We start from the raw sequence: 45963 nt of genomic DNA, 5'->3' as shown, positions 1-45963 counted from the left end.
CGACTGTCCCTGCGCAACTATCTGCAGACCGGCAGGGACCGCCACGCAGCCCACGTCACGCCCTCCCGGGCAGCGGCCGATCTGGTCGTGGACGGGACCGCGAGCGAGGCAGAGATGCTGGCGGCCGTCATGCCGCTGATCGGCCCGGCCCTCACGCCGCCGCCCGCGGCACCCTCGCGGGCACGGGCGGCGTGCGGTGTGACCCGTACCCCCGGGATCCCGGCGTTCGCGCTGTGACATGCCCCGGGGCACCGGCCCCGGCGAGGGACGCCGCGTGATCACGCTTCAGGCAACACAGCCCAGCCCCCGACGGGCTCTCAGGCGCATCACGACCGATCCAGTTCACCTGCAGCCAGGCGAACCGCAGGGGCGACATAGCCCCCGGCAGAGGGCGAGCCGGTACCGGACGCGCCCCAATCACAGAACTCCCGATGGCCGTAATGGGTTCGGGCGGATCAGGAGACGCGCAGGAGGGTGGTGGCGGGCCGGATCGCGGCAGGCCCGAATTTGGCGCGGATGCGGTCACTGACCTCTTCGGCGACGAGGCGGGCTTCGCGTGCCTGGTCGAGGCTGATCTGTTCGGCGACCCGGTCGGCGGAGACAAGGTCTTCGCCTTTCAGGGTGATGGCGGTGATCCTGCCGCGCTGGAGTCCTGCCGCGTCGATCAGCCGGTACGCCATCGTGCGCAGGTCGTCGTCGTGTGCGGAGGCCTCCGCCAGCCGCCGGGTCTTCTCCCAGCTGGCGCCTCCGGCGAAACGCAGCGTCAGGGTCAGACCTTGGGCCGCCTGACCGCGGCGGCGCAGCTGGTGGGCGAGGGTGACGACCGTGTCGAGGAGGGCGGCGCGGACGGCGGCGCCGTCCAGGCTGTGGCGGGGAAAGGTGCGGCTGACGCTCGCGGTGGCGGGCAGGGTGCGGGGGACGACGGGGCGGGGGTCGATGCCGCGGGCCCGGTCGGCGGCCTGTCGTCCGGCGCGGCCGCCCAGGAGGCGCTGGACGGTGGCGGGCGGGATCGCGGCGAGCAGGCCGATGCGGTGGACACCGTAGTCATGGAGGGCCTGAGCCTGGTGGGGTCCGATGCCGTGCAGGGCCTCGACCGGAAGGGACCCAAGCCAGTCGGCGACCTGGTCGGGTGCGATGGTGAGGACGCCGCCGGGGCCGGTGATCTGGCCGGAGGCAGTGGCTGCGACGGTGATGGACGGGCCGATCCCGACGCGGACGTCGACGCCCAGCCGAGAGACGGTCCGTACCCGCAGCACTTCCCCCAGCCGGGCGGCGTCCACGCCGTGGTAGCGCAGCGCGCCCCTGAGCTCCGCCTGGGCGGCGGTCGGGGGCAGCGCCTGGACGACCGGCGACAGCTCCGCCATCTGCTCGAGGACCTGCCGGTAGAGGTCCTCCGGCAGCCGGTCCGGGCAGCGCACGTGCATCACACTCGCCCCCTGTCGCGCTTCGGTCTCTGTCTCCACAGCCCCACCACCTCCACCCCATGTTATCGAACTAGAATTCGAACACGCGAGGTGGCGAGCCTGGTGACCTCTGGATCTAGAATCGGATACATGTTCGATGACCTGCCGCCTGACCTGGCGCGACTGCTCACCCTGCGGGTGTGGCACGCCATGTGGCTGCAGCGCATCGACACCAAGATCGCCGCCCTCCAGGAGCGAGAGGCCGAACAAGAACAGGGCCGCCGAAACCGGCCCGCGGAACCGGACTGGGTCGTCGAACTCGGCATCGGCAACGGCCGCCCGCCCATCGAAGTGCACGTCGGCGGCTGCTACGCGGCGGGCAAACGACGGCGTCCCGTCCCGCGCGACGAAGCACGCCGGCTCCTCACCTCGGGCGTACGCGCCTGCGGTCACTGCCAGCCCGACACCGCGCTGGAGATCCTCGACTTATCCGCCGGCCCGGCCCCCTCCACCGCGATGCGCTGACCGGCAGCCTGCGCCTTCCGCGTTCGCGGTGATCTGCCAACGAATCATGCGAACCAGGACACTCTGATGATCACCGCTCCCCCGCCACCGGTCAGCGAACCGGACCCCTCCACCTTCACCTGCCCCGGCAGCCTGGTCGGCCCGTGTTCCGGCTGTCAGCGACGCACCCACAAGTACGGCAGCGGCGGCATGCCCCTGTGCCAGTGGTGCCTGGCCCCCGCCCAGGAGAACTGGGGCTCCACCGTCCGCTTCACCAGCACCCGCCCGTAAGCACCTGCCGCGGCACGGCCCGGCAGCCCTGCGCATCCTCGACTGACCACTCACGACCGATGCCGCCTCTCCCCCGTTCAGCCAGCGTTGCCTCGCCGCGCTTGGGCCTGCGACTGCTTCTAGGCTGAAGACCTCGGGGCTTGTCGCGGAGGTCCCCCATGCCCCGAACCATCTGGTCCGGCGCCATCAGCTTTGGCCTGGTCACCGTGCCGATCCACATGGTGTCGGCCCGGGAGGACCACTCCGTCCACTTCCACCAGGTCCACCTGGAGGACATGGGCAGAGTGCGGAACCGCAAGATCTGCGAGATCGAGGACCGCGAGGTAGCCCAGTCCGAGATCGGCAAGGGCTACCAGTGGGGCAAGGACACGATCATCCCCGTGCTCGACGAGGAGCTGCGGGAGATACCGCTGCCCACAGCGAAAGCCATCGAGATCGAAGCCTTCGTGCCCCTGGACTCCATCGACCCGATCCAGATCGGCGAGGGCTACTACCTGGAGCCCGACGGCCAGGTGGCAGCCAAGCCCTACACACTCCTGAGGCAGGCCCTGCAGCGGTCGTCAAAGGTGGCCGTCGCAAAGTACGCCTGGTCGGGGCGTGAACGCCTCGGCCTGCTCCGGGTGCGCGACAACGTCATCGTCCTGCACGCGATGCGCTGGGCCGACGAGATCCGCGACCCGTCCCAGCTGAAACCCGAAGAAGTGGAACTCACCGAGGGCGAGATCGCCCAGGCTCAGCAGCTCATCGACCGGCTGACCCGCGACGACCTGGAAGGCGAGGAATTCACCGACCGGTACACGGAAGCGGTGGAGCAGCTCATCGACGCCAAACGGGAGAACCGCGAACCGCCCACGGCCGAGGAACCCGAGGAAGCGCCCGGGCAGATCGTCGACCTGATGGCCGCGCTCAAAGAGTCCGTGGCCAAGGCCAAGGCCTCCCGCGGCGAGGACGCCACCGTCCACGACATGCCCAGAAAGAAGACCGCAGCCAAAAAAGCGACGGCCACGAAGACGGCAAAGAAGCAGCCCGCCAAGAAGGCAGCCAAGAAGACGACACCTCGCAAGCCGCAGCGCAGCGCCTGAACCTGCTCAGCATCCAGCAGCGTCTGGGCTGGCCCGGGCGGGCGTATGGACGAGGCCACCGATGTCTGACGCACCAGACCAGTTGCTCGTCAAGCTCACGGCAGGAACGGGATCACGAGGCAGGCTGATCGGAGAGTCACGATCGTCGTCGCCCCGGGGCTAGGGCCCGTCCGGCGGATCTCGTCTGGGACGCGCGTCAGAGTTGAGCGTGCACCCCGACGGCCCGCAGCAGCCGGATCGCCGCGACCCGCTGGTGGCGCGGACGATCCTCGGTCAGCAGCTCGCGCAGCAACTCCTGCGGTACGCAGTCGGCCCACGGCAACAGGGCCGCAGTCGCCTGCCGGACCACTGCCGCCGATGGGTCGTCCAGGAGCGGTCGTACGTCATCGACGCGCACCGCGTCCAGTGCCCGCAGCCCGGCCACCGAGCAGACACGAACGCCAGGGACCGGGTGCGCGAGGAGCGCCCGAATTCGGTCCGCGTCCTCGCGCATCCCACACTCGCCGAGGCCCACCGCGGCGGCAGGCCGGCTTCCCGCGGGGTCGGCACACAGCGCGCGGTACAGAGGCACCGGGTCCGTGCCGCCCTGCCGCAGCACCCACCGGGCGCACGCCCTTACCACGGCGGACCGGTCGGTGAGATACGGCTCGGCATCGGCGTGCCGCCCGGCCCGGCGCAGGGCTGTCACCCCCGCCGACCTGACCCGGGGCTGCCGGGATGCGAGCAGCGGCACCACGCCCTCGGCGAACTCCTCGAAGGTGCCCTCGCCGAGGGCGGCCACGGCCGCTGCGGCGCACAGGTCCTGCACCACAACGTCGCGGTGGCGGGCGGCAATCTGAGCGAGCCGCGCGATGGGGAGCAACCGCCGCTCGACGGCGACGCGGTACGCGAGGCGGGCCGTGGCCCGGTCGCCGCTGTCGAGCAGCGCCTCGGCTTGCGCGGCCGGGCCCGCGCGCAGCGCCCCGGTCAGCAGCTCCTGGGTGAAGCCGCCCCGTGAGCGGCCGCCGACCCGCAGGATCAGCGCGGCGTGCGCGGCCAGCCGGTGCGGTGGCGCCTCGGCCAAGAGCGCGCGGGCCCGATCGCGTACCGGCCCCGCCCAGTCCGCGCAACGGATGACGACCAGCGCAAGCAGCGCGGGCCGCTCCTCGGCGTGGCCCAGCGCGGCCTCGCGGACCCGGCCGTCGGGGTGGCAGAGGGCGAGGGCGAGTTCGGCGTCACCGGGCTTCCGGGGCCAAGTGACGGTGGGAGGCGACGCATCCCGGCTCCAGTTCAGCCGTCGCCCGGACGGCGACGCGTTCGAGTGGAAGAGCTCCGGCCACTGCCAGGCCAGTTCGCGCACACCGATGTCCAGGCCGATCCAGGACTCCGGGTCCATCACATCGAGCGCCTCGTCCAGAGCAAATCCGGCGGCTAGGCGCCTGACAGCCTCGTCTTCGCTGGTCAGCATGAGGGGGAGCCTAATCACTGTCCGGCCGATCTTGTTGTGTGAGGTGCACAGCGGCGCCGCCCCGAATCAATGCTGGGTGACAAGGCGTACGACTCCAGGGCCGTGCGGCGGGAGCTGCAATGTCGGCGCATCATGCCGGTGATCTCCTGTACGGGCGCCCCGAATATCAAGGGCCTGGGCAGGCTCCGCTGCGTCGTGGAGCAGACCTTCGCCCTGCTCCACCAGGTCACACGTCTCGCCGTCCGTTGGGAGCGACGTCTTGAACTGCACGACGCATTCGTCTCGCTGGCATGCGGCCTCATCTGCTGGAGGCGGCTCAAGAGACAGGTAGCGTGATCACCCGAAGGCTTCGAGTGAAGTTCCAGACCGGCTGCGACGGCCAATGGCATCCCCAATCCGGTGGGACATGGCGTCCGTGCAGGCCAGGCACCGGGCCCGATCGCATTGGCGGATGACGGGGCGTGGGTGAACCTGTGTCGCAGGGCTTGGTGAGAGCCAGCGAGCTGTTGGCCGAGCACGAGGTCGAACTGCTGACTCGTGCGCTCTTGGAGTGGGGCGGTCCCGCACGCTGCGGCGATCAACTCGCCGTCGGCATGGGGTTCGCCTGCGCGCAGGATCTGCTCGATCAGTGTCAAAGGCTCCGGTACGCACTTGGCGAAGACGCCCCACTCGGCGCAGCGGACTGGGCTCGGACACTTCTGGCTACAGAGATCGTCTTCGTCAGCGACCTCGCCGGCTCGGGCGTCGAATGGCCAACGACCACCGGGCGCGACGACGCGGCGACGATCAGAATGCTGCGGGTGATCCAACGGAAGCTGGCCCGGACCGTCAGCCGCTACTACGGCCGATCTCACGCCAGAACAACCACTCCGCATCGCGTCGCAGTGACGGCTTGCCCGGCGACTTCATCGGTGACCTGCCGGTCAACTCCGCCATCCACCCCGCTGGCCCGCCCATCAACGCCTCCATGATCGAGGTATTGCGCCAACCACTTGAATCCGCCCTGTGACCCCGCGTCAAAGTGAGGTATCAACTCGCCTCCCTGTTACGAGCGTTGATTTCGGTCGCGTTGCCACAGAGCCATCTCGAGGGCGACCAGGACGAGCGGTGTCTCCTTCGATGTGGCTGCCGACCAGCCGACGATGCGGTGGGAGAAAGGGTCCACGACGAAGGCCACGTAGGCCACGCCGGCGAAGTGGTGACGTGGGTGAAGTCGGCCACCCAGCCCCGCTCGGGGCCGGGGCCTTGCCACGTCCCCGGCGTGCCCCGCGCTGTGGCGGCTGGGGCGTCAGCTTCCTCGTCGTGCCACCCCGGCAAGGATCCATGCCTCGACCGCCTCGTACTGCCGGCGCTGTTCCTCCGCTTTCCGCCGCCCGGAAAGCACGGTCCCTGCCCAGCCGAGCGCGAAGCCCAGGGGTATGGAGACCAGGCCGGTGGTGGTGAACGGGAACCAGTTGAAGTCGGACTGGGGGAAGGCGGAGAAGGGGGAACCGGAGACCAGATTGGTGCCGGTCATGAGGACGATGGTGACGAGCGTGCCGCCGATCAGGGTCCACAGCAGGCCCGTGCGGGTGTAGCGGCGCCAGAAGAGGCTGTAGACCAGTGCCGGTGCCAGCGCGGATGCGCCGAGGGAGGCCGACAGCAGGGCCAGCGGCTGCAGATTGTGGTGTTGCACGAGGGTGGCCAGCAGGATGGTGGGGGCGCCCACCGCCAGGGCGGACACCCGTGCGAGGGTCATCTCGCGGCGGGGGGTCGTCACCTTGCGCCGACTGCCGAACACGTCGTGCGCGAGGGTGTTGGCGCAGGCCAGGATCATGCTGGCGACGGATGCCAGGAGAGTGAGGAAGAGCGCCGTCGTGACCATGGTGAACAGGAAGGTTTCGGTCGACGACACGTCTGTCCCGAACGCGGCCCGCGACCCCAGCAGATAGGCGGTCCTGCCCGTCGGATCGGCACCTGCGATCGTCGCGCGCCCGATCAGCGCCGTCGCGCCGAAGCTGACGATCATGGTGATCAGCATGAAGAGGGCCACGCACGGCACCGCCCAGGACATCGACCGGCGCACCTGGCGGGCACTATTCGCGGTGTACATGCGCATGGTGACATGCGGCAGGCAGGCGCCGCCGAGGACGACGGTCATCTCTGAGCTGATCATGTCGAGGCGAGGGTTGGGCCCGTCGGCGAACTGAAGACCGGAGTGCAGGAAAGCCGGCCCCACCCCGCTGTGTGCTGCTGCGGCGGAGAACAGCTTGCCCATGTCCCAGTCGAACTGCCGCAGGATCAGTGCGGCGACTACCGCACCGGAGCCGAACAGCATCACGATCTTCAGGATCTGGATGAGGGCGGTGCCCTTCATACCGCCGATCGCTGCATAGCTGATCATCAGCGCGCCGACGCCCACGATGCACCCGGTCTTCAGCGAGTCGCTGGAGAAGCCGAGGATGAACGCCAGCAGATCACCGGTGCCGGCGAGCTGGATGAGCATCATCGGTACCAGCGCCGCGATGGTGGCTGTGCACGCGGCGATGCGCACCGCGCGTCCGGGCATCCGCCGTGCGAGCACGTCACCCATGGTGAACCGGCCCGCGTTGCGCAGTGGTTCGGCCAGCAGGAACATCAGCAGCATGAGGGAGAGGGCTATGCTCAGCGCCAGGACCACGCCGTCGTACCCGTCGAGCGCGATGACCCCGCCCGTGGACAGGACCGTCGCGGCGGAGATGTAGTCACCGGCGATGGCGAGGCCATTGCGCATCGGCGACAGCGATCCGTACCCCGTGTAGAACTCGTCGAGGTTGTCTCCGTCGGGGCCTGTCATCACGCACAGCAGCAGGATGATCGTGGCGACCGTCGTGAAGGCCATCAAAGACATCGCCTGCGCGGAACTGCTGAAACCGGTCACCGTCCAGCTCCCCGCTTGGCGTCCAGCTCGGCCTGCTTGCGGATCCGGTCCGCGATCGGATCGACCCTGCGGCGCGCCGTGTACTCATACAGCCCGATCGCCAAGCAGGTGATCGGAACCTGGATCAGTCCGAGCAGCAGCCCCGTGGACAGACCGCCCGAGACGGTGCCCGTCATCAGCGAAGGCGCGAACGCGGACAGGACGAGAAAGAGGCTGAAGTACCCGAGCGCCGTGCACGTTGCAACGCGCCGCAGGGAGCGGTAGGCACTGCGCAGGAAGCGCAGGTCGCTGTGGTGGCCGAGTGCCGGATGGCGCGGCGTCGTCCCCCTGTCGGACTCCGGTTGCGGCTGCCAGGGGTAAGTGACATACGAGGGGGACAAGTAGGGCGCGGGGCCGTGCGGCGCTGCCCGGCGGTGCGGCGGGTACTCGGGGGACCCGAAGTCGTCTGGCATCCCGTTTCTCCTTGTGTGGCTCAGGGCCCGTGTGGGACCGAAGGGAAGCGGGGGGTGAGCGCACGCTACCCGTGCGCATCAGTCTTGGCGAGAGTTAGTACAGACCAATTGACCATGGGGTGCCCATGGGTTCGGTCAGCTTCAGGGCCGCGGTTCGGAAGCCTCTGGCGCGGGCTGCCGCCGAACGCGGAAGGCTGAGCTCGGGAACCCGGTGCAGCGGCCGGGAGCTCCCTGCGGCTGCGCAACTGTCGACGGCGAGGACGAGTGCGGTGGCGGATGCCCTGCTGGTTTCGGCCGGCCCGTTCTGAGGCCGGCCGCTGATCATCAAGGTGAGACCTCCTCCAGCGGCTTGCGCTCCGACTCGATGCCTGGTGGACCGGGCAACTACTCGCACATCACACCTCGCCACCCTCGACCTCGCCGCATAAGCAATTGGGCAACGGGGTCCCTCGATCCACTCGAATCGCGGTGTGGGCGGCAGCCCGGCTGGGCCAGGGGTGAGTCTCCCGAGCCGGTCGCGGACCAGGTGCTCGAACTCGGCCCGGTGATCCATCAGCCACGAGAAGTAGAACGATCCCTGGCAGATGACGCCGGCATCGACGCCCCGCTCATCCTCAATGATGAACGGCGAGCCGTCAGGCACCCGCCGACGACTGTGTCTGGGCCGCCGCACGGTACAGCCGGCGCAGCCGCACCACGCCCAGGTCGTGCTGGTACAGGTTCTCCCGCTGGTCGGCGTCCGCCGGCATGGCCTCCAGCATGACGCGGTCCTGTTCCAGGACCTCCCAGTGGCGCTTCTCGATCAGCGTCCGGTAGAGGAAGCGCCAGGAGGCGCGCTGCCAGTCCTCGACCCGGCGGTAGCGCCAGAAGAAGACGCCGCTGCGCTGCTCGTCCACAGGGCAGACCATGCCCACGATCCCGAACGGTCCTCCGGGGCCGGCCGACGGCGGGTACGGGATGGACAGGTCGACCCAGTCCACGCCGGTGCGGCACAGCTCCACCCAGTCGAAGTTGACGCCGCGCTGGTCGGTCTTCTCGAAGAAGTAGCCGCGGTCGGTCTCCCGGATACGGAACTTGGCCGTGGTGTCACCATCGAACATGGTGTGCGAATCGTGGTGGAGGAAGGCGCCGTGCATCGGATCGAGCAGGTTCTCCACGGCGTAGCGCCACGGTGAGTTCCACTCGGCGTAGCACAGGAACGCGTCCACCTCGGGGTCTGTCAGAGGCTCCGGGAGCGTCAGTTCGACAGGCTCCGGGTGCTCCTCGTCGCCGAAGTAGGCGAGGATCACGCCCGCGACCTCACGAATCGGCAGCGAGGTGACCAGCTTCTTGCCCTCCAGGCTGCAGCCGGGCAGCCCGGGAACGGAGGAGACCGTCCCGTCGGACTCGACCTCGACGCCGTGGTACCAGCAGGCGACCCGGTCACCGAGGTGCTTGCCGAGTGAGAGCGGTGCACCGCGGTGCGGGCAGCGGTCGGCGAGCATGGACAGGGCGCCGTCGGAGCGGCGGAACAGCAGCCACTGCTCGCCGAGCGCGGTCACCTTGCGCATCGCGCCGGAGGCGACGAAGTGCGAGGGGACGACGGGGTGCCACTGGTTGCGCAGGCCGGTGGCGTAGATGTGGTCCGCCGTGGCGGAGGACGACAGCGTCATGGTCAGGCTCCCAGTCGGTTCATCTCGGCGCGGAAGGATTCCTCGGTCCACGGTGTGCCGTCGCCGGCGTGGACCTGGCGGGCGTTGAGTCCGCGCACCACGTCGGCCAGCTCGTGGCCCTCCTTGGTGAAGACCTCCTCGAGGGTCGCGGCGAGCTTGTACTCGTACGGGGTCGGCTCGTGGGTACGGGACTGGTGGACGTCCAGGTATGGCCAGGTGTCGGTCACGGTGTCTCCTTGAAGTGCGGGGGGAAAGGTGTTACAGGTCGAGGACGAGCCGGCTCCGTGAGGCGCACCGCGAGACGCAGATCATCATCGTGGCGCAGGTGGCACGTTCGGCCTCGCTGAGCAGGAAGTCCCGGTGGTCGGGGGCGCCCTCGATCACCCGGGTCTCGCAGGATCCGCAGATCCCGTCACGGCAGGAGCTCGGTGCGTCGATGCCGGCGCCCTCGACGGCGTCGAGGATGGAGGTGCCTGCGCCGACGGTGAGGGTCACCCCGGAGGTGCGGCACTCGACCTCGAACTCCTCGTCGTCACCGGTGCGTTCCACGGACGGTGCGGCGAACCGTTCCAGGCGCAGCCGGTCCTCGGGGCAGCGCGCCTCGACGGCCGTGAGCAGGGGCTCGGGACCGCAGGAGTACACCAGCGTGCCGTCGGGCAGCTCCGCGAGCGCGGCATCCAGGTCGATGTGGCCCAGTTCGTCCTGCGGGACGAGGGTGACATCGCCGCCGAGCGCGGCGAGTTCGGAGGTGAACGCCATCGACGCCCGCTCTCTGCCTCCGTAGACCATCCGCCAGGCGGCACCCCGGCGGGCCGCCTCCCCGGCCATCGCCAGCAGCGGGGTGATCCCGATGCCTCCGGCGACGAACAGGTAGGCGTCGGCGTCCTCCAGCGCGAAGTGGTTGCGCGGTTCGGAGGCCCTGACCGGCTGCCCGGGGCGCAGCTGTGTGTGCACGAACCGCGAACCGCCTCGCGAGGCGGGTTCGTTGAGCACACCGATGCGGTAGACGTCCGGCACGTTCGGGTCGCCGCACAGACTGTACTGGCGTACCTGGCCACCGACATGGACGTCGAGGTGTGCGCCGGGCGTCCACGCCGGCAGGGGTTTGCCGTCGGGGTGCGTCAGTTCGACGGAGAGCACGCCCTGTGCCTCCCAGGTCATTCGATGGACGACCAGCTGCAGCGAGTGCTCGCTCATGGCCTGTTGCCTCCTTGCCGGCAGTGACGTGACCGGGCTACTGGCCCGGGATCCTCACGGGTGGGGTGAACGGGACCTTCATCGGTCCGAGTGCCGTCAGATCGACCTCGACGAGCGTCGGACCGTTGGAGGCGACGGCCTCGGCGAGCACCGGGCCGGCGTGGTCCTCGGCAGCGATCCGCAGGTACGACAACCCGCAGGCGCGGGCCAGCAGTTCGAAGTCGGGGGTGGCCAGGTCGACCCCTGAGCGGCGCTCGCTGTAGCGGTCCTGCATGTTGCGCAGGACTCCGTAGCCGCCGTCGTTGAAGACGATCAGGGTCAGCCGGGGCCGTTCCTGGGCAAGGGTGAGGAGCTCGCCGAGGTGGACGGCGAGTCCGCCGTCGCCGGCGATGACGACCGTGGGCGCGTCGGGCCGCGCGAGCGCCGCACCGATGCCCATGCCGAGCCCCTGTCCGATGCCGCCGCCGCGCGGGAAGACGTTGTCCCGCGGGTCGTACATCTCCAGCAGCCGGTTGCCCCAGCTGCTGGAGGGGATCGTGACGTCGCGCGCCACGACCGCCTCGCGGGGCAGCGCCGCGCGGATCGCGTCGCAGATCGCGGCCTGCGGTCCGATGTTGTCGTGCAGGAGTGCCCGCACCTCGGAGCGTACGGCGCCCACGCGATCCGTCCAGCCACTCTCGGAGGGCCGGGCGTGCGGCAGCAGAGCAGCCAGAGTGGCGGCGGCGTCGCCGTGCAGGGCGTGGGCGACGGGGTACACCCGGCCCAGCGCGTCCTTGTCGATGTCGATCTGGATGTGCGCCCCGGGGAGTTCCAGGGTGTAGTCGGCGGTCTCGTTGGAGCGGAAGTGCGTGCCGATGGTGAGCAGCACGTCCGCGTCGGCGAGCAGGGCGCGCACCGCGGGGGTGGTGGCGAAGTTGCCGATGACCTGCTCGTGGTCCTCGGGGACCGCGCCGCGCCCGGAGTTCGAGGTCAGCAGTCCCGCTCCGGTAGCCTCCAGCAGCCCGGCCAGCTCGCCCCTGGCGGTGACCACGCCCCCACCTGCCCAGATCAGTGGGCGGCGGGCGGAGGTCAGAAGGGCGCCGGCTGCGGCGAGTTCACTCCCCGTGGGAGCCGGGACGGCGGCTGTGGGGAGCTCGGCCGGCTCGTCGGTCTGGGCCGCGAACTGGAGGTCGATCGGCCACTCCACGCTCGCCGGGCCTCCCGGTGCGGTGAGCGCGGCGCGTGCCGCCTCGCGCAGGATCCGGCCCGCCTGCTCGGCGTCCGGCACACTCGCGGCGTGGGCGGAGACCGCGCTCAGCATGCCGAGCTGGTCCTTCGTCTCATGGATGAAGCCCCGGCCGCTGCCGAGGAATTCGCTCTCCACCTGGCCGGTGACGTGCAGTACGGAGCTGCCCGCGCTGAGGGCTTCGATCAGCGATCCGGCCGCGTTGCCGGCTCCCGTACCGGTGGAGGTCAGTGCGCAGCCGAGCGTGCCCCGGGCACGTCCGTAGGCGTCCGCGGCGTTCACGGCGGATGCCTCGTGTCGCACGGGCACGAAACGCAGTTCGCGGTCGACGGCCTCGACGAGCGGTAGGTTGTGCACGCTGACGATGCCGAAGACGGTGTCGATGCCGAGTTCCCGCAGGACGGCGACGAGGAGATCGCCTCCGTTGTCGTAACGCATGGTGTCTCCTCAGAGGATGGAGCGGCCGACGCCGCCGCAGACGTCGATGCTGGTGCCGGTGATGTACGAGGCGAGGGGCGAGAGCAGGGTGACGACCGCGAACGCGACCTCTTCGGCCCGGCCGAGGCGGCCGAGGGCTATGCCCCGGTCGGCGGCCAGTTCCGCCTGCCAGTCCTCGTAGGTCCGGCCGGAGTCCGCGGCTGCGTAGCGCCTCGTCCACTGGCCGGTGTCGATGAGGCCGAGACAGACGGAGTTGACCCGGATGCCGTCGCCGGCGAGTTCGGCCGACAGGGACTTGGAGAGGTTGAGGATGCCCGCCCGGGCGGCGCTCGTCGTGATCAGCCGGGGCTCGGGCTGCTTGGCGAGCACCGCGTTGATGTTGACGACGCTCGCCGCGCCGGAGGCGGCGAGATGCGGGCGCGCGGCCTGCAGCGGGTTGAGCACTCCGGCGAACTTCAGCTCCAGCTCGTCGCGCCAGTCCTCGACGGTGGAGTCATCGAGACCCTTCATCCGGGACTGTCCGGCGTTGTTGACGAGTCCGTCGATGCCGCCGAACTCCTCGGCGGTCCGGCGGACGAAGTCGTCCACGGCGCCCGCGTCCCGGACGTCGCACACTGCGGTCAGCAGGCGGTCGTGTCCGGCGCCGAGGTCGGCTGCCATCTTGGCGAGCCGGTCGGCGTCACGGCCACAGGTGGCGACGCGGGCCCCCTCGTCGAGTAGGGCGCGGACCGTGGCCAGGCCGACGCCCGAGCTGCCGCCGGTGACCACGATGGTGCGGTCGGCGAGTCCCAGATCCATAACTCGTGTCCCTTGCAGTTCAGTTCATGGTGAAGCCGCCGTTGACGGCGATCACCTGTCCGGTCAGGTAGCGGGATTCCTCGCCGAGCAGGAAGGAGACGATCCCGGTGAGGTCGTCCGGCTGCTGCGGCCGGGAGATGGCCCGGTTCATTCGGTAGAGGTCGTGCCGTTCGGTGGGCACGGTCTCGGTCGCCTCGCACTCGGTGAGTCCGGGGGCGACCGCGTTCACGGTGATCCCCTTGTCGCCGAGTTCGCGTGCCATGGCACGGGTGAGTGCGATGACCGCGCCCTTGGAGGCGATGTAGTGGGCGAGGCGGGGGGATCCGTAGAGCGCGGCGTCCGAGGCGATGTTGACGATCCGCGCCGGCGTCGCGAAGAGCGGGTACAGCGCCTTCGACACCAGCCAGGGGCTGCGGGCGTTGACCGCCATCAGCCGGTCCCACACCTCGATGTCGATGTCCTGGAACTCCTTGCCGCCCACACCGTTGGCGAGGGCCGCGTTGTTGACCAGGCCGTACACGGGGCCGATCTCGCGTACGGCGGCGGCCAGCGCGGCCACCGAGTCGGGGTCGGCGACATCGCAGCGTACGAAGTGGGCGTCGATGCCCTCTGCGCACAGTTCCGCGACGGCGTGCTCGCCCCGTTCCTGTTCCAGTTCGGCGACGACGACCCGGAAGCCGTCGGCACCTGCCCGGCGGGCCATGGCCAGCCCCAGGCCACGGCCCGCACCGGTGACGACGACAGTGTGTGCGTCGGCCGGGGGCTGGTCAGCCACGGGTGACGCCGTGCATCGGCGAGTACTCGGGGTAGGTCGGCACCTGCGGCTTCTGGGTGCCGATGACGACGCAGAACAGGGCGTCGGTGTCGCCCTCGTTCTTGAGCGAGCGGGTCACTCCGGCCGGGACCACGATCATGTCGCGGTAGCCGAGAGTGCGGTACTCGGCCTCGTCCGGGCCGCGGTGGATGCCGACCTTGACCTCGCCCTCCAGGACGAAGAAGGCTTCCTCGACGTCGTGGTGGGTGTGGGCCGGGCCTTCGGCGCCGGGCGGCAGCACCATGTTGGAGAAGGTGAACCCGCCGGACGGGAGGATCCGGCTGTCGTTCTCGTGGTTGCCGGTGGCACCCGAGCCGACGTACCGGATCTGGCCGCGGCGGAACTGGGCGCCGGCCTTCTCCTGGAAGGAGAGGGTGTCGAAGTCCGCCACGCGGGAGGCCTTCGTGGCGATGAGGGAGTCGGTGTACGCGGTGAGGTCGCCGCCGTTGTCGTACTCGGTGGTCGTCAGAGGCATGGGGGTAGCTCCTACTCGGGGATGGATGCGGTGATGCGGAGGTGGGAGAGCACCCAGGCGTTGAAGTGCCCGGGCTGCTCCTGGTTGGCCAGGTGACCGGCGTCCTTGACGATCACGTAGGCGGTCTTGTGGAGGGCTCCGGCGATGGCCTGGCTCGCCTCGATGCCGGTGACCCGGTCCTGCTCGCCGCACAGCACGAGGGTGGGCGCGGCGATCGAGGGGAGTTCGGCGCGCAGATCGGCGGCGGCCATGGACTCGGCGGCGTACGCGTAGCCGGGCAGCCGTACCGAGGCGGCCATGGTGTCCACGACCCGGCGGACCAGCTCGTCGGGGGTGCCGGGCGACACCAGCCGCGGTCCGCGTCCCTCGGCGAAGGCGCGTGGGCCGAGCTCGGCAAGCTCGGTGGCCCGGGCCCGCATGCCCTTCGCCTTCGCCTCGTCGGTGCCGGAGCCCGGGCTGGAGTCGGCGACGATGAGCGAGGCGACGAGCTCCGGGTGGCGGGCGGCGAGCCGCAGGGCGATCACGCCGCCCCAGGACACTCCGAGGACGTGCGCGGTCGAGGCGCGTTCACGGATGAGAGCGGCTGCCGCGTCCGCGTAGTCGTCCAGGCCGAGCGGTTCCTCGGGGTCGGGCGACTTGGCGTAACCGGGGGCGTCCCAGGCCACGACCCGCACGTACGAGGAGAGTTCGGCGAGCTGCGGGGCGAACGCTGCCGACGACGAGCCGATCCCGTGCAGGCACAGCAGCAGGGGGCCCCGGTCACCGGCCTCTTCGACGTGGACGTCGGCGCGGGCGCTCACAGGATCTGGCCCGTCCGCCCGGCGAGCGCGGCGAGGCTGCGCAGGACCGCGTACGGAACCACCTGGCTGGTGGCCGGATTGCCGGGGTCGGGCAGGTGGGCGACCTCGAAGCGGTACGCACCGTGTGCGCCCGACGCCTCGATCACATGGCGTGTGCGGTGCGCCGCCGGGTCGGCGACGACCTGGACCCGCACAGCGTCCAGGTCGCCGACGGCCAGCGCGACGGACGCAGCCACATTCGTCGATTTGGGGAACTTGACCGGGACCTCGCGGGCGGTGCCGGACATGACCACGACCGGGCCGGTCGCCGACCGCATCCGGGCCAGCAACTCCTCGTCCATCCAGGGCTGTTCGAGGGTCGCGGGCAGCTTCGTGGTGGTGAGGCGCACCTCGTCGAGCGGGCCCAGGGAGCGTGCCGCCTGGAGCAGGTCGAGGCCGCCCACGGCACCACTGGTGAAGTACACCCGGCCGGGTCCCGCCGCGAGCATCCGCTTCGCGAGCTCCTCGTCGGTCAGCGCTCCGGTGGAGGCGATCAGCAGATCGGTGCCGGATTCCAGCACCCGCTCGCCCCATTCCCGTACGACACCCTGGCCCGCGGCCTCGACGATCAGGTCACAGACCTCCAGGGCCTCCTCGAAGGTGGCCTGCCGCGCCGGTGCGGCTTCGCCGAGCGGACGGTTGTCGACGACGCACACCAGCTCTGCGCCACCCACCCGGCCCTCGGCGAGGGCGGTGCCGACGACCCGGCCGATCGCGCCCCAGCCGACGATGCCGACCTTGCGTACGGTGCTCATGCGGTGGCCTCCTGGGCGTCGAGGGGAGCGAGCGGGCCGGGGTCCGGCGCGCCCGCCATGTGGCAGCGGATCTCCTTGGACGGCGGTCCCGCCGTCCCCCACAGGTCGGACAGGTCGGGCACCCGCCGCCACACCCGGGCGATCCAGGCGTCCTCGACGATCTGGGCGACCTCGGAGGTGTACTCGCAGACCAGTCCGGACGGGTCGGTGAAGTAGGAGAAGGTGTTGTTCCCGGGGCCGTGCCGGCCGGGGCCCCACTGGGGGGTGATGCCGTGGTGACGGAGTCGGCCGAGGCCCCGCATGAAGTGGTCGACCGAGGTCATCTCGTACGCCACGTGGTTGAGCGAGGTCCACTCGGCCTGGTTGAACGCGATGCAGTGGTGGTCCGCGTTGCAGCGCAGGAACGCCATCTGGTGCTCGGACCAGTCGGAGACGCGCAATCCCAGTACCTCGCAGTAGAAGGTGACTGCGGCGTCGATGTCGGTGGTGTTGAGCACGGCGTGCGTCACCCCGACGGGCACGGCGCCGTCCCGGCTGCGCGGGACGACCGCCTCGACCTGGGCGCTGATCTCGATGAGGCGCCCTTCGAGGTCGGTGAACCGCAGCCCGTAGCCGCCGCCCGCCTGGTCCAGCGGGCCGGGCCCGAGGACGGGGACGATGCCGCGTGCCTCGAGGCGCCGCGCGGCCTCGTCGACCTCGGCTGGGGTCGCGACGGCGAACGAGAGGCGGCCGAGTCCGACCCGCTCCCGCTCGGACAGTTGGAGAACGTGGTGCTCGTCGCCCGTGCCGCGCAGCCAGCGGGCACCGGTGTCCGACTCGACGGTCTCCAGACCCCAGACCTCTTCGTAGAAGTCGGCGGTCTCTGTGAAGGCCGGGGTGTGCAGCTCGACGTAGCGCAGTGAGCGGAGCCGGGCGATCGGACCGGGGGGTGGTTGGTGCATCGGTCTCTCCAGACGGGCGGACGGACGGACGTGCGTGCGTGCGGCCGGGTCAGTTGGCCCAGGGAAGCGGGTGGCCTGAGGTGCCCCAGTACAGGGACTTCTGGCGCTGGTAGGCGCGGATCGCGTCGCGGCCCTTCTCGGTGCCGAGGCCGCTGTCCTTCCATCCGCTGAACGGGGTGGAGGCGCTGAACTGCTTGTACGTGTTGATCCAGACCGTGCCGGCCTCGATCCGGCGGGCGAGCTGCCAGGCGGCCCGCAGGTCACCGGTCCAGATGCCGCAGGCCAGCCCGTAGACGGAGTCGTTGGCCTGGCGGACCAGGTCGTCCTCGTCGTCGTAGGGCAGGGCGACCAGGACGGGGCCGAAGATCTCCTCCTGGCAGGTGCGCGAGGTGTTGGGCAGTCCTTCCAGGACCGTCGGCAGGTAGTACGCGCCGTCCTCGTACCGCTGCCCCTCGGGCGCCGAGCCGCCGCACAGGACCCGTGCGCCCTCGGAGCGGGCGAGGTCGACGTAGGCCGCGACGGAGTCGCGGTGGCTGTGGTGCACCAGGGGGCCGACCTGGGTGCTCGGTTCGGTGCCGGGGCCGACGCGCAGCTTGCGGACGCGCTCGACGAGTTCACCGACGAAGGTGTCGTAGATCTCGCGGGCCACGAAGAGCCGTGAGCCGGCGATGCAGGACTGGCCGCTGGAGGAGAAGATCCCGAACATCACGCCGGCCAGGGCCTGCTCGATGTCGGCGTCGGCGCGCACGATCGTCGGCGACTTGCCGCCGAGCTCCAGCGAGGCGGGGATGAGCTTCTGGGCGGCGATCGTGGCGATGGACCTGCCGGTTCCGGTACCGCCGGTGAATCCGATGCGGGCGACGAGGGGGTGGCGTACGACTGCGTCACCGACCACCCGGCCGCTGCCCGGGAGTACCGAGAGCAGGGCGGTGGGCAGGCGGAACTCGTCGAGGGCCTGGGTGATCAGCCGGCCGAGGGCGAGGGAGACCAGAGGGGTCCAGGCCGCCGGCTTGAGCAGGACCGCGTTCCCGGCGGCGAGCGCGGGTGCGATCTTCTGCGCGTCGCTGGCGACGGGAGAGTTCCAGGGGTTGATCGCCCCGACGACACCGAGCGGCTCGTACACGCTCATGGTGACGTACGGGCCGCGGGACGGCGTGAGCGAGTCCTCGGCGCACTCCAGGGCTGCCGCCATGTAGCGGAAGGTGCCTGCAGCACTGAGCGCGAGGGCGCGGGTCTCGGTGAGGGTCTTGCCGGTGTCGGCCGTCTGCACCGCGGCGAGCTCGTCGGCCGACTGCTCGGTCAGCTCGGCGATGCGGTGCAGCAGCCGGGCGCGCTCATGGGCGAGCAGGTCCCGCCAGGCCGGGTCCGCCGCCGCTTTCGCCGCTGCTTCGGCCGCTTCGTCGACCTCGTCGGCTGTGGCGGTGTGGACGGTGGCGAGGATGCGGCCGTTCGCCGGGTCGATGGTGTCGAGGGGTTCGCCCGCACCCTGTCGCCACTGGCCCGCGATGAGGATGTCGGTGAGGAAGTGCGGCACGGGTGTACCTCCGGGCGGGGTGGGGGGGCAGGTGGGCTGCGGGTACGGACGCAGGGGGCACGTGCCGTCACTCGGAACCTTCGAAGTGCTAGAAATCTAAGCACTTAACCATTCCTGCGCAAGAACCCGGGGCGAAATCGTTGCCTTCCTTGCCTTGAGCACGTACTCCGCGACACCGATGATGGACACCGAGCCGCCGGAGACTAGATCCCTAAGCTCTTAACCATTGACCGCTTAGCCATTGGAACCTACTGTCTCGGCAACTGCTCAGCCCGCGGAAGGAACCCCTCCATGACGACAGTGGCCGGCAAGCCAGCAATCGGCTCCATAGCCGCGAGACTTGAACGACTGCCGCAATCACGCTGGCACGTCAAAGTCCGGTTTCTGATCGGCGCCGTCACCTTCTTCGAGGCGTTCGACCAACTGCTGGCCGCCTCCGCACTTCCCGTCCTGATGAAGGAATGGCACCTGACCACCGGCCAGGCCACCTTCGCCGTGACCTCCGCCTCCATCGGCATGCTGCTCGGCGCCGTGGCGGCGGGCTGGATGGGCGACCGGATCGGCCGTGTGCGCACCGTCGCACTGGGCGTCGCCGTCACTGCCCTGGCCAGCCTCGCCGTCGCCCTCTCGGGCAGCATCGAGACCTTCTCGCTCTTCCGGTTCGTCCAGGGCCTCGGCATCGGCGGAGTCGTGCCCGTCGCGGCCACGTACATCAACGAGATCGCCCGCTCCGACAAGCGGGGCCGTTTCGTCCTGCTGTACGAGATGATCTTCCCGGCGGGACTGGCGGCCGCGACCCTGGTCGCCGTGTGGGTGGTCCCCAACTTCGGCTGGCGCGCCATGTTCGTCCTCGGCGCTCTCCCGGTACTGCTCGCCGCCGTTCTCCCGCGCCACGTCGCGGAGTCCCCGCGCTGGCTGCTGGCCCGAGGACGAACGCAGGAGGCGGAGGAGGCCATCGCCCGCATCGAGGCCGAGGTCGTCCGCGCCACGGCCGAGCCACTGCCCGCCCCTGCCGCCGGTGCGCCCGACGAGGTGTCCCAGGGCCGCCTGCGCGACCTGTTCCAGGGCCGCTACCTACGGCGTACAGCGGTCCTGTCGGGGCTGTGGTTCGTCGCCTATTACGTGAACCACGGCATCTCCGTCTGGCTGCCGTCGCTCTACACGAAGCAGTTCGACCTGGATCTGACCACCGCGCTCGTCTTCACCCTGGTCAGCAACATCACCGGTCTGCTCGGCACCCTCATCATGGCCCTCCTGGTCGACCGTATCGGCCGGAGGCCCGCCCTGATCGGCGCGCTCGTCGGCACCGTGCTCTCGCTGGGCGTGCTCGCCCTGCTCGGTGCGACCTCGGGCGGTCAGGTCGCCGTCTTCGCCTCGTGCACGACGTTCTTCCTGTACGCGATCAACGCGGGGCTCTACCTGTACTCACCCGAGATGTACCCGACGGCCAACCGGGCCAAGGGGGCGGCGTTCGGCGGCCTGTGGAACCGGCTCGGCGTCATTCTCGGTCCGATAACCGTAGGCACGATCATCGGAGCGGGCGGCAGCCTGGGGCTCGTCTTCGCGCAGCTCGCCGTGGTGGCAGCGGTGGGCGCCGCGATCGCCTGGTTCGCGATCGAGACCAAGGGCAAAACGCTGGAGGAGCTCAACTCCTGACGCACCCGGCAGGCCGGGAGAGGGGCCGGTGTCCCGGAGCAGCGATCACTGCTCCGGGACACCGGCCCCGAGCGTTTGCCCCAGAGCGCCGAGGAGCCCCGACAGCCGGCGCCGGTCCGCGGGCCCGAGCCCGGCAAGCAGCTCACGCTCCTGGGCGGACCGAGCGGCGAAGACCCGGTCGGACAGCGCGATGCCCTCCGGGGTGAGGCACAGCCGGACGATCCGGCGGTCATTCGCGTCGCGCTCCCGCCGGATCAGGCCCACCGCCTCCAGACGGTCCGCGTGCTGGGTGAGGCCGCCCGCGCGGACCGTGCCGGCGGCCGCCACCTCGCCCATCGTCCGGCGGTAGGGCTCTCCTGCGTCGCGCAGGGTGGCGAGCACCTCGTAGGCGGGCAGGCTGATGCCGTACTCGCGGACAGTCCTGCCGACGAGCGCCTGATGTCGCTGGGCGCACTCGCCAAGCCTGTCGAACAGAGATGTGGCGGATTCGTCGGTGGCGGGGGGCGCCGGCACGGGCCACCGGGTGTCTTGGCGCTCGGCTTCCGGGTGCTCGGTCTGCGGGCGCTCCGCCTCCGGACTCCCGGCGCGTACGGACGCCGCCTCGCCCGTGACCTCGGTGCCGCGCACCTGCTCGCGGGCGGGACGGAGCGCGTCGCCGAAGGCGGTGGTGAGCACGTCCGTCAGCGCGGGAGCCAGCTCCCCGGTCGGGACGGAGGCCGCCGGCTCGTGCGCGAAGACATAGCGTTCCATGATCACGCCGAAGAGGACGCTGCGGACCATGGCGACGCGCACGTCCGACTCGGCCGAGTCGCCGAGCAGCCTCGCGAGGGGGGCGCCGACCTGCTTCTCCAGGATCGTGCGCAGCAGTTCGGCGCTCGGCGGGTGGCTGGCCGCCGAGCGGATCAGCGCGGGCCACGGATCATCGGCCGGCAGCCGGTCCCAGCGGTCCAGGTAGGCGTGGGCAAGGGCTGCCGGTACATCGCCATCGCCGTCTGCGCCGAGCACGTCACCCGTGACGCCCGCTCCGCCTCCGACCGCCTCGCGGAACAGACCGTCCTTGGTCCCGAAGTACGCCATCACCAGACCCGGCGTCACCCCGGCCTCGGCCGCGATGGCGCGGACCCCGACGCCCTTGTAGCCGTGCGCCCCGAACAGCCGGCGGGCGGCATCGAGAACCGCACGGCGATTGCCTTCCGGGTCGTGCGAGCCGGGACGGCGCGGCGCGGCCGGGGGCTGCCCCGCCTCGGGTACGGGGCTTGTGGCCGTCTCTCGACGGCCCTTGCTCTTTGGATCCACAGCCCTCACATTAAACGAGTGTTCATAAAAACAGACGTTCAAAAACGGTCACACTATATGTACGGGACCGAGCCGGTCGGTGAGCGGCAGACCGCTGCCGCCGCGCCGCACCGCGATGATCTCGGCCATGATCGACACGGCCGTCTCCTCGGGTCCCCGACCGCCGAGATCCAGGCCGACCGGCGAACGCAGCCGTGCGATTTCCGCCTCGGTGGTGCCTGCCGCACGCAGTCGTGCGAGCCGGTCCTCATGCGTGCGGCGGCTGCCCATGGCTCCCACGTATCCGGCCCTGCTGCGCAGCGCGAGCGCGAGGACCGGCACGTCGAAGCGATGGTCATGGGTCAGCACGCACACCGCGGTCGTCGCGTCGAACTGATCCTCCCGGGCGCGGAACCACCGGTCGGGCCGGTCGGTGACGACCTCGTCGGCACCCGGGAAGCGCTCGGGCGCCGCGAAGGCGGGCCTGGCGTCACAGACCGTCACATGGTGCCCGAGCGCGGCACCGATGCCTGCCAGGGGGCGGGCGAACTCGGCCGCACCGAAGATCAGCAGCTGCGGCCGGGAGGCGAAGGACTGCACCAGCAGCTCCCGCTGCGGTGCGCAGGCGATGTCGCCGTACGCAGCGTTTCCGCTGGTCACAAGGCCGCTCGCGGCGCGTCCCAGCATGCCGTCGGCGGCCAGGGCAGCCGCCCGGTCCGTCTGCGGATCACCCAGCGAGCCGGTCACCGTCCCACCGCCGACGGCCAGTCCCCCGCCGCCACCGACGCGAGTGACCAGAGCCACCGGCACGCCGGCCGCGAGATCGGCGGCGATCCGGCCGAGCGGCACCTCGGGGCCCACCTCACGGATCAGCACCTCGATCGTGCCCCCGCAGGTCAGGCCGACCTCGAAGGCGTCCTCGTCGCCGACCCCCCAGCGCTCGACCGTCGGGGCGGCGCCCGCGAGCACCTCCTCCGCGATCGCGCAGACTGCGGACTCGACACAACCGCCGGAGACGCTGCCGACGACACGGCCCTCCTCCGACACCAGCATCGACGCGCCCGGCGCGTGCGGAGCCGAGCCCCACGTCCGCAGGACGGTCGCCATGGCGAAGCGGGTTCCGGAGCGCTGCCAGGCGACTGCCTGGTCGATGACGTGTCGCATATCGCTCACCTCGGACTGGGAAATTTCGGACAGCCTCTTGCCAGGAAGAAACTTTAGTGTAAATCATTTCAGGTACTAGATAGATTTGTACGTGCCGAATGCAACGGCGCGACGACGACCAGAGAGGACCGGTGGAGCAGGTTGAAACCCTCATCCTTCGACTACACCGCCCCCAGCACCGTCGGCGAGGCGGTCGCCCTCCTCGCCGACGAGGAACGGGAGGCAAAGGTCGTAGCGGGCGGCCAGTCACTGATCCCCATGCTGAACATGCGTCTGGCCAGGCCCGAGCTGCTCGTCGACATCACCCGGATCCCCGAGCTCGGCCGTCTTCACGTGGACGCGGCGGGCAACCTCCGCATCGGCGCCGCCGTGCGGCAGGGCCGGGCCGCTGCCGACAGCGCCGTACGGGAAGGGTGGCCGCTGCTGGCCGCCGCGATCGAGCACATCGGTCACCCGCAGATCCGCAGCCGCGGCACCGTCTGCGGCAGTCTCGCCCACCATGACCCGGCCGCCGAGCTGCCCACCGCGGCCCTCGCCCTGAACGCCCAATTCGTGATCACCGGGCCGCGCGGCACCCGCACCGTCACCGCCGAGGACTTCTTCGTCGCGACCTTCTCCACCGCCGTCGAGGCGGACGAGCTGCTCACCGAGGTCGTGTTCCCCCCGCTCCCGGCGCATCACGGCTGGGCCTTCGAGGAACTGACCCGCAGACATGGTGACTTCGCCACCGTCGGCGTGGCGGTCGTGCTGGAGCGGAGCTCCGGGGAGGGCACCGTCCGGGCGGCCCGCGTGGTCTTCAGCGGCGTAGCCCCCGTACCCGTACGTCTGGCCGCCGCCGAGGACGCACTCGTGGGCAGCGAAGCCGACGAGCAGGCCCTCGCCGCCGCGGCCGGCGCCGCGCTGTCCCGTCTCACGCCCTCCGACGACGTCCACGCCACCGCCGAGTACCGGCGCGAAGGCGCCGCCCATCTCCTCGTCCGTGCCTGCACCACCGCCTGGGAGCGCTGCTGATGACCCCGTCCGTCCCCACCCCGCTCGCGGCGCGCAAGCCGCCGCTCGCCGAGCCCTCCGCCTGGCACGAGATCACGCTCACCGTCAACGGCCGGCCGGTCACCGCCGAGGTCGAGTCCCGGCTGCTCCTCAGCGACTTCCTGCGCGACCGGCTCGGCCTCACGGGCACGCATGTCGGCTGCGAGCACGGAGTCTGCGGGGCCTGCACCGTCCTTGTCGACGACGAGCCGGTGCGTACCTGTCTGACCCTGGCCGTGCAGTGCCAGGACGCCGAGATCCGCACGGTCGAGGGCCTCGCACCCGGCGACGCCCCCCTCACCTCCGTACAGCGTGCTTTCCACGAGTGCCACGGCATGCAGTGCGGCTTCTGCACGTCCGGGTTCGTGATGACGGCGACCGCGCTCACCGAGCAGTCCGACCGCCCGGACGAGGAACAGGTCGCCGACGCCCTCAGCGGGCATCTGTGCCGGTGCACCGGCTACCGCAACATCCGCCGTGCCGTGTGCCAGGCACTCGACGAGCGCTTCGGGGAGTGACCCGCATGTCCCACGACTCCGACCTGCACCGGCACGGCGACGGCGGGTGGATCGGCCGATCCGTCCCGCGCGTCGAGGACGACCGGCTGCTGCGCGGCAACGGCCGATACGTCGACGACATCGCCCTGCCCGGAGCCGTAGAGGCCGCGTTCGTGCGCAGCCCGCACGCCCACGCCCGCATCGACTCCGTCGACGTGAGCGCGGCCCTGGCCGCGCCCGGCGTCGTCGCGGTGTGGACCGGCGACGACGTGGCGGACCTTCCGGCGATGCTGAACAAGGAGGAACTGCGCACCCCGCCGGGGCTCGCCGAGCTCCTGGACCCGGTGGTCCGCATGACTCCCATGCCCCTCCTCGCCCGCGACAAGGTCCTCTACGCCGGCCAGCCCGTCGCCGTCGTCTTCGCCGAGAACCGCTACCTCGCCGAGGACGCCCTGGAACTCGTCGACGTGCGCTACTCCCCGCTGGCCGTTCTCGTCGACCCCGGGCTCTCCCTGAGCCCGGACGCACCTGTGCTGCACGAGGAGCTTCCCGACAACACCGCGGTCGCGGTCGCCGCCCGGGTCGGCGACCCGGACGCGGCGTGCTCCCGCGCTCACGCCGTGGTGAGCGAGCGGTTCGAGGCCCACCGGTACGTCGCCTCTCCGATCGAGACCCGCGCGATCTCCGCCCAGGTGGATCCGTACAGCGGCAGGCTGACCGTCTGGTCGGGCACCCAGACCCCGCACCGGCTCCGGGACGCCATCGCGCACACCCTCGGTCTGGAGTCCGCCGCGGTCCATGTCGTCGCGGCCGATGTCGGCGGCGGTTTCGGCCAGAAGGGCATCCTCTACGTCGAGGAGCTCCTCGTCCCCCATGCCGCCCGCCGCATCGGCCGCCCCGTGCTGTGGCGCGAGGACCGCAACGAGAACCTCACCGCCGCCTCCCACGCCCGTGAGCAGATCCACCGCATCGAACTCGCCGCGGACGCCGAGGGCCGGCTCCTCGCCGTACGCGACCGGATCACCGTCAACTTCGGCGCCTACAACATGACCGGCCTTGTGGTGCCGTACAACTCCCTCTGTCATCTGCTCGGCCCCTACCGCATCCCCAACGTGGACATCGACGTCGTCGGTGTGCTCACCAACACCACCTTCGCCACGCCCTACCGGGGAGCCGGACGCCCGGAGACGGTGTTCGCCATGGAACGCGCAATGGACCGGTTGGCAGCGGAGCTGGGCATCGAGCCCGAGGAGCTGAGGGCGCGCAATCTTGTCGGACCCGACGCGATGCCGTACGCGACCGGGCTCGTGGACCGTTCGGGCAGACCGCAGATCTACGACTCCGGGGACTATCCCGAGCTCCTGCGCCGCGCCGTGGCCAAGGCGGATGTCGAGCGGGTACGCGCACGGCAGCGCGAAGGCGCCCGGGACGGCAAGTACATCGGCATCGGATTCGCCATGTACATCGAGGCCACCGGACTCGGACCGTTCGAAACCGCCCGGATCGACATCGCCCCCAGCGGCAGGGTGCGCCTCGCCATCGGCGCCCCCTCCCAGGGGCAGGGGCACCGCACCTCCATGGCGCAGATCGCCGCGGACGCCATCGGGGTGCCGTTCGATGTCATCGATGTGGTCGGCGGAGACACGGAGGCCACCCCGTTCGGTGTGGGCACCATCGCCAGCCGTGCCCTGGTCACCGCGGGAAACGCCACCCACCGGGCCGGCCGGATGATCCGCGAGAAGATCGTCGAAGCGGCGGCGCGCCGGCTCGGCGTCGACGCGGACGGCCTCCACCTGAACGACGGCGTCGTGGCGTCCAAGGATCCGGGCGGCCCGTCCATGGGGCTGGCGGAGCTGGCCGGACGGGCCCCGCTGCCCGGCACCCCCGAACCCGCCGACGGGCGATACGGCACCGAGATCAGTGAGACCGTGCACTTCCGCCCACCGGGTTTCGCGGTCTCGGGCGGAGCACATGCGGCGGTCGTCGAGGTCGACGAACACACCGGCGGCATCGAGATCCTGCACTATGTCGTCGTCCACGACGCCGGCAACATCGTCAACCCGATGATCGCGGAGGGACAGGTCACCGGTGGCATCGCGCAGGGAATCGGCGGTGCGCTCTACGAGGAGATGGTCTACGGCCCCGACGGCCAGCCCCGCACCGGCACATACATGGACTACCTGGTGCCCACGTCCTCGGAGATACCCGACCTCGACATGGACGAGATCTTCACCCCCAGTCCCATGAACGACCTCGGCGTCAAGGGACTCGGCGAAGGCGGCGCAATCGCACCACAGGCAGTGCTGGCCGGTGCCGTCGAAGACGCACTGCGCCCCTTCGGTGTGGTCGTGCGCCGAGGACCGCTCTCACCCAGCCGGGTCCGCGCATTGATCCGGACGGCCGACGGAACCTGAATCCGGCCCACACATGAATCCGCAGACCCCCGCGGCCTGCCCTCCCTCGTTCCGGCCACGGCCGGCCCGTCTCTGATTGGACACCCATGCAGCTCGACCACAGCTTCACCGTCCCGGCGGATCCGGACGACGCCTGGAAACTGTTCCTCGACCTCGGCCGGGTCGCACCCTGTATGCCCGGCGCCGTACTGGACACCCTCGACGGTGACGCGTTCACCGGACGAGTCAAGGTCAAGGTCGGTGCGGTGCAGATGAGTTACCGCGGCGAGGGCACCGTCAGCCGCGACGGGTCCGCCCGCTCGATGCACCTCGACGTCAGCGGGAGCGAGACCCGAGGCACGGGTACGGCCTCGGCCACGGTCACCGCGACGCTGACCGCCGACCCGGTCGGCACCCGGGTGCGCGTGCGCACGGACCTCGACATCACCGGCCGTCCCGCGCAGTTCGGCCGGGGCATCATGACCGAAGTCGGTGACCGCATCGTTCAGCAGTTCGCCACCCGCCTCGAAGAGTTGCTGCGGGACTCCGGGGGCTCCGCGTCCGTCGCGGCCACAACGGGCCTGGTGGGGTCGTCCGGCCGGCTCTCGCCCGAGCCGGAGGCGGTGGACCTCGGAGCGGCCGCGCTGCCCGTGCTGCTCAGGAAGGCTGCCGTGCCGACGGCAGCAGTGCTGGTCGCCGTCGTGGTGATTCAGCGCCTGAGGCGACGTTCCCGCAGGTAATTCGGGCTGCGCAGCCCGTCCCCCGGTCCGGCCTATCACCTCAGCGGTAAGATTCTCAGTGCCATGAGAAGGTGGCGGGCGCTGTACGAGGGGATGGGCATGGCTGCATCGAGGCCGGCGGACCGGGACGCCGTCGCGAACGTGATCGAGGACTGGGCTCGCGAACGCCCCGAGCTGGACACCAGCCCCCTCGAGGTCCTCGCGCGCCTCCACCGCTCCTTCCTGCGCTACAGCACGAGGCTGACCACATCGATCGAGCGTCATGGGCTGTCCGTGGCCGGCTTCGACGTGCTGACCGCCTTGCGCCGGTCCGGCGATCCCTACCGGCTGACGGCCGGACAGCTCGCGGACACCGGACTGGTCTCATCGGCAGGAGTGACGTTGCGGATCGACCGTTTGGAGAACGACGGTCTCATCGTCCGCGAACGGGACGCCGGTGACCGCAGAGTCGTTTACTCACGTCTCACCGACAAGGGCCTGGCAACGGTGGACACCGTCTTCTCGGAGCACCTCGACAACGAACGCCGGATGCTCAGCGGACTCTCGCCCTCCGAACGCCGCCAACTGGCGCGACTGCTGCGCAAGCTGGAGGTCTCGATCCTCCATTCCGACGAGGAACCGAGCGACGCCACGACGTAATCAGCGAGCCTCCTGTCATCCGACGAAGGCCGCAGTGGCCGCCACGAACGCGTCGGCATCGTCCAGCCACGGGAAGTGCCGCGCCCCGGACTGGCCGACCACCTCGTCGTGCGGAACTTTCACCGCCACCGGGCTGAACCTGGCCTACGACGGCGGCACGCCGACCTTCGACCTGGCCGTCGATGCCGGAAGCGCCGTGGGCAACGCCCCGCAGGTCCAGCTGTCCTACGACTGCTCCGGCGACGGCAGCTGGAACCGGGTCGAGACCTACCGCTACTTCGCCACCGATCCCGTAGCCGGCTGGGAGCACTACACGAAAGGGCCGCACTGATCTCTGCCACAGGAGCTGCCTGCGATCACAAGAACGGAACCGTCCAGGCAAAGGTGTGGAACGCCATCGGCAACGCACCCAGCACCCTCGGCACCGGAGATCTCTCAGAGATCCACCTCTCCTACGGTGACCGTCACGGCTGCGCGGCCTGACCTGGCGGGTCAGACCGAGCAGGCCGGCGCTGCTCACTGGCCGACTGCTTTCCTCCCTGGTGGAGAAAGACCACCGACAGGATATGGACGAGCGGGACACCCTCAAGGCCCAGGAACCTTCTAGAGACCCTGGGGGACCACCATCCCAGCGACAGCCACGACGACATGGCCATCCTCGCCCTGCGCAGCGGACACCCCGGGCACTTGACGCGGCAAATGCCTGCGCCTGGCCGTCAGCTCCAGGCCAGCCCGTCAGCAAGGAGTCAAATCAGAATCATCACGCGGGGCCCCGGTGGCACAGGTGCCACTCGGTCATCAAGTTCCAGGACCAGGCAATACTTGCAGCTGATGCGCACTCAGTTACTGGACGCAAATCCTTGCCGGGGGTCAACCGTCTCTGCGATCCAGGACACGACGGGCCGCCTCTGCCTCGGCCGCAGGCGGCGACAACTCGTCGAGCGTGTCGAGTTCGGCGTCTGCCTCCAGCTCGCGTTCCCAGGCCGCAGCGAGGCGCTCCTGCTCATCGCTTGGTTCGGCGCCGACAGTCTGCCGATCCTCCGGGTTCAGAGCCGCCAGAAATCTAGCCACCGAGTCCATCGGCATGCCGTACTCCTCGTCGCTGGAACAGCGTGTTGATTCCCGCCCAGCATGATCAATCGGCTTTCCGCCAGTCGCCTGACACGGCTTCAGCACACTCGAATGGCCGCAGCCCGGACGAGCCGGCCCGACGAACGCCCGTCAGACCACCACGGGCCAAACCACAGACGGCCTGTCCGACAGACCACCAGGATCCGGTGCTGTCAGCGAAGGCACTGTTGCGCCCGCGCCAGTGGCGGGAACGGAATTCCAGTATCCGCACAGGCTGAGGAACGACAGCGCCGCCGCGCGCACAGCTTCCACCACCGCCTGGTGCAGTCGCCTGCTGACCTGCTCGGACTGGCAGGGCGCCGGACTACCGGTGAGGGTGAACCACTGCGCGGTGCCGGTATACCGCGCCGCGACATCAGCCTGTCTGCCGTCCCAGGTGGTGCGTACGGTCAGATCGCCGGTCACGATCCCGGCCCCGTCCGCACGGGCGCCTCCTCACCCGGTGAAAACGCCTTTCGTCGTCCATGTCGCTTTGGCCACGATGACTTTCTGCCTCCTGATCGTGAGGGGGCATCATGAGCACGCTGTTCGCCCCCCTGCCCCGGTCCTGTGGCCCGGGCCAGCTGGTCCTGGCCCCGACCGCGAGTTCCTTGGTGTCCCGCTGTGGCGAGCCTTCGCCGCCACCGGGGCTGACCTGCTGTGGCGGGTGCCGGCCAACCGCGTCCTGCCCGTCCGCAAGCTGCTTCGTGACGGATCACGGCTCTCCGACATCCACGCCGGCACCGACCCGGCGAAACGAGACCCGGTGCAGGTCCGCGTCCTGGCCTACCAACTCAGGTCTGCCCGGGCCGCGAGCACTACACCACCTGCGCTCGCCGGCACGGCCTGTTCGACGCGCTCTACCGTCTCGCGGCGGAGCTGGACATGCCTACCTTGGTCGACCTCCGGTTACGAAAACGCCGGAGACGGCTTCCGCCATCCGCTCAAGAGGCCCGCGGGCGGCGAGCTGACCGAGGCCCAGCGGACCTACAACAAGGCCATCCGAGGCGTCCACAGCGTGTGCGAACGAGCCAACTCCCTGCTCAAGAGCACCTTCAAGGCCCTGCTACGAGTCAGCCTCGATCCCGGCCAGATCACCCAGATCGCCGCCGCGGCCCTCGTCCTGCTCCAGCTCCAGCTCCAGCTCCAGCTCCAGCTCCAGCTCCAGCTCCAGCTCCAGCTCCAGCTCGAATATGCCCGAACCATCTGAATTGTCCTGTCTCGCTGAAGTTTGGTCACGGCTCATCGAAGTTTGAGCGAGTACCCCCACCCACATGAGTATGCGTACTCACGTGCAGGGGGAGGCTTGATCGGAAACTGTGCACATGACACGAATCCCTGCCTTGAGCAGCACATTCGCCCGCGCCTCGCGCCGCCTGCTGCTCAACTTCGCGATAACCACGCTTGCTGCGCTGACACTTGGCGCGTGCGGCGCCGAGAAGACGAACGCCGACAGTGAGCAAAACAAGCCCGCAGACGCCGTCGGAGGCCGGCCCGACGCGGCCTTCACGGCGATGCTGGACAAGATCGCGCAGTCGTGTCCGCCGAGCGCTCCGCCAGAGCCGCCGCCGACCGGTCCGGCGGAGACACTGCCGTCCGGTTCGGTGGAGACACCGCCGAGCGACGCGATCGAGCCCATCGCCCCCACGGCCGGTCCGGAAGTGGAGTTGAACGCTCGCGACTTGTGCGCGAGCAACCTCCATGAAGAGCGCATCGCCCAGGCGCTGTGGGATGTAGTGGAACCCACCCCCACCAAGGTCAGGGCGATCCTGAACGACCTCGGCTATATCGACGAGCGCATCCACGACCTCAGGCAGTCCGGTGCGACCACTCGGTTCTTCCTCGACCTGCGTGACAAGGGTGGACGGCTCTGCTTGGAGGGCTCGGCAGCCGGCGAGAAGACCGTCGTCGACAAGTGCGTAGCCCCCGCGACCGGCCCGTTCACGGCTGGAGAGAGGAAGCAGTGACCACCAGTTTGGTGTTGTCGGCGTACATCGCTGCGGCCCTGAACTGAGTACTCAGTCTTCAGCGAGACAAAGGGCAATCCGCCACCAGCGGTCCGTCGATGCCTCGGGGCCCGGTGACACCCCCCCGGATCATCACCAACAGGAGGGGGAAGTCATGCCGGACCCGAAGGCCGGAGGCCCCAATTGCGGAGCCACGAAAACCGTAACGGGTGGGGGACGGAGGCCGGTTGACCGGCCTGGAGCAGCAGGCCGACGTCCTGCTGAATTTCACAAGGAACCTGATCAGCGAGCGCAGCGACCTCGGTAGTCCCGGCCCGCAGACGAACGTCGAAGGGTAACCCTCATCGCAGAACACCGGGTCAAGATCCAAGGGCGTCAGCTCGCGGAAGACGATCGCCAACCAGATCGCGTCTTCCCCCAGATATCCATGGACAGGCACGTGCCGTCCTCATGGAGATACGCCTCACCCTGGCCGTTCTCCGGCTCGAACTCCCATATGAGGCTGCATACTTCGCTGTGGCCACCGTCTCCGAAACCGTCCACGCCCACGGACTACGGCACTGCCGCTACAGAGGCATGGCCAACACCCACGTCCAGCACATTCTCACCGCCGCCGGAACGGACATCATCCGACTGAACGGACGCTTCCCGCCAGGCACTTCACCACCACGCCAGCCCCGTCCCGTGAGTCGATTCAAGCGACTCCGCCGAACCCTGACCGAGTGAAGATCACCAACAGCATGACCTCTGTGGAACGTAAACGCTTTGTAGCAATCTATAGGTGCGCGGCCCTTCGTGACACCAAGCGGGAGCCGGGAGGCTGAGTAAGGGCTGCCGGGAATTGACTTGGGTGCGGTTCTTCTGGAGTGAAGGGTTGATCTGGGAGAACGCTGCTTGGGGCTGTGGGCGGGGTTGCTTGGTGGATTATCTGACCGGCCACCTCGACCAGCTTCGCTACGGCACGGCACTGGCCAACGGCTGGCCCATCGCCACCGGCGCGGTCGAGGGCGCCTGCCGCCACCTGATCGCCGACCGCCTCGACATCACCGGCGCCCGCTGGGGACTCGACGGAGCCGAAGCCGTCCTCCGACTCCGCGCGCTGATCACGAACGGCGACTTCGAGGACTACTGGCGCTACCACGCGGTCCGTGAACATCAACGCGTCTACCCCAGCCCTGACCAGCAGACCTACAGCCTCACTGCTTGATCCCGACCGCCACTTCAGAAGACCTGTTCCCATCCTGATTGACAGGCTCGCCCGGCCGGGCGCGCCGACTGCGTTCCTTCCCGCGGCTGGGGTCGACTGGGGGCGGGGCTGTGATGGTCGGCAGCCCCGTTCAGGGAGTTTCTCCGTCGGCTCTGGCCTGCCAGTCGGGGCTGCCGTACTGCCACCAGCCCTGGGCGATGCCGTCCTCGTCGAGAACGAGTGCGGCGTGGGCCTGGTCCATGCGGACGCGCCGCTCTTTGAAGGCGCGGTGGCCGATTCCCGGCTGGCCGCAATCGGGGCGGTAGCCGATGCACCAACAGCCGCCGAAGATGCCGTTGTTGCGTTCGACGAGTTCGACGAAGGTGTCCCAGGTCAAGGTGTTCAGCTGGCGGACGGTGTGAGGCATGGTCAAAGTCCCTGCTCGGTCAGTCCCGAGAGGCTGTCAGGTCGAGGAGACGGGCGAGTTCGGCCGGTTTGGTGAACATCGGCCAGTGGCCGGAGTCGATGTCGACGTACTCGACGTGCTTGGCCCGGGCGAGTTCCGGCGCCTCGCCGGCAGTGATCCATTCGCGGGCCTGCTCGGGGGTGAATTCCGGGCAGACCACCACCAGCGGAACGTCGTAGCGGCGCTGGTCCGTCAGCCGCACTACGCCCCTGGCCACCTGTTCGGGGACGGGGATCGCATCGGCTGCGATGCGCTGCCGAAGGTCCTTGTCGAGGTCGGCGCTGTCTGCTCCCGTGAACGGACCCCAGCCGGGGAAGGGCATCGCGCCGTTGTGCATGTCGAAGAAGTCGGCGTACGGCTGACCGTCCTCGTTGGGGAAGCCGCCGATCAGCGCCAGCTTGGCCACCCGTTCCGGGCGCGCGTCAGCGGCCAGCCAGCCGAGGGTGCAGGCGGCTGAGTGGGCCACGAGCAGGGGATTGTCCACCGTGGCATCAACGGCAGCGAGGACTGCCGCCAGCTGATCGTCGAGCGTGGCAGACGAGCGTCCGTCGCCCTGGCCCGGAAGGATCACAGGCCGCGGGCGGTGCCCGACCGCCTCAAGAGCTGGTATCACCGCGTCCCAGGCGGTGCCGTCCAGCCACAGGCCGCTGATGAGCAGGATTTCCATAGTGAGATCCACTTTCGTGTCGGGGTTGAAAGGGATTGCCGAAAGCGTCGCGCAGTGGACGCGGCCTGCCCGACTGGGCTCTCCCATGCTAGGAGCAGTTCAGGACGATCAGCTTCCTGATTCCCCGGCAGCTGCCTACCCTGTCCGACATGCAGACCGGAACGAGCCCCACTGCCCGCGCCCTGCACACCCTTGAGATCCTGCGGACGCGCCCGGGCACGACAGCCGAGCAACTCGCGGAGAAGCTCGGCGTGACCGATCGCGCCGCACGTCGCTACGTCGCGATCCTGCGGGAGGCCGGCATCCCGGTGGACTCCGTGCGCGGCCCGCACGGCGGCTACCGGTTGCGGCGCGGGACCCGGCTGCCGCCGGTGAGCTTCACCCAGAGCGAGGCGCTCGGCCTGGTCATGGCAGTTCTCGACGGCAGGCCGGCCGCCACCGATCCCGGGGACCTCGTCGGTTCCGCCCTCGGCAAGGTCATCCACGCGCTGCCCGAGGGGATCGGGCGTCAGGCGGCCGCGCTGCGCGAGCATGCCGCTGCCGCGCCCGATCCGCGTGCGGCCTACGCAGATCCCGCCGTTACCAGCGCCCTGGTGGACGCGATCGCGTCCCGGCAGCGATTGCTGATCACCTACCGGAGCCAGGCCGGCAACCAGTGGCAGGCGGAGGTAGACCCGTGGGCCGTCGTCGTACGCCGGGCGCGCTGGTACCTGCTCTGCCACTCCCACCGCGGGGAAGCAGTGCGCACCTACCGGGTCGATCGCATACTGACGGCCGAGGTGACTGCGATCGGATTCCGGATGCCGCAGGACCTCGACCCGGTCGCGGTCCTGGAGGAGAACCTGGGCACCGGATGGGCCTACCCCACGCGCGTGCTCTTCGACGCACCGGTGGAGCAGGTCACCCCGTGGATCGGGCCCTCGATGGGACAGCTCGAACCGGTGGGGGTGGCGGGAGAACGCTGCGTGCTCGTCGGCAGCACCCGCAACCCGGCGATGTACGCGCAGGAGTGGCTGGCCACGGTCCCTCTCGCCTTCCATGTCGTGGGCGGGACGGAGCTTCGGGACGCGGTTGCCGTCCTGGCATCCCGCCTTGGTGCGGCCGTGAGTGACAGCCGTTGGCCCGCTCGACCAGGCCCTCGGCCTTCGGACCCCGCGCCTTGTGAACAGGAACTTGATGCCCAGCAGCCCGGCGAACGCGCGAAGCCATCAGTCAGTTGAGGACCACCAGGCCGCCAGGAACCGACCATGGAGTTCGTTGGGATCCTTGAGGGTCTTGTGGCTGTGCTCGATGACGGCCAGAGTCCAGAGGGCCCGTGATCGTCTCACTCAGTCGCTGGGCTTCGAGCTGATTAGGGCTGTGCTCGGGGCTGCTCGTCCCTACCGTGGTGGTGGAGGTGGGTCGCCATGGCGTCTTTGCCGGAAGAGCTGCAGGTTCGGGAAGCCGCTGCTCGGCAGCGAGTAGAGGAACTCCAGGCTGAGGCCGCCGAGTTAGCCCTGCAATTGGAGACGGCGCGGGAGGATCTGTCGCGGTTGGAGATCACGCGGGAGACCGTCACGCAGGTACTGGCTGGGCTGCGGACAAAACTCACCGCGATCCTCGCCGGACATGCGGACCGCGCCGCCACCGAGATGACCGCCCAAGCCGCAGCCGAACAACTCCCCGCCGCCCGCCGCGAAGCAGTCACCACCTGCCACCGCTACCTCACCGGCCACCTCGACCAACTCCACTACGACACCGCCCTCGCGGCCGGCTGGCCGATCGCCACCGGAGCCGTCGAAGGCGCCTGCCGCCACCTGATCGCCGACCGCCTCGACATCACCGGCGCCCGCTGGGGACTCGACGGCGCGGAAGCCGTCCTCCAACTCCGCGCACTGATCACGAACGGAGACTTCGAGGACTACTGGACCTTCCACGCAGTCCGCGAATGCCAACGCCTCTACCCCAGCCCTGACCAGCAGGACTACAGCCTCACTGCTTGACCCGACCGTCACTTCAGAGGATCCGCACCCAAGGGAGAATGCCGTGAGTGAGCGTCATCGCGGCCTGACCGAGCAGGCCGCCGACGCGGCCGTTGACACCGCTTGCCGGGTGCTGCGGCTGCCCACCATTCGAGGTCAGTACAGCGCGACGGCCGACGCCGCCGAGCGCGAACAGATGACTTATCGCGGCTTCCTGGCCGAGCTCTTGATGGCTGAGTGCGAAGACCGGGACCGGCGCCGGTCCGAGCGGCGCATCAAGTCCGCCGGATTCCCCCGCCAGAAGTTCCTGCGGGACTTCGACTTCGACGCCAACCCAATGTCACATCCGCCGCCGTCCACACCCTCGCCACTTGCGAATGGGTCCGCAAAGGCCAGCCTCTGTGCTTGATCGGCGACTCAGGCACCGGAAAGTCCCACCTGCTGATCGCGCTGGGCACCGAGGCTGCGATGGCCGGCTTCCGGGTCCGCTACGTGCTCGCCGCGAAACTCGTCAACGAACTGGTCGAGGCAGCCGACGAAGAGCAACTGACCAAGACCATCGCGCGCTACGGCCGCGTCGATCTGCTCTGCATTGATGAACTCGGATGTGCGCCACGAGGCGCTGATGGATCTCGCGGGATGAGAGGCCCGCCGCCGTTCCTCGCAGGGACCGGTTGAAGCTGGAGGCAGGCTGAACCCCGGGTTGGGGGTGAGGCCGGAAGCAGCCTCGACAACGTAGGGGCGGACCGGCACCACCAGACGGTTCGTGCCCGCAAGCGAAGACGGAATGGGTGCAAGGAAACTGAACCAGTGGTTGACGTCCCGTGAGTCGTCAGCGGCCTGCCGAATCTGGTGGATGGGCCGCTTTGCAGTGCTGGAGATTGCTCTATCCGGTGGCCTCTCCTCTTCCGGCGTCTTTAGCCTATGGGCGCCGGGAGGCCCGGACCAAGACTGCGATGTGCGGTCCGTGGCGATGCTGCCGGGGTATAGCTGGGCACCGACGCCGTCACAGAGATCCTCAGTGAACGTGGGAAGCGATCTGGCATCGCCCTTCCCGTCCGGCAGCCGGCCGGGCGGCGGGCAGGCGCAATGCCCGCTGATGAAGCCAGACCGTGGCGGAGTCGCCGTAGTACTCGGAGGCCGGGAAAGCCGGTCACATGGGGAAGGGTGACAGCGTGATGGCAGCAGGACTGCTGTCGGGGAGGAACGTTGTTGAACAACGACGCTCCGTCGGAAACAACTTGGCCGGGCAGTATGACGGCTGGGCGACGGGTACTCGATCATCAGATCAAGCTGCACCGATGGGCAAGGAACGAGCCGGATCGCCGGTTCGATGATGTATTCAACTTGATCTGCGACCGGGCCACTTTGGTGGTGGCCTGGGAGCGGGTGTCCGGCAACCGGGGTGCCAGGACAGCAGGTGTGGATGCGGTGACCCGTTTCCATATCGAGGAGCGTCATGGAGTGATTCCGTTCCTGGAGGAGCTTCGCTCCTCGCTCAAGGACGGGTCCTTCACTGCGCTGCCGGTCAAGCAGGCGGTAATTCCCAAGAAGAACGGCAAGGTCCGTTACCTGGGCATCCCGACCCTGCGGGACCGCGTCGCGCAGATGGCCCTCAAGCTGGTCCTGGAGCCGATTTTCGAGGCCGATTTCTACCCGTCCAGCTATGGGTATCGGCCTGGACGTCGGGCTCAGGATGCCATCGCCGAGATCCACCGCTTCACCCGCAAGCCGTCGACCTATGACTGGGTCATCGAGGGCGACATCAAGGCTTGCTTCGACAACGTCGATCATCACGTCCTGATGGACCTGGTGGCTGAACGCATCAAGGACCGCAAGGTCTTGCGGCTGGTCAGCGCGTTTCTGCGGGCCGGGGTTGTCGAGCTGCACGGTGGATTTGCGGAGACCCTCACGGGCACTCCGCAAGGAGGAGTCGCCTCCCCGCTGCTGGCCAACATCTATCTCTCCGTCCTGGACCGGTATTTCTCGCGGATCTGGGACAGGGAGATGACCCCGCCATGGCGTCGTCAGTATCGACGCCGGATGGGGCGGCCGAACTTCCGCCTGGTGCGTTACGCCGACGACTTTGTCGTGCTGGTGCACGGCATCAGGTCCGAGGCCGAAGCGCTCAAGGCGAAGATCGGTGAACTGCTGGCCCGCAGGCTGAAGATGACCCTCTCGGTCGAGAAGACCCACATCACCCACATCGACGACGGCTTCGTCTTCCTGGGCTTCCACATCCAGCGAAGGCCCTTCGGCGATGGCCGTCGCGTCGTGCTCACCATTCCGTCCAAGTCTGCCTTGGCGTCGGTGATGCACAAGATCAAGAAACTGACGGGGCGAAGTACGACGTCGCTCTCGTTGGAGGAGGTGCTGCGGTCGGTGAACCCGGTCCTTCGGGGCTGGGCTGCCTATTTCCGCTACGGCGCATCCAAGAGAACGTTCTCCTACCTCGGCTGGTACGCGTGGTGGAGGCTGCTTCTCTGGATTCGCTACAAACACCCCCGCCTGACCTGGAAACAGTTGCGGCGCCGCTACTACGGGGCGGACCGCATCACCGAGGGCGGAATCATCCTCTACAACCCGGCGAAGATGCGAGTCCAGCGATACACGTTTCGTGGAGCGCAGATCAGCACGCCCTACAACATCGATGAGGTCGATCCCGACGGAGCACGCTTCCGCCGGACGAACCACGACGATGTGGCCTTCGTCGGCCAGGTCAGCGAATACCTCGCCTGATTCAGCGGATCACGTGGAGAGCCGGATGCTCGGCCAACGGGCCCGTCCGGTTCGGCGGGCGGGGACGGGAAGACCGACGCCCGGAAGGGCGCACGGCGTCCCGTCCCCGGCCCAACATATGGAACTCGACCGGCATGGAGCCGAGCTGCTGGTCCAGGTTTTGACCGAGCGCGAGGGGAAGAACAGCGTCGCCATCGCCTCCAACGAGTCGTTCGGCGGCTGGACGAAGACCTTCACCGATCCCCGCCTCTGCGCGGCAATCGTCGATCGCCTCACCTTCAATGGCACCATCATCGAAACGGGCACCGACTCCTACCGTCTCGCCAGCACCCGAGCCCGAGCCGAGCACGCAGAAGCGGGCTGATCAACCGCTTCAACGCCTGGCCGGCAACCGCGAAGACCGGCCAGGCCGACGTCATCCGAGCGGGACCCGCCCTGGGGCCAAGGGCCCGGCATCCAGATGGGCTGCGATGCGCGTGATGGTGCGGGCGTTGTCCTCGAACAGATGCGCCTGCATGCCCGCCATCCGGGCGGCCTCAACGTTGACTGCGACATCGTCGATGAACAGGCAGTTTTCCGGCCGCACGTCCAAGCTGGCGCATGTTGCCTCGAAGGCACGCAGGTCGGGCTTCTCGATGCCGATCTCGTGCGAGTAGACGATCTGCTCCACCAGTTCGTCGAAGTGATACAGCGTCGTCTCCCGCTCCCGGGCGCCGACGAAGCTGTTGCTCAGGATGCCCAGCCTGCAGCTTCCGCGCAGCCCTCGCACATAGTCCATGAACTCCTCGTTCGGCGTCCCCAGGTATTCCGCCCAGAGATCAGCCATGAAGGCTTCAACCTGGGGGGCGTCGAGTCCCAATCGGGCCGCCACCTGTTCGTGCACTTCACGCTCGCTGATGCTCCCGACGCTCCCGGCCCGCCACACGTCGTGCATCCGCTCATCGACAGTGCCCAGTGGCAGTTCCAGCCGCTCTTCCCACCGTTGCACGCATCCCGTTTCCGGCGTGATCTCCAGCACGCCCCCGATGTCGAGAATGACGCAGGTCGCGGTCACGCGAACTCCCCCTCTTCGTCCTGGCCTGACCAGCGAGCACAGACCGCCCGCTCATGTGATCGACAGAGACACTGTCGTCTCTCCCCTGGGGGCAAGGTCAAGTGATCTTCGAAGCTTGTGACAGCCCTGTCGCAACCGCCAACCCGACTCGCCTCAATCAGCAGGTGACTTCAAAACTCGTGACGATCAGCGAAGCCGTCGACCGGACGCTGCCGTCCAAACTCTTCAACAAACGCTGTCGCAAGAAGTGATCGAAGCCAGGGCCCGGTGGGTGGCGAGGTCGTGGACACGCTCGACGCCTGATCAGGAGGCGGTGGGCCTAGGGCTATCAGCAGCCCGAGACCTGCCCACGTGTGCCCGAGGGACGAGCCGACCAGACACATCGGGGTGGCGCTGCCACGGCCGCGTGTCAGGGTTCAGGAGCCCGCCCGGCGAGTCCTTCGCTCTAAGTAGCGGATCCGGACAGGTAAGCCTGATCTGGTGAGGAGCGCGCGGCCTGCTTCCGACAACTCGTAGTGGGCCGAGCCGGCGACCTGATGGACGAGGTCGCGTCGCTCGAGTCCGCCCAGGACGGCCTTGAGTTGTCTGAGGGACCAGTTGGCGTGAAGGGCTTTTCTCAGTTCGGCGCGGCCCTGGGGCCCGCGCCGTTGAAGGGCGGCCAGAACGGCCAGGTCGAGGTGCGAAACGCGACCGGTCCTGGGTGCCTGGGCCGAACGTCCAGCGCGGCGTGACGTGGGCTTCGGCTTCGGTGGGTCTTCGCGCCACGGCCCCGGGTCGTCTGCGGCGGACAGAACGGCCAGTTCTCGTCCATAGCCGACGGCCAGCACGCCGTCGGCTATGGCAAAGGCAACCGCCCGCTCCGGCAGCCACACATGCGCGTGGTGCTCGCCAGTCTCGGCGTTCCAGAACTGCACGGCGCCACCCGCGTCCGCCTCGATGACGACGGGCTGGCCGGTGCCCGCCCCGACGGCCAGCGCCGACGTGCCGTCACTTCCGATCTGAGCCGTGACACGGCCGGTGTCCGCATCCCAGACCCGGATAATCTTGTCGGTGTGCCGGGACGCGATCAGACCGCCTGGCCCACGCGTGCCGAAGGCCACGCCGGTCAGTTCCGCGGCGCCCGCGCGCAGGCTCCGACGTAGCTGACCAGACGTCAGGTCCCAGACGCCGATCCGGCCGTCGCGATGGCCGATGACCACGATCGGCTTCTCGCGGGTCCGGCCCGCGGCGATCGCGATGACGCCGGGGCCGGGGTTGAGACCGTCGGTCCTCCTTGTCCCACTGCCCAGTTCATGGACTTGCACCCGGCCGTCGGCCCGGAGGGCGACCGTCACCGGACGCCGGGCGGATCCCCCCATGGTCAGGGCCGTGACCGGGTTCCGGGATTCCGGCAGGCGCCACAGCACGCGGCCGTTGGCGGCAAGGCGGGCGGCGAGACCGCCGTCGGCAGTGGCCACGACAACGACCGGGCCCTCTGAGGTGGCGCGGATCCCGAGCGCGGTCACCGCGTGGCGTCCCACGGTGTAAGCCTTCTCCATCCTGCCGTCAGAGGCGTCGAAAATCCGCAACAGGTGGTCGTCGCAAGCGGTGGCGATCAGAACCCGCCCTCCTGCCTGGGCCACTGCGAGGGCCTCGGTGCGCCGGGGTCCACGGGCGGCGTCCGCAATCCCGTGGCCTCGTGGCAGACGCCAGATCCGGCCAGTCGCGTCATCGCCGCAGCTGACCACCAGCGGCACGGTGGCCTTCGAGTGGGTGACGGCGATCGCACGTACGGCCGCCTGGTGGGCAGTCAGGGTGTGCAGCAGGCGGCCGTCGCCGAGGCTCCACGCCCGCAGTGTGCAGTCCTCGGAGGCCGACAGCAGCATCCAGCCGGAGAGGGCAGCAAGTATCTGCGAGCGCCGGTCCGGCGGCCGTGGGCGCTTCCGTTCCCGGAGCGGGTCGCGATCCCCCGACGCCGCCGTCGGTACAAGTCCGGCGAGGCCAGTGGCAAGGGCCGTCACCTGCCCGCTGTGCCCCTTAAAGGTATGCAGCAACTGGCCGTCGTTCACGGCCCGGACTTCAATCGCCCCGGCCACGCCGGCGACGACGACCACGCCTCCTCGCCCGCGTCAATCACGGACAACGCCGATACCGTGCCGTGTTCCCACGGCCAGCCGAGGGCCGGCTCGGGATCGGCCACCTCCCACACATGGCACTGGCCGCTCTCGGTGGCGAACACCACGGCGGGGCTTCCACCGTCGTCGAGAGCCGTCACGGCGACAACAGGATCGGTACCGGCTGAGAGGCGGTTCACCTCCGCGCCTGTGGTGAGGTCGACCGCGATCACCCGGCCGCCGCCGTCGCTGATGACGACCAGCGGCTCTCCGTCCCCACCGGGCACCACGGTCATCTGGGCGGTCGTGGACGCCACCTCCACAAAGGAGATGACGGGGTCGGCCGGTCCGCAGCTCCCAGCTCCGAACCGCTCCATCGGCACCGCAGGTCACGGCGACCGGGACGTCGTCCACCGTCGACAGGATCAGGCCCGTCACGGCGCCCTCGTGGGCACCGGCAATCTCGCCAAGCAGTTTGCCGTCCTGGGCATTCCACCAGCGCAGGTCGCCGTGGGCATCTGCCGTGACCGCGCAGGCCGAGGGCGTGGCGCCGACTGCGAGGGCGGTCAACGGGGCAGTGTGGCCGCGGAGTTCCCAGCGGAGGGTGCCTTCAGCGAGATCCCAGACATGGGCCGTGTGGTCGTCTCCGGCGGTCACCGCGAACTCCTGTCCGTCCAGGGTTCCTATGGCCACGAAACGGATCGGTTCGGTGGTCCGGGTCAGCGTGGCAATCTGCGCGGGGCTGATGTTCTGCGCGGTAGACCAGCGGCATTGCCAGGGAACCGGCGCTTTGTGCGGCGGGTGGTAGAGATGCTCGGTGACAACCCGCCCCCCGTACCGCAGGGCGTCGATGGCCAGAATGTGGCGGCGCGCCTCCGGCCCCGCACTGCTGTGCCGGGCCAGGGATGCCTGGTAGACGAGCATCAGTCGGGGGTGGACGCCAGCTTGCGGCAGCCTGCCAGCGGTGAGGACCGACTGCGGGTCGGCGTGGACCAAGAACTCCAGTTCCCGGAAGAGCAGATGCAGGTCTCCGCACTCTTCTGCGTGCTCGGTGGCGTGTCGCTGAAGGTAAGGGGAAGCCAGGTCCCAGCGCCGTACGCCGCGGATGTTCACCTGCTGCATCAGCCGGTCGAAGACCCGTGCCGCGATGTCGGGTCCTGCCGAGGCGTCGTCACCCATCGCCGTGCCCGTCCTTTGCCCGGACCGTGTCGAGGAGCGTGGCGAGTTCGTAGGTCTTCAGGTAGTTCGCGGCCTTGTGGAAGTCGACAGCGTGGATGGAGCAGTCTGTGTCGCTCTCCACTTGGCTGAACCGCTGCGAGATCCCCTTGGGCGGAATGGCAACCAGGTCACCCCGGTCAGCGAGATGCACCTCTCTCGTGGAACGCGTGGAGGGGCCCTGGCACCATGTGTGCCAGGGCCCCGAAGGAACTGCTACACCATCTGCCGGCCTTGATACTGCACCGGCCTACTGTTTCCGCGGACCCGACCAAGATTGCTGTCGGGGGCGCGGGGATCGCGGTAGTTCGACCGGGGACCACCGCACTATCGATGTCCTGCGGTACCCGGGCTCAGCCATTCCGCCCGGGCGATCCTGATGGCGCCTCGCTCCTCCGTCATGGCCACCACCCGGCACGACGCCGTCGTCACCCACTGGGCGATCGACCACCCCGTCCACGACCTGTTCCCCGGTCTGCCCCGGCAGAAGTGGAAACGCCGTTCCTTCGGCGAGGGAGCCCAGGGCCGGCGGATCTACGACTGGGCCCGCATCGAGGTGCGGCCCTGGCACCGCGAGGACCGCCGACACTGGGTTCTCGCCCGCCGCAGCGTGAGCAGGCCCGAGGAGATCTCCTACTACATCGCCTACTGCCCGGCCCAGACCACGCTGGACGAGCTGATCCGCATCGCCGGCAGCCGATGGGCGGTCGAGGAATGCTTCCAGACGGCGAAGCAGGAATGCGGCCTGGACGACTACCAGGTCCGCCGCTACCCCGGCTGGCAACGCCACATGACCCTGGCCATGGCCGCCCACGCCTGCCTGACCGTCCTACGGGCCCGCCAGCTGGACATCGGGAAAGCAGAAACGGATCCTCCCAGCTCATCCACTACAGCCTCGCCGAGATACAACGACTGATCACCCGCCTCACCGACCGCCGCCCCACCCCGATCAACCACATCCTGCAAACGACGCGGACACAGCCCCTGAAAGCTGCCCAGCAATCGGAACAGCACCGTTTGCAGTACTAGGAGCCGGAGCCCAGCAGGCGGCCGGTAAGACGGTCGTTGGCCTGCTGCCAGCACCGCTCGATCCGCTCGGCAGGAGGAAGAGATCGCCCAGGCAATGGATCACCTCGTCCCATCTCCGGGTAACGTCCAGGCATGAGTCATCCGCACCCCGAGCTGAAAGCCGCTCCGCCCCTTCCCGAAGGAGGGCTGCGGGTCATCGCCCTGGGCGGCCTGGGCGAGATCGGCCGCAACATGACCGTCTTCGAGCACGCCGGCAAGCTGCTCATCGTCGACTGCGGCGTGCTGTTCCCCGAAGAGACCCAGCCCGGCGTAGACGTAATCCTTCCGGACTTCACCTCCATCCGGGACCGGCTGGACGACATCGTGGCCGTGGTCCTCACCCACGGCCACGAGGACCACATCGGCGGCGTGCCCTACTTGCTGCGCGAGCGGTCCGACATTCCCATCGTCGCCTCCAAGCTGACGCTGGCGTTCCTGGAGGCCAAGCTCAAGGAACACGGCATCCGGCCGCGCACGGTGCGCGTGCGGGAGGGCGACCGGCGCAGCTTCGGGCCCTTCGACTGCGAGTTCGTGGCGGTCAACCACTCCATCCCGGACGGCCTCGCGGTCGCGATCCGCACCGGCGCCGGGATGGTACTGCACACCGGCGACTTCAAGATGGACCAGTTCCCTCTCGACGACCGCATCACCGATCTGCGTGCCTTCGCCCGCCTCGGCGAGGAGGGCGTGGACCTGTTCCTCACCGACTCCACCAACGCCGAAGTACCCGGCTTCACCACCTCCGAGCGTGAGCTGAACCCGGCGATCGAGCAGGTGCTGCGCACCGCGCCGCGCCGGGTCATCGTCTCCAGCTTCGCCAGCCATGTGCACCGCATCCAACAGGTCCTGGACGCCGCCCACCAGCACGGCCGCAAGGTCGCTTTCGTCGGCCGGTCGATGGTCCGCAACATGGGAATCGCCCGTGACCTGGGCTATCTGAAGGTTCCCTCCGGTCTGGTCGTGAGCACGAAGGAACTGGAGAAGCTCCCGGACCACAAGATCACTCTGGTGTGCACCGGCTCCCAGGGCGAACCGATGGCCGCGCTGTCACGGATGGCCAACCGCGACCACCAGATCCGTATCGGCAAGGGCGACACCGTCCTGCTCGCCAGCTCCCTCATCCCCGGCAACGAGAGCGCCATCTACCGCGTCATCAACGGGCTTACCCGGTGGGGCGCCCACGTGGTCCACAAGGGCAACGCCAAGGTCCACGTCTCCGGGCACGCCAGCGCCGGCGAACTCGTCTACTGCTACAACATCGTCAAACCCCGCAATGTCATGCCTGTGCACGGCGAATGGCGCCACCTGCAGGCCAACGGCGACCTCGCCATCCGTACCGGTGTCGACCCGGACCGGGTCGTCATCGCCGAGGACGGCGTCGTCGTTGACCTCGTCGACGGCCGCGCGTCCATCACCGGGAAGGTCCCCGCAGGCTACGTCTACGTGGACGGGATGGAGGTCGGCGGCGTCACCGAAGCCTCACTCAAGGACCGCCGCACGCTTGGGGAAGAGGGTGTGGTCACGGTGGTGGCGATCGTCGACGCCGACACCGGCGCCCTCGCCGAAGCCCCCGACTTCCTGGCCCGCGGCTTCGCCCATGACGACACCACCTTCGAGCCGGTCATCCCCGTCATCGAGAAGACCCTAGCCACCGCCGCCGACGAAGGCGTCGGGGACGCGATCCAACTCGAACAGCTCATCGCCCGCGCCGTGGCGAACTGGGCGTTTCGCACCTATCGCCGCAGGCCCCTCATCATCCCCGTCATCATCGACGCCTGAGCCCCAGCTCCTGCGGGAGAGTGAGGGACGGGATGCCGAGCCATCGGCCTGTGTGATTTGACGCCCAGAGCGTCAAGACCTCCACCAGCGTTCCCGCCGCCGGCCAGGGCATCGACGCCGCGAAGAAGATCGTGGGCAGAAAGCGGAACATCGTCACGGAGTGGCTGATGTTCCACCGCCGCCTGGCCCGCGACTACGAGACCCTGCCCCTCCGCTCCGAATCCATGACCACATCGCCATGACCGATCTCATGGCCCGCCGCCTCACCAGCGAGAACACCATCTCCTGCCGGGACCCGACACCGCAGAACAAAAGACATATTCATGGATGAAACAACGGGAGAAAACGACCTCTCAGACGCTGTTGCCGCGGACCACGACCAGCCGGGTTTCTCCGGTGCCCACCATCAGGGCCCTCACGTTCAATTCTTCTTTGGCGACCCGGACTCGCGCAGTACCTGCACCCTGGGCAGAACGGCACCCACGCCGGCCGCGGCCGCTCCGGAGCGAGCGGAGCGGC

44 protein-coding genes and 8 pseudogenes are annotated in these 45963 nt (G+C 69.1%); 27 read left to right on the top strand and 25 right to left on the bottom strand.

Annotated features, from left to right (window positions below; all coding sequences use genetic code 11):
- Positions 1-237: hypothetical protein (locus ABZX90_RS41830; RefSeq protein ID WP_355213499.1), on the top strand; the 237-nt coding region annotated here is incomplete at its 5' end.
- Positions 238-455: 218 nt separating this feature from the next.
- On the opposite strand, the gene ABZX90_RS41825 is transcribed toward ABZX90_RS41830, so the two are convergent.
- On the bottom strand, positions 456-1424 hold the full coding sequence (locus tag ABZX90_RS41825; RefSeq protein WP_355213501.1) for a hypothetical protein: 969 nt from the start codon (positions 1422-1424) through the stop codon (positions 456-458).
- A gap of 129 nt (positions 1425-1553) precedes the next feature.
- On the opposite strand from ABZX90_RS41825, the gene ABZX90_RS41820 reads away from it, so the two are divergent.
- The 3 genes from ABZX90_RS41820 (at position 1554) to ABZX90_RS41810 (ending at position 3280) form a co-directional block, all read left to right on the top strand.
- Positions 1554-1928, top strand: coding sequence for a DUF6233 domain-containing protein (locus tag ABZX90_RS41820; RefSeq protein WP_351133168.1), 375 nt, complete (start codon positions 1554-1556; stop codon positions 1926-1928).
- A 66-nt stretch (positions 1929-1994) separates the two neighbouring features.
- Positions 1995-2198: a hypothetical protein gene (locus tag ABZX90_RS41815; protein ID WP_351133170.1), complete on the top strand. Its 204-nt coding sequence runs from the start codon at positions 1995-1997 to the stop codon at positions 2196-2198.
- A gap of 158 nt (positions 2199-2356) precedes the next feature.
- Positions 2357-3280: a Ku protein gene (locus ABZX90_RS41810; protein WP_355213498.1), complete on the top strand. Its 924-nt coding sequence runs from the start codon at positions 2357-2359 to the stop codon at positions 3278-3280.
- A 196-nt stretch (positions 3281-3476) separates the two neighbouring features.
- Here ABZX90_RS41810 and ABZX90_RS41805 read toward each other — a convergent pair whose 3' ends face one another.
- A complete protein-coding gene (locus ABZX90_RS41805; protein ID WP_355213497.1) occupies positions 3477-4727 on the bottom strand; it encodes a hypothetical protein in 1251 nt (416 codons plus the stop codon).
- Positions 4728-4796: 69 nt separating this feature from the next.
- Between ABZX90_RS41805 and ABZX90_RS41800 the strand changes: the two genes are divergently transcribed.
- Together ABZX90_RS41800 and ABZX90_RS41795 are read left to right on the top strand one after the other, a co-directional pair.
- On the top strand, positions 4797-5063 hold the full coding sequence (locus tag ABZX90_RS41800; RefSeq protein ID WP_355213496.1) for a hypothetical protein: 267 nt from the start codon (positions 4797-4799) through the stop codon (positions 5061-5063).
- A 125-nt stretch (positions 5064-5188) separates the two neighbouring features.
- Positions 5189-5698 (top strand): hypothetical protein, encoded by a 510-nt coding sequence (locus tag ABZX90_RS41795; RefSeq protein WP_355213502.1) that lies wholly within the window; start codon positions 5189-5191, stop codon positions 5696-5698.
- Between the two features lie 317 nt (positions 5699-6015).
- On the opposite strand, the gene ABZX90_RS41790 is transcribed toward ABZX90_RS41795, so the two are convergent.
- From ABZX90_RS41790 to ABZX90_RS41730, 13 genes are all read right to left on the bottom strand, one after another.
- The gene (locus ABZX90_RS41790) at positions 6016-7626 is read right to left on the bottom strand and encodes a cation acetate symporter (protein ID WP_351133176.1); all 1611 of its coding nucleotides are present in this window, start codon (positions 7624-7626) and stop codon (positions 6016-6018) included.
- Positions 7623-8078, bottom strand: coding sequence for a DUF485 domain-containing protein (locus ABZX90_RS41785; protein WP_355213495.1), 456 nt, complete (start codon positions 8076-8078; stop codon positions 7623-7625). The genes ABZX90_RS41790 and ABZX90_RS41785 overlap by 4 nt, the downstream gene beginning before the upstream one ends.
- A gap of 635 nt (positions 8079-8713) precedes the next feature.
- Positions 8714-9730 (bottom strand): aromatic ring-hydroxylating dioxygenase subunit alpha, encoded by a 1017-nt coding sequence (locus tag ABZX90_RS41780; RefSeq protein WP_355213494.1) that lies wholly within the window; start codon positions 9728-9730, stop codon positions 8714-8716.
- A 2-nt stretch (positions 9731-9732) separates the two neighbouring features.
- The gene (locus tag ABZX90_RS41775) at positions 9733-9957 is read right to left on the bottom strand and encodes a recombinase-like helix-turn-helix domain-containing protein (RefSeq protein WP_351182283.1); all 225 of its coding nucleotides are present in this window, start codon (positions 9955-9957) and stop codon (positions 9733-9735) included.
- 31 nt (positions 9958-9988) lie between these two features.
- Entirely contained in the window at positions 9989-10927 is a 939-nt protein-coding gene (locus ABZX90_RS41770; protein WP_351133184.1) for a PDR/VanB family oxidoreductase, read from the bottom strand.
- Between the two features lie 37 nt (positions 10928-10964).
- Positions 10965-12590: a thiamine pyrophosphate-binding protein gene (locus tag ABZX90_RS41765; protein ID WP_355213493.1), complete on the bottom strand. Its 1626-nt coding sequence runs from the start codon at positions 12588-12590 to the stop codon at positions 10965-10967.
- Positions 12591-12599: 9 nt separating this feature from the next.
- Positions 12600-13388, bottom strand: coding sequence for an SDR family oxidoreductase (locus tag ABZX90_RS41760; RefSeq protein ID WP_351133188.1), 789 nt, complete (start codon positions 13386-13388; stop codon positions 12600-12602).
- A gap of 19 nt (positions 13389-13407) precedes the next feature.
- Entirely contained in the window at positions 13408-14163 is a 756-nt protein-coding gene (locus ABZX90_RS41755) for an SDR family oxidoreductase (protein WP_351133190.1), read from the bottom strand.
- Positions 14156-14677, bottom strand: coding sequence for a cupin domain-containing protein (locus tag ABZX90_RS41750; protein ID WP_351133192.1), 522 nt, complete (start codon positions 14675-14677; stop codon positions 14156-14158). The genes ABZX90_RS41755 and ABZX90_RS41750 overlap by 8 nt, the downstream gene beginning before the upstream one ends.
- 11 nt (positions 14678-14688) lie before the next feature.
- Complete coding sequence (locus ABZX90_RS41745) at positions 14689-15477, bottom strand: alpha/beta fold hydrolase (RefSeq protein ID WP_351133194.1); 789 nt, start codon at positions 15475-15477, stop codon at positions 14689-14691.
- Positions 15474-16271 (bottom strand): aspartate dehydrogenase domain-containing protein, encoded by a 798-nt coding sequence (locus ABZX90_RS41740; RefSeq protein ID WP_355213492.1) that lies wholly within the window; start codon positions 16269-16271, stop codon positions 15474-15476. Before ABZX90_RS41740 ends, ABZX90_RS41745 begins: the two co-directional genes overlap by 4 nt.
- Complete coding sequence (locus tag ABZX90_RS41735; RefSeq protein WP_355213491.1) at positions 16268-17212, bottom strand: VOC family protein; 945 nt, start codon at positions 17210-17212, stop codon at positions 16268-16270. Before ABZX90_RS41735 ends, ABZX90_RS41740 begins: the two co-directional genes overlap by 4 nt.
- 49 nt (positions 17213-17261) lie before the next feature.
- Complete coding sequence (locus ABZX90_RS41730) at positions 17262-18746, bottom strand: aldehyde dehydrogenase family protein (RefSeq protein ID WP_355213490.1); 1485 nt, start codon at positions 18744-18746, stop codon at positions 17262-17264.
- A gap of 291 nt (positions 18747-19037) precedes the next feature.
- On the opposite strand from ABZX90_RS41730, the gene ABZX90_RS41725 reads away from it, so the two are divergent.
- Complete coding sequence (locus tag ABZX90_RS41725) at positions 19038-20402, top strand: MFS transporter (protein WP_351133202.1); 1365 nt, start codon at positions 19038-19040, stop codon at positions 20400-20402.
- A 45-nt stretch (positions 20403-20447) separates the two neighbouring features.
- Here the strand turns inward: ABZX90_RS41725 and ABZX90_RS41720 are convergent, their stop codons facing one another.
- On the bottom strand, positions 20448-21698 hold the full coding sequence (locus ABZX90_RS41720) for a TetR family transcriptional regulator (protein WP_355213489.1): 1251 nt from the start codon (positions 21696-21698) through the stop codon (positions 20448-20450).
- Positions 21699-21746: 48 nt separating this feature from the next.
- Complete coding sequence (locus ABZX90_RS41715; protein WP_355213488.1) at positions 21747-22841, bottom strand: XdhC/CoxI family protein; 1095 nt, start codon at positions 22839-22841, stop codon at positions 21747-21749.
- A 141-nt stretch (positions 22842-22982) separates the two neighbouring features.
- On the opposite strand from ABZX90_RS41715, the gene ABZX90_RS41710 reads away from it, so the two are divergent.
- The 6 genes from ABZX90_RS41710 to ABZX90_RS41685 all read left to right on the top strand — a co-directional run bounded on the left by ABZX90_RS41710 (position 22983) and on the right by ABZX90_RS41685 (position 28470).
- Positions 22983-23852 carry a xanthine dehydrogenase family protein subunit M gene (locus ABZX90_RS41710; protein WP_355213487.1) on the top strand — a complete coding sequence of 290 codons (870 nt, stop codon included), beginning with the start codon at positions 22983-22985 and terminating at the stop codon, positions 23850-23852.
- Positions 23852-24388, top strand: a complete 537-nt coding sequence (locus ABZX90_RS41705; protein WP_351133210.1) for a (2Fe-2S)-binding protein — start codon at positions 23852-23854, stop codon at positions 24386-24388. Before ABZX90_RS41710 ends, ABZX90_RS41705 begins: the two co-directional genes overlap by 1 nt.
- A gap of 5 nt (positions 24389-24393) precedes the next feature.
- Positions 24394-26781: a xanthine dehydrogenase family protein molybdopterin-binding subunit gene (locus ABZX90_RS41700; RefSeq protein ID WP_355213486.1), complete on the top strand. Its 2388-nt coding sequence runs from the start codon at positions 24394-24396 to the stop codon at positions 26779-26781.
- Positions 26782-26867: 86 nt separating this feature from the next.
- Positions 26868-27500: an SRPBCC family protein gene (locus ABZX90_RS41695; protein WP_351133214.1), complete on the top strand. Its 633-nt coding sequence runs from the start codon at positions 26868-26870 to the stop codon at positions 27498-27500.
- Positions 27501-27599: 99 nt separating this feature from the next.
- Positions 27600-28139: a MarR family transcriptional regulator gene (locus ABZX90_RS41690; RefSeq protein ID WP_351542755.1), complete on the top strand. Its 540-nt coding sequence runs from the start codon at positions 27600-27602 to the stop codon at positions 28137-28139.
- 34 nt (positions 28140-28173) lie between these two features.
- A complete protein-coding gene (locus tag ABZX90_RS41685) occupies positions 28174-28470 on the top strand; it encodes a hypothetical protein (protein ID WP_355213485.1) in 297 nt (98 codons plus the stop codon).
- 539 nt (positions 28471-29009) lie between these two features.
- On the opposite strand, the gene ABZX90_RS41680 is transcribed toward ABZX90_RS41685, so the two are convergent.
- Together ABZX90_RS41680 and ABZX90_RS41675 are read right to left on the bottom strand one after the other, a co-directional pair.
- Complete coding sequence (locus tag ABZX90_RS41680) at positions 29010-29225, bottom strand: hypothetical protein (RefSeq protein ID WP_351133219.1); 216 nt, start codon at positions 29223-29225, stop codon at positions 29010-29012.
- Positions 29226-29360: 135 nt separating this feature from the next.
- Positions 29361-29675 carry a hypothetical protein gene (locus tag ABZX90_RS41675; RefSeq protein ID WP_351133221.1) on the bottom strand — a complete coding sequence of 105 codons (315 nt, stop codon included), beginning with the start codon at positions 29673-29675 and terminating at the stop codon, positions 29361-29363.
- Between the two features lie 140 nt (positions 29676-29815).
- Here ABZX90_RS41675 and ABZX90_RS41670 point away from each other — a divergent pair.
- The 5 genes and pseudogenes from ABZX90_RS41670 to ABZX90_RS41650 form a co-directional block, all read left to right on the top strand.
- Positions 29816-29976: pseudogene (locus ABZX90_RS41670) on the top strand (IS4 family transposase); the annotation flags it as partial.
- Between the two features lie 39 nt (positions 29977-30015).
- Positions 30016-30459 carry a transposase family protein gene (locus tag ABZX90_RS41665; protein ID WP_355213500.1) on the top strand — a complete coding sequence of 148 codons (444 nt, stop codon included), beginning with the start codon at positions 30016-30018 and terminating at the stop codon, positions 30457-30459.
- 133 nt (positions 30460-30592) lie between these two features.
- Positions 30593-31216 (top strand): hypothetical protein, encoded by a 624-nt coding sequence (locus ABZX90_RS41660; RefSeq protein ID WP_355213484.1) that lies wholly within the window; start codon positions 30593-30595, stop codon positions 31214-31216.
- Positions 31217-31735: 519 nt separating this feature from the next.
- A pseudogene (locus ABZX90_RS41655) lies at positions 31736-31942 on the top strand (transposase); the annotation flags it as partial.
- Between the two features lie 250 nt (positions 31943-32192).
- Positions 32193-32423 (top strand): annotated as a pseudogene (locus ABZX90_RS41650) (ISKra4 family transposase); the annotation flags it as partial.
- Between the two features lie 130 nt (positions 32424-32553).
- On the opposite strand, the gene ABZX90_RS41645 reads toward ABZX90_RS41650, so the two are convergent.
- Together ABZX90_RS41645 and ABZX90_RS41640 are read right to left on the bottom strand one after the other, a co-directional pair.
- A complete protein-coding gene (locus ABZX90_RS41645; RefSeq protein ID WP_355213483.1) occupies positions 32554-32829 on the bottom strand; it encodes a hypothetical protein in 276 nt (91 codons plus the stop codon).
- A 19-nt stretch (positions 32830-32848) separates the two neighbouring features.
- On the bottom strand, positions 32849-33535 hold the full coding sequence (locus ABZX90_RS41640; RefSeq protein ID WP_355213482.1) for an alpha/beta hydrolase: 687 nt from the start codon (positions 33533-33535) through the stop codon (positions 32849-32851).
- 149 nt (positions 33536-33684) lie between these two features.
- Between ABZX90_RS41640 and ABZX90_RS41635 the strand changes: the two genes are divergently transcribed.
- The 5 genes and pseudogenes from ABZX90_RS41635 to ABZX90_RS41615 all read left to right on the top strand — a co-directional run.
- Positions 33685-34755, top strand: a complete 1071-nt coding sequence (locus tag ABZX90_RS41635) for a WYL domain-containing protein (RefSeq protein ID WP_355213481.1) — start codon at positions 33685-33687, stop codon at positions 34753-34755.
- Positions 34756-35277: 522 nt separating this feature from the next.
- Positions 35278-35517, top strand: a pseudogene (locus tag ABZX90_RS41630) (ISKra4 family transposase); the annotation flags it as partial.
- A gap of 43 nt (positions 35518-35560) precedes the next feature.
- Positions 35561-36102 (top strand): annotated as a pseudogene (locus ABZX90_RS41625) (ATP-binding protein); the annotation flags it as partial.
- 606 nt (positions 36103-36708) lie between these two features.
- On the top strand, positions 36709-38235 hold the full coding sequence (gene ltrA, locus ABZX90_RS41620) for a group II intron reverse transcriptase/maturase (RefSeq protein WP_351135081.1): 1527 nt from the start codon (positions 36709-36711) through the stop codon (positions 38233-38235).
- Between the two features lie 115 nt (positions 38236-38350).
- A pseudogene (locus ABZX90_RS41615) lies at positions 38351-38599 on the top strand (ATP-binding protein); the annotation flags it as partial.
- A gap of 51 nt (positions 38600-38650) precedes the next feature.
- Here ABZX90_RS41615 and ABZX90_RS41610 read toward each other — a convergent pair.
- Positions 38651-39289: an HAD family phosphatase gene (locus ABZX90_RS41610; RefSeq protein WP_351135083.1), complete on the bottom strand. Its 639-nt coding sequence runs from the start codon at positions 39287-39289 to the stop codon at positions 38651-38653.
- A gap of 101 nt (positions 39290-39390) precedes the next feature.
- Between ABZX90_RS41610 and ABZX90_RS41605 the strand changes: the two genes are divergently transcribed.
- The gene (locus ABZX90_RS41605) at positions 39391-39540 is read left to right on the top strand and encodes a hypothetical protein (protein ID WP_351135085.1); all 150 of its coding nucleotides are present in this window, start codon (positions 39391-39393) and stop codon (positions 39538-39540) included.
- A gap of 165 nt (positions 39541-39705) precedes the next feature.
- Here ABZX90_RS41605 and ABZX90_RS41600 read toward each other — a convergent pair whose 3' ends face one another.
- The 3 genes from ABZX90_RS41600 to ABZX90_RS41590 all read right to left on the bottom strand — a co-directional run bounded on the left by ABZX90_RS41600 (position 39706) and on the right by ABZX90_RS41590 (position 42751).
- Positions 39706-41382, bottom strand: coding sequence for a hypothetical protein (locus ABZX90_RS41600; protein WP_355213480.1), 1677 nt, complete (start codon positions 41380-41382; stop codon positions 39706-39708).
- The gene (locus tag ABZX90_RS41595) at positions 41334-41699 is read right to left on the bottom strand and encodes a hypothetical protein (RefSeq protein ID WP_355213479.1); all 366 of its coding nucleotides are present in this window, start codon (positions 41697-41699) and stop codon (positions 41334-41336) included. The genes ABZX90_RS41600 and ABZX90_RS41595 overlap by 49 nt, the downstream gene beginning before the upstream one ends.
- An 854-nt stretch (positions 41700-42553) precedes the next feature.
- Positions 42554-42751 (bottom strand): hypothetical protein, encoded by a 198-nt coding sequence (locus ABZX90_RS41590; protein WP_355213478.1) that lies wholly within the window; start codon positions 42749-42751, stop codon positions 42554-42556.
- Between the two features lie 243 nt (positions 42752-42994).
- Here ABZX90_RS41590 and ABZX90_RS41585 point away from each other — a divergent pair.
- The 3 genes and pseudogenes from ABZX90_RS41585 to ABZX90_RS41575 form a co-directional block, all read left to right on the top strand.
- A pseudogene (locus tag ABZX90_RS41585) lies at positions 42995-43513 on the top strand (IS701 family transposase); the annotation flags it as partial.
- A 245-nt stretch (positions 43514-43758) separates the two neighbouring features.
- The gene (locus ABZX90_RS41580; RefSeq protein WP_355213477.1) at positions 43759-45444 is read left to right on the top strand and encodes a ribonuclease J; all 1686 of its coding nucleotides are present in this window, start codon (positions 43759-43761) and stop codon (positions 45442-45444) included.
- Positions 45445-45466: 22 nt separating this feature from the next.
- Positions 45467-45775 (top strand): annotated as a pseudogene (locus tag ABZX90_RS41575) (IS5/IS1182 family transposase); the annotation flags it as partial.
- Positions 45776-45963 lie beyond the last annotated feature (188 nt).

The organism is Streptomyces sp. NPDC002935, from assembly GCF_040611295.1.
Classification (GTDB): domain Bacteria; phylum Actinomycetota; class Actinomycetes; order Streptomycetales; family Streptomycetaceae; genus Streptomyces.
This window is presented reverse-complemented; position numbering and strand designations above follow the sequence as displayed.

What these genes read in the sequence shown, in the direction of transcription:
- ABZX90_RS41800 (WP_355213496.1), top strand. Translation starts at nt 4,797, where the DNA reads ATGCTGGGTGACAAGGCGTACGACTCCAGGGCCGTGCGGCGGGAGCTG.
- ABZX90_RS41820 (WP_351133168.1), top strand. Translation starts at nt 1,554, where the DNA reads ATGTTCGATGACCTGCCGCCTGACCTGGCGCGACTGCTCACCCTGCGG.
- ABZX90_RS41640 (WP_355213482.1), bottom strand. Translation starts at nt 33,535, where the DNA reads ATGGAAATCCTGCTCATCAGCGGCCTGTGGCTGGACGGCACCGCCTGG.
- ABZX90_RS41815 (WP_351133170.1), top strand. Translation starts at nt 1,995, where the DNA reads ATGATCACCGCTCCCCCGCCACCGGTCAGCGAACCGGACCCCTCCACC.
- ABZX90_RS41810 (WP_355213498.1), top strand. Translation starts at nt 2,357, where the DNA reads ATGCCCCGAACCATCTGGTCCGGCGCCATCAGCTTTGGCCTGGTCACC.
- ABZX90_RS41735 (WP_355213491.1), bottom strand. Translation starts at nt 17,212, where the DNA reads ATGCACCAACCACCCCCCGGTCCGATCGCCCGGCTCCGCTCACTGCGC.
- ABZX90_RS41765 (WP_355213493.1), bottom strand. Translation starts at nt 12,590, where the DNA reads ATGCGTTACGACAACGGAGGCGATCTCCTCGTCGCCGTCCTGCGGGAA.
- ABZX90_RS41690 (WP_351542755.1), top strand. Translation starts at nt 27,600, where the DNA reads ATGGCTGCATCGAGGCCGGCGGACCGGGACGCCGTCGCGAACGTGATC.
- ABZX90_RS41805 (WP_355213497.1), bottom strand. Translation starts at nt 4,727, where the DNA reads ATGCTGACCAGCGAAGACGAGGCTGTCAGGCGCCTAGCCGCCGGATTT.
- ABZX90_RS41705 (WP_351133210.1), top strand. Translation starts at nt 23,852, where the DNA reads ATGACCCCGTCCGTCCCCACCCCGCTCGCGGCGCGCAAGCCGCCGCTC.
- ABZX90_RS41645 (WP_355213483.1), bottom strand. Translation starts at nt 32,829, where the DNA reads ATGCCTCACACCGTCCGCCAGCTGAACACCTTGACCTGGGACACCTTC.
- ABZX90_RS41635 (WP_355213481.1), top strand. Translation starts at nt 33,685, where the DNA reads ATGCAGACCGGAACGAGCCCCACTGCCCGCGCCCTGCACACCCTTGAG.
- ABZX90_RS41700 (WP_355213486.1), top strand. Translation starts at nt 24,394, where the DNA reads ATGTCCCACGACTCCGACCTGCACCGGCACGGCGACGGCGGGTGGATC.
- ABZX90_RS41725 (WP_351133202.1), top strand. Translation starts at nt 19,038, where the DNA reads ATGACGACAGTGGCCGGCAAGCCAGCAATCGGCTCCATAGCCGCGAGA.
- ABZX90_RS41750 (WP_351133192.1), bottom strand. Translation starts at nt 14,677, where the DNA reads ATGCCTCTGACGACCACCGAGTACGACAACGGCGGCGACCTCACCGCG.
- ABZX90_RS41760 (WP_351133188.1), bottom strand. Translation starts at nt 13,388, where the DNA reads ATGGATCTGGGACTCGCCGACCGCACCATCGTGGTCACCGGCGGCAGC.
- ABZX90_RS41785 (WP_355213495.1), bottom strand. Translation starts at nt 8,078, where the DNA reads ATGCCAGACGACTTCGGGTCCCCCGAGTACCCGCCGCACCGCCGGGCA.
- ABZX90_RS41715 (WP_355213488.1), bottom strand. Translation starts at nt 22,841, where the DNA reads ATGCGACACGTCATCGACCAGGCAGTCGCCTGGCAGCGCTCCGGAACC.
- ABZX90_RS41580 (WP_355213477.1), top strand. Translation starts at nt 43,759, where the DNA reads ATGAGTCATCCGCACCCCGAGCTGAAAGCCGCTCCGCCCCTTCCCGAA.
- ABZX90_RS41695 (WP_351133214.1), top strand. Translation starts at nt 26,868, where the DNA reads ATGCAGCTCGACCACAGCTTCACCGTCCCGGCGGATCCGGACGACGCC.
- ABZX90_RS41770 (WP_351133184.1), bottom strand. Translation starts at nt 10,927, where the DNA reads ATGAGCGAGCACTCGCTGCAGCTGGTCGTCCATCGAATGACCTGGGAG.
- ABZX90_RS41740 (WP_355213492.1), bottom strand. Translation starts at nt 16,271, where the DNA reads ATGAGCACCGTACGCAAGGTCGGCATCGTCGGCTGGGGCGCGATCGGC.
- ABZX90_RS41780 (WP_355213494.1), bottom strand. Translation starts at nt 9,730, where the DNA reads ATGACGCTGTCGTCCTCCGCCACGGCGGACCACATCTACGCCACCGGC.
- ABZX90_RS41825 (WP_355213501.1), bottom strand. Translation starts at nt 1,424, where the DNA reads ATGCACGTGCGCTGCCCGGACCGGCTGCCGGAGGACCTCTACCGGCAG.
- ABZX90_RS41680 (WP_351133219.1), bottom strand. Translation starts at nt 29,225, where the DNA reads ATGCCGATGGACTCGGTGGCTAGATTTCTGGCGGCTCTGAACCCGGAG.